The sequence below is a fragment of the Nocardia alni genome (assembly GCF_019038435.1).
Classification (GTDB): Bacteria; Actinomycetota; Actinomycetes; order Mycobacteriales; family Mycobacteriaceae; genus Nocardia; species Nocardia alni.
On record NZ_JAGPOX010000030.1, the window covers coordinates 1 to 56129 of the forward strand.

The 56129-nt window shown below is 67.3% G+C and carries 56 protein-coding genes and 1 pseudogene (1 of these 57 running past the window's edge); 25 read left to right on the plus strand and 32 right to left on the minus strand.

Annotated features, from left to right (window positions below; translation table 11 throughout):
- The 8 genes from JZ791_RS14010 to JZ791_RS14045 all read right to left on the minus strand — a co-directional run.
- Positions 1-1203 (minus strand): MlaD family protein (locus tag JZ791_RS14010; protein ID WP_254205695.1); only part of this gene is annotated, 1203 nt, incomplete at its 3' end.
- 664 nt (positions 1204-1867) lie between these two features.
- The gene (locus JZ791_RS14015; RefSeq protein WP_216894878.1) at positions 1868-2974 is read right to left on the minus strand and encodes an MCE family protein; all 1107 of its coding nucleotides are present in this window, start codon (positions 2972-2974) and stop codon (positions 1868-1870) included.
- Positions 2971-4101, minus strand: coding sequence for an MCE family protein (locus tag JZ791_RS14020; RefSeq protein WP_254205696.1), 1131 nt, complete (start codon positions 4099-4101; stop codon positions 2971-2973). Before JZ791_RS14020 ends, JZ791_RS14015 begins: the two co-directional genes overlap by 4 nt.
- A complete protein-coding gene (locus JZ791_RS14025) occupies positions 4098-5147 on the minus strand; it encodes an MCE family protein (RefSeq protein WP_216894879.1) in 1050 nt (349 codons plus the stop codon). The genes JZ791_RS14020 and JZ791_RS14025 overlap by 4 nt, the downstream gene beginning before the upstream one ends.
- A gap of 5 nt (positions 5148-5152) precedes the next feature.
- A complete protein-coding gene (locus JZ791_RS14030) occupies positions 5153-6193 on the minus strand; it encodes an MCE family protein (RefSeq protein ID WP_216894880.1) in 1041 nt (346 codons plus the stop codon).
- Positions 6190-7605: an MlaD family protein gene (locus JZ791_RS14035; RefSeq protein ID WP_254205699.1), complete on the minus strand. Its 1416-nt coding sequence runs from the start codon at positions 7603-7605 to the stop codon at positions 6190-6192. Before JZ791_RS14035 ends, JZ791_RS14030 begins: the two co-directional genes overlap by 4 nt.
- 43 nt (positions 7606-7648) lie before the next feature.
- Positions 7649-8926, minus strand: coding sequence for a cytochrome P450 (locus tag JZ791_RS14040; protein WP_216894882.1), 1278 nt, complete (start codon positions 8924-8926; stop codon positions 7649-7651).
- 394 nt (positions 8927-9320) lie between these two features.
- Positions 9321-10022: a TetR/AcrR family transcriptional regulator gene (locus tag JZ791_RS14045; protein ID WP_216894883.1), complete on the minus strand. Its 702-nt coding sequence runs from the start codon at positions 10020-10022 to the stop codon at positions 9321-9323.
- Positions 10023-10197: 175 nt separating this feature from the next.
- On the opposite strand from JZ791_RS14045, the gene JZ791_RS14050 reads away from it, so the two are divergent.
- Genes JZ791_RS14050 through JZ791_RS14065 form a run of 4 tightly spaced genes read left to right on the plus strand, consistent with a single transcriptional unit; the run spans position 10198 to position 13326 of the window.
- The gene (locus JZ791_RS14050; RefSeq protein ID WP_216894884.1) at positions 10198-10917 is read left to right on the plus strand and encodes an alpha/beta hydrolase; all 720 of its coding nucleotides are present in this window, start codon (positions 10198-10200) and stop codon (positions 10915-10917) included.
- A gap of 53 nt (positions 10918-10970) precedes the next feature.
- A complete protein-coding gene (locus JZ791_RS14055) occupies positions 10971-11966 on the plus strand; it encodes an LLM class F420-dependent oxidoreductase (protein WP_216894885.1) in 996 nt (331 codons plus the stop codon).
- Between the two features lie 11 nt (positions 11967-11977).
- Positions 11978-12907 (plus strand): SDR family NAD(P)-dependent oxidoreductase, encoded by a 930-nt coding sequence (locus JZ791_RS14060; protein ID WP_216894887.1) that lies wholly within the window; start codon positions 11978-11980, stop codon positions 12905-12907.
- Positions 12904-13326, plus strand: coding sequence for a hypothetical protein (locus JZ791_RS14065; protein WP_216894889.1), 423 nt, complete (start codon positions 12904-12906; stop codon positions 13324-13326). The genes JZ791_RS14060 and JZ791_RS14065 overlap by 4 nt, the downstream gene beginning before the upstream one ends.
- A 26-nt stretch (positions 13327-13352) precedes the next feature.
- Here the strand turns inward: JZ791_RS14065 and JZ791_RS14070 are convergent, their stop codons facing one another.
- A complete protein-coding gene (locus tag JZ791_RS14070; RefSeq protein WP_216894891.1) occupies positions 13353-13955 on the minus strand; it encodes a TetR/AcrR family transcriptional regulator in 603 nt (200 codons plus the stop codon).
- Between the two features lie 102 nt (positions 13956-14057).
- On the opposite strand from JZ791_RS14070, the gene JZ791_RS14075 reads away from it, so the two are divergent.
- Genes JZ791_RS14075 through JZ791_RS14090 form a run of 4 tightly spaced genes read left to right on the plus strand, consistent with a single transcriptional unit; the run spans position 14058 to position 16509 of the window.
- Complete coding sequence (locus JZ791_RS14075) at positions 14058-14849, plus strand: hypothetical protein (RefSeq protein WP_438804519.1); 792 nt, start codon at positions 14058-14060, stop codon at positions 14847-14849.
- Entirely contained in the window at positions 14846-15646 is an 801-nt protein-coding gene (locus JZ791_RS14080) for a hypothetical protein (protein WP_216894893.1), read from the plus strand. The genes JZ791_RS14075 and JZ791_RS14080 overlap by 4 nt, the downstream gene beginning before the upstream one ends.
- A complete protein-coding gene (locus JZ791_RS14085; RefSeq protein ID WP_216894895.1) occupies positions 15643-16224 on the plus strand; it encodes a cytochrome c oxidase subunit 3 in 582 nt (193 codons plus the stop codon). Before JZ791_RS14080 ends, JZ791_RS14085 begins: the two co-directional genes overlap by 4 nt.
- Before the next feature lie 6 nt (positions 16225-16230).
- Positions 16231-16509, plus strand: coding sequence for a cytochrome C oxidase subunit IV family protein (locus JZ791_RS14090; RefSeq protein ID WP_216894897.1), 279 nt, complete (start codon positions 16231-16233; stop codon positions 16507-16509).
- 371 nt (positions 16510-16880) lie between these two features.
- Here the strand turns inward: JZ791_RS14090 and JZ791_RS14095 are convergent, their stop codons facing one another.
- Positions 16881-17276 carry a DUF427 domain-containing protein gene (locus tag JZ791_RS14095; protein ID WP_216894899.1) on the minus strand — a complete coding sequence of 132 codons (396 nt, stop codon included), beginning with the start codon at positions 17274-17276 and terminating at the stop codon, positions 16881-16883.
- Positions 17277-17534: 258 nt separating this feature from the next.
- Positions 17535-18263, minus strand: a complete 729-nt coding sequence (locus JZ791_RS14100; RefSeq protein WP_308162918.1) for a TetR/AcrR family transcriptional regulator — start codon at positions 18261-18263, stop codon at positions 17535-17537.
- A gap of 61 nt (positions 18264-18324) precedes the next feature.
- On the opposite strand from JZ791_RS14100, the gene JZ791_RS14105 reads away from it, so the two are divergent.
- The 3 genes from JZ791_RS14105 (at position 18325) to JZ791_RS14115 (ending at position 20268) form a co-directional block, all read left to right on the plus strand.
- Positions 18325-19134: a tyrosine-protein phosphatase gene (locus tag JZ791_RS14105; RefSeq protein WP_216894901.1), complete on the plus strand. Its 810-nt coding sequence runs from the start codon at positions 18325-18327 to the stop codon at positions 19132-19134.
- Positions 19135-19290: 156 nt separating this feature from the next.
- On the plus strand, positions 19291-19665 hold the full coding sequence (locus JZ791_RS14110; RefSeq protein WP_216894903.1) for a RidA family protein: 375 nt from the start codon (positions 19291-19293) through the stop codon (positions 19663-19665).
- Between the two features lie 21 nt (positions 19666-19686).
- Positions 19687-20268 (plus strand): MarR family winged helix-turn-helix transcriptional regulator, encoded by a 582-nt coding sequence (locus JZ791_RS14115; protein ID WP_216894905.1) that lies wholly within the window; start codon positions 19687-19689, stop codon positions 20266-20268.
- A gap of 123 nt (positions 20269-20391) precedes the next feature.
- On the opposite strand, the gene JZ791_RS14120 is transcribed toward JZ791_RS14115, so the two are convergent.
- Positions 20392-21213: an SDR family oxidoreductase gene (locus JZ791_RS14120; protein WP_216894907.1), complete on the minus strand. Its 822-nt coding sequence runs from the start codon at positions 21211-21213 to the stop codon at positions 20392-20394.
- Between the two features lie 79 nt (positions 21214-21292).
- On the opposite strand from JZ791_RS14120, the gene JZ791_RS14125 reads away from it, so the two are divergent.
- Positions 21293-21874, plus strand: coding sequence for a TetR/AcrR family transcriptional regulator (locus JZ791_RS14125; protein ID WP_216894909.1), 582 nt, complete (start codon positions 21293-21295; stop codon positions 21872-21874).
- Here the strand turns inward: JZ791_RS14125 and JZ791_RS14130 are convergent.
- Positions 21849-22685 (minus strand): serine hydrolase, encoded by an 837-nt coding sequence (locus tag JZ791_RS14130; RefSeq protein ID WP_216894911.1) that lies wholly within the window; start codon positions 22683-22685, stop codon positions 21849-21851. The two genes, JZ791_RS14125 and JZ791_RS14130, sit on opposite strands and share 26 nt — an antisense overlap.
- A 150-nt stretch (positions 22686-22835) precedes the next feature.
- On the opposite strand from JZ791_RS14130, the gene JZ791_RS14135 reads away from it, so the two are divergent.
- Positions 22836-23756 (plus strand): alpha/beta fold hydrolase, encoded by a 921-nt coding sequence (locus JZ791_RS14135; protein ID WP_308162919.1) that lies wholly within the window; start codon positions 22836-22838, stop codon positions 23754-23756.
- A gap of 132 nt (positions 23757-23888) precedes the next feature.
- On the opposite strand, the gene JZ791_RS14140 is transcribed toward JZ791_RS14135, so the two are convergent.
- The 4 genes from JZ791_RS14140 to JZ791_RS14155 form a co-directional block, all read right to left on the minus strand.
- Complete coding sequence (locus JZ791_RS14140) at positions 23889-24323, minus strand: hypothetical protein (RefSeq protein ID WP_216894914.1); 435 nt, start codon at positions 24321-24323, stop codon at positions 23889-23891.
- A gap of 207 nt (positions 24324-24530) precedes the next feature.
- Positions 24531-25628: an FAD-dependent oxidoreductase gene (locus tag JZ791_RS14145; RefSeq protein WP_216894916.1), complete on the minus strand. Its 1098-nt coding sequence runs from the start codon at positions 25626-25628 to the stop codon at positions 24531-24533.
- A 9-nt stretch (positions 25629-25637) separates the two neighbouring features.
- A complete protein-coding gene (locus JZ791_RS14150) occupies positions 25638-26243 on the minus strand; it encodes a nitroreductase family protein (protein ID WP_216894918.1) in 606 nt (201 codons plus the stop codon).
- Positions 26244-26299: 56 nt separating this feature from the next.
- The gene (locus JZ791_RS14155) at positions 26300-27133 is read right to left on the minus strand and encodes an LLM class F420-dependent oxidoreductase (RefSeq protein ID WP_216894920.1); all 834 of its coding nucleotides are present in this window, start codon (positions 27131-27133) and stop codon (positions 26300-26302) included.
- Positions 27134-27510: 377 nt separating this feature from the next.
- Between JZ791_RS14155 and JZ791_RS14160 the strand changes: the two genes are divergently transcribed.
- The 4 genes from JZ791_RS14160 (at position 27511) to JZ791_RS14175 (ending at position 30685) form a co-directional block, all read left to right on the plus strand.
- Positions 27511-28482 (plus strand): AsnC family transcriptional regulator, encoded by a 972-nt coding sequence (locus JZ791_RS14160; protein WP_216894922.1) that lies wholly within the window; start codon positions 27511-27513, stop codon positions 28480-28482.
- Between the two features lie 128 nt (positions 28483-28610).
- Positions 28611-28925: a hypothetical protein gene (locus JZ791_RS14165; protein WP_216894924.1), complete on the plus strand. Its 315-nt coding sequence runs from the start codon at positions 28611-28613 to the stop codon at positions 28923-28925.
- Positions 28926-28995: 70 nt separating this feature from the next.
- Positions 28996-29616 carry a sigma-70 family RNA polymerase sigma factor gene (locus JZ791_RS14170; protein ID WP_216894926.1) on the plus strand — a complete coding sequence of 207 codons (621 nt, stop codon included), beginning with the start codon at positions 28996-28998 and terminating at the stop codon, positions 29614-29616.
- 187 nt (positions 29617-29803) lie between these two features.
- Complete coding sequence (locus JZ791_RS14175; protein ID WP_216894928.1) at positions 29804-30685, plus strand: SGNH/GDSL hydrolase family protein; 882 nt, start codon at positions 29804-29806, stop codon at positions 30683-30685.
- Here the strand turns inward: JZ791_RS14175 and JZ791_RS14180 are convergent.
- The 10 genes from JZ791_RS14180 to JZ791_RS14225 form a co-directional block, all read right to left on the minus strand.
- Positions 30663-31721: a Rieske 2Fe-2S domain-containing protein gene (locus JZ791_RS14180; protein WP_216894930.1), complete on the minus strand. Its 1059-nt coding sequence runs from the start codon at positions 31719-31721 to the stop codon at positions 30663-30665. The genes JZ791_RS14175 and JZ791_RS14180 overlap by 23 nt on opposite strands.
- A 2-nt stretch (positions 31722-31723) precedes the next feature.
- Positions 31724-31936 carry a recombinase-like helix-turn-helix domain-containing protein gene (locus JZ791_RS14185; protein ID WP_216894932.1) on the minus strand — a complete coding sequence of 71 codons (213 nt, stop codon included), beginning with the start codon at positions 31934-31936 and terminating at the stop codon, positions 31724-31726.
- 9 nt (positions 31937-31945) lie between these two features.
- Positions 31946-32896, minus strand: a complete 951-nt coding sequence (locus tag JZ791_RS14190; protein ID WP_308162920.1) for a PDR/VanB family oxidoreductase — start codon at positions 32894-32896, stop codon at positions 31946-31948.
- A 67-nt stretch (positions 32897-32963) separates the two neighbouring features.
- Positions 32964-34604, minus strand: coding sequence for a thiamine pyrophosphate-binding protein (locus JZ791_RS14195; protein WP_216894934.1), 1641 nt, complete (start codon positions 34602-34604; stop codon positions 32964-32966).
- Between the two features lie 12 nt (positions 34605-34616).
- Positions 34617-35399 (minus strand): SDR family oxidoreductase, encoded by a 783-nt coding sequence (locus tag JZ791_RS14200; protein WP_216894936.1) that lies wholly within the window; start codon positions 35397-35399, stop codon positions 34617-34619.
- A gap of 29 nt (positions 35400-35428) precedes the next feature.
- A complete protein-coding gene (locus JZ791_RS14205; RefSeq protein WP_438804517.1) occupies positions 35429-36178 on the minus strand; it encodes a 3-oxoacyl-ACP reductase family protein in 750 nt (249 codons plus the stop codon).
- Positions 36178-36678, minus strand: coding sequence for a cupin domain-containing protein (locus JZ791_RS14210; RefSeq protein ID WP_216894938.1), 501 nt, complete (start codon positions 36676-36678; stop codon positions 36178-36180). The genes JZ791_RS14205 and JZ791_RS14210 overlap by 1 nt, the downstream gene beginning before the upstream one ends.
- A gap of 43 nt (positions 36679-36721) precedes the next feature.
- Complete coding sequence (locus JZ791_RS14215) at positions 36722-37534, minus strand: alpha/beta fold hydrolase (RefSeq protein ID WP_216894939.1); 813 nt, start codon at positions 37532-37534, stop codon at positions 36722-36724.
- On the minus strand, positions 37531-38499 hold the full coding sequence (locus JZ791_RS14220) for a VOC family protein (RefSeq protein ID WP_216894941.1): 969 nt from the start codon (positions 38497-38499) through the stop codon (positions 37531-37533). Before JZ791_RS14220 ends, JZ791_RS14215 begins: the two co-directional genes overlap by 4 nt.
- 73 nt (positions 38500-38572) lie before the next feature.
- Entirely contained in the window at positions 38573-40072 is a 1500-nt protein-coding gene (locus tag JZ791_RS14225) for an aldehyde dehydrogenase (protein WP_216894943.1), read from the minus strand.
- A gap of 654 nt (positions 40073-40726) precedes the next feature.
- On the opposite strand from JZ791_RS14225, the gene JZ791_RS14230 reads away from it, so the two are divergent.
- Positions 40727-41953 carry an MFS transporter gene (locus JZ791_RS14230; protein WP_216894945.1) on the plus strand — a complete coding sequence of 409 codons (1227 nt, stop codon included), beginning with the start codon at positions 40727-40729 and terminating at the stop codon, positions 41951-41953.
- 154 nt (positions 41954-42107) lie between these two features.
- Positions 42108-43619, plus strand: a complete 1512-nt coding sequence (locus JZ791_RS14235) for an ATP-binding protein (RefSeq protein WP_216894947.1) — start codon at positions 42108-42110, stop codon at positions 43617-43619.
- A gap of 212 nt (positions 43620-43831) precedes the next feature.
- Here the strand turns inward: JZ791_RS14235 and JZ791_RS14240 are convergent.
- From JZ791_RS14240 to JZ791_RS14255, 4 genes and pseudogenes are all read right to left on the minus strand, one after another.
- A pseudogene (locus JZ791_RS14240) lies at positions 43832-44874 on the minus strand (isopenicillin N synthase family dioxygenase).
- A gap of 72 nt (positions 44875-44946) precedes the next feature.
- Positions 44947-45747, minus strand: coding sequence for a class I SAM-dependent methyltransferase (locus tag JZ791_RS14245; protein ID WP_438804518.1), 801 nt, complete (start codon positions 45745-45747; stop codon positions 44947-44949).
- A gap of 311 nt (positions 45748-46058) precedes the next feature.
- Entirely contained in the window at positions 46059-46889 is an 831-nt protein-coding gene (locus JZ791_RS14250; protein ID WP_216894950.1) for an SDR family oxidoreductase, read from the minus strand.
- Between the two features lie 30 nt (positions 46890-46919).
- Entirely contained in the window at positions 46920-47393 is a 474-nt protein-coding gene (locus JZ791_RS14255; protein ID WP_308162921.1) for a VOC family protein, read from the minus strand.
- Positions 47394-47428: 35 nt separating this feature from the next.
- Between JZ791_RS14255 and JZ791_RS14260 the strand changes: the two genes are divergently transcribed.
- The 6 genes from JZ791_RS14260 to JZ791_RS14285 all read left to right on the plus strand — a co-directional run bounded on the left by JZ791_RS14260 (position 47429) and on the right by JZ791_RS14285 (position 54792).
- Entirely contained in the window at positions 47429-48730 is a 1302-nt protein-coding gene (locus JZ791_RS14260) for an acyl-CoA dehydrogenase family protein (protein ID WP_216894953.1), read from the plus strand.
- Positions 48731-48777: 47 nt separating this feature from the next.
- Positions 48778-49779: a phosphotransferase family protein gene (locus JZ791_RS14265; RefSeq protein WP_216894996.1), complete on the plus strand. Its 1002-nt coding sequence runs from the start codon at positions 48778-48780 to the stop codon at positions 49777-49779.
- A complete protein-coding gene (locus JZ791_RS14270) occupies positions 49769-50539 on the plus strand; it encodes an enoyl-CoA hydratase-related protein (RefSeq protein WP_216894955.1) in 771 nt (256 codons plus the stop codon). Before JZ791_RS14265 ends, JZ791_RS14270 begins: the two co-directional genes overlap by 11 nt.
- Positions 50540-51529, plus strand: coding sequence for an NADPH:quinone oxidoreductase family protein (locus JZ791_RS14275; protein WP_216894957.1), 990 nt, complete (start codon positions 50540-50542; stop codon positions 51527-51529). It abuts the gene before it with no gap.
- A 180-nt stretch (positions 51530-51709) separates the two neighbouring features.
- On the plus strand, positions 51710-54232 hold the full coding sequence (locus JZ791_RS14280; RefSeq protein WP_216894958.1) for an arylsulfatase: 2523 nt from the start codon (positions 51710-51712) through the stop codon (positions 54230-54232).
- 218 nt (positions 54233-54450) lie between these two features.
- Entirely contained in the window at positions 54451-54792 is a 342-nt protein-coding gene (locus JZ791_RS14285) for a DUF5713 family protein (protein ID WP_216894960.1), read from the plus strand.
- Between the two features lie 43 nt (positions 54793-54835).
- On the opposite strand, the gene JZ791_RS14290 is transcribed toward JZ791_RS14285, so the two are convergent.
- A protein-coding gene (locus JZ791_RS14290) for an amidohydrolase family protein (RefSeq protein ID WP_308162922.1) crosses the window boundary here: on the minus strand, positions 54836-56129 show its 3' portion. It continues 77 nt past the right edge of the window; the window shows 1294 of its 1371 coding nt (coding positions 78-1371); the start codon falls outside the window, past its right edge — the gene reads right to left on this strand; its stop codon occupies positions 54836-54838.

Genomic DNA, 56129 nt, shown 5'->3' on the forward strand with positions numbered 1-56129 from the left:
GTCGCCGACGGGGCGGGGCGCGTTGCGGGCGCCGCGCGGGAGGAGCGTGGGGTCCGGGTCGGTGCAGTCGACGTACAGGTAGGGCTCGGGGTAGTTGGGGATGCCGACCGGCAGGCGCGGCGTGTTGTAGTCGCACTGTTTGCGTGGGTAGATGCTGGCCACGGCCCAGGCGTAGCCGTCATGGAAGCCCGAGGCGACCGCGTCGGCGGACGATCCGGCCCGCTGCTGCGGGAAGAACAGCTCGTGCATCGCCGGCGCGTGCAGATAGGCCATCTGTGCCACGGTGGTGAGATTGCCCAGCAACTGCACCATGGTCGGCGAGTTGTCGGCGATGAGCGCGTCCATCGTTTTCAGCGTCTGCGGGGTCATCGTGACCAGGGTGCGGTAACCGCCGGTCATCCGCTCCACTCCGGCCAGGGTGTGATCGAGGTCGGCGGCGGTCGCACCCAGCCCCGGGGCCAGATCGCGCACGGTGCCGAGCACCACCTGGCTGTCGTTCAGCAACGAGACCGTCTGCGGCACAACATTGTCGAGCGTCGTGATGAGGAAGGCGCCCCCATCGATGATCGCGGCGAGCTTGTCCGGCGCGGCGGAACTGCCGCCCAGTTCGGTCACGATCGCATGGAGTTTCGCCGGATCCAGTTGGGCGAGAGTGCCATCCAGGTCACCGAGCACCTGTGCCAGGGTGACCGGGGTCGAGGTGCGGTTCGTGCCGACGACCGAGCCGTCGGCCAGATACGGACCATCCGAGGTGGCCGGGGCGAAGTCCAGGTACTGCTCCCCGGCCGCCGACAGCCCGGCGACCCGGACGGTGCCGGTGTTCGGGATCCGCACCCGCGAATCGATGGAGGCGACGGCCTCGACGCCGGTCCCGGCGATCTCGACCGAATCCACTCGCCCCACCCGCACGCCCCGGACCGTCACGTCCCGATCGGGCAGCAGCCCACCGGAATCCTGCAGTTCGACCCGGATCCGGTAGGTCGAGGCGAACGGATCGATCTGCAACGACCCCATCACCAGGTAGGCCGCCCCCACGACAAGCACGATCAGCAGTGCCACCCAGGACACCGTGAGCCGATGCCGGGACAGCCGCATGACCGCCGCGACCAGCACCCCACCCGCGACCCCGACCAGGCGCCCGCCGGATTCCAGCGATCGCGATGCGAGTGTGGCGGTTCCCGCCCCTGTCGTTCGTACGTTCATTGCCCGGACCTGCGCATTCGACCGTCGTGATACCCCTCGTGCCGCCAGCCGCCGTCCTGGGCTCTCGCCCCCCGGCCAGGCGGGTCCGGTTCGTGTGCCCGGCCGATGGGGCCGCTGACGAGTCCCATCCCCGGCGCTCGCCCCCGTGCTTCGGGACTGCGCGACGGCAACGGGACCAAGCCCGGCCTATCACTGCATTTTCCCGCCCCGAGACTCTGGTTTCCGAGGATTCCGCCCGAAGAATGCAGCCGGAGGCCGGTTCTCCGAGCCGCTCCCCGCGATGGCGACCCGGCACTACGCCCATGACCCGGTCTCAGGGCACGGCCGCCACACTGCACTCTGCGAGCAGACCGCAACCCGCAACCCGGCCTATCGCTGCATTTTTCCGCCTCGAAACTCTGATTCCCGACAATTCCACCCGAAGAATGCAGCCGGAGGCCGGTTCTCCCACACCCCGCGACCCGCCAGGCATCAGCGCACGGCCACCACACCGAACCGCACTCCGCGAGCCGACCCCACGCCACCACGCGACGACCCGGCCTATCGCTACATTTTCCCGCCTCGAAACTCCGGTTTCCGACAATTCGACCCGGAGAATGTAGCTGGAGGCCGGTTCTCGATTGCGGAATGCGCATATCGCGGGCACTGCCCGCAGTTCGCTCGCTCATCGTCCCGGTCCCACTACTCGGTCGTGCAGCCGCTGCAACGTATATGCCAGCGAGCCGACGAAATTGGTCCAGTCGGTCGCGTCCGGCCAGCGCGCCGCGGGGTCGCCGGGGAAGTTCGGGTCCGGGGCCGCGCCGACGGCGAACTGGGTGATATCGGCGTCGGCCGCCGCGCCGGTCGAGTTCAGGTCCTTACCGCCGACGATGGACATCGTCCGCAGGGTCGTGTCGAGGTTGGCGCGGGGATCTTCGGCGGCGGTGTTCAGGCCCGCGGCCAGATTGTTCATATCGGCGACCAGGCTGCGTTTTCCGGTACCGTTGACCGACGGGAAGCGGTCGAGCTGTGTGGCGATACTGCTCAGCTGGGAGGCCAGCGCGACGATGGATTGGGTGTTGTCGCCCACGACCTGCAAGGCCGGGCTCGCGGCCGCGATGGCGTCGTTCATCGTGGACTGCTGCGCGGCCACCGTCGCGGTCAGCGTGTCCGCGTCGTGTACCGCGTCCCGGATCTGGTTCGAGCGGTCGGCCAGCGTGCGCACGAGCGCGGTGGTCCGGTTGATCAGGTCCGAGAGCCGCTCGCCGCGGCCGTCCAATTCCGTTCCCGCGCCGTTGATCACCTTCGTCAGGTCCCGAATCACGCCACCGTTGACCAGAAGTGCGGCCCGGGTGAGGACCTCCTCGATGGTCGCGGCGGCCGAGGTGGCCGACTCGGGGATGGCGTCCTCGTCGTGCAGAAGCTTGTCGCCGGGATGCTGGGGCGGGGTCATCGCGATGAAGACATCGCCCATCGGTGTGGCCGAACGCAATTCGGCGCCGGTGCCGGCCGGGAGCGAGACGCCCGCGCGGATGCGCATGGTGACCACGGCGGCATAGTCGTGCGCGGCCATGGATTCGACCTGCCCGATGTCCGCACCGTTGAGCCGGACCGTCGCCTTGGTCGGCAGGTTCAGGGCGTTGGCGAAGGTCGCGGTCAGGGTGTAGGCGTGCGGGCCGACCGACGGCGCGGGCAGCGGGACGCTGTCCAGCCCCACACCGCAACCGGTCAGCGGCGCGACGAGCAGCACGGTGGCGGACAGTGCGATGGAAACCCTTTTCGGCGTGATCATTTCGGCAACCCCGCGATCCCGGCCAGCATGGCGACCACCCCGAAGTCCGGCCCCATATCGGACATCTTTCCGGTGTTGCAGCCCAGCTGTTTCATGTTCAGCAGGTTGCACACCTCCTTGACCATCTGCCCGTCCAGCAGCACCTTGTCCACATTGATGTGCACCCGCCCGAAGCCCTGCTTCGTATCCATCACCTGGTACGCGTTGTCGGTGACCAGCGGGAACAGATCCATGTATTCGGCGATATTGCGCTGGTAGTCCGACAGGCTGCGGGTGACCACCTCACCGTTGCCGACGGTCGAGGCCAGCGAGGCCCGGTTGTGTTGCAGCAGATCCGATGTCGTGGACAGGATCTGGTTCAGCTGCGCCCCTGTGTCGCCCGAGCCCAGGTTCTGCTGGGCCAGAAAGTCACTGGTCTGGTGAATGGCCGAGCCGAACTGACGGATCTGCTGATCGTTGCGGGCGGCGGTGGCCGCGAGCGAATCCAGGTCGTTCACGATCCTGGTGATCGCGTCGCGGGTGGCGGCGCCGTGATCGCCGCCCATCCGCAGCGCGGCGGACAGCTGATCCAGCGCGCTACTGATATCGGTGCCGTCCTGTCCGGCGATATCGGACCCGAGGCCCACCAGACCGGCGATCGGCCCGTGACCCGCACCGTCCCCGGCCAGCGATTTGGACAGCTTGTCGGCCATGGCCAAAACGTTGTCGAAGGCGATCGGTGTGCGGGTGCGGTCCAGACCCAGGACCGCGCCGTCGCTCAGCACCGGTCCGGAGTGGTAGGCGGGGGTGAACTCGACGTGCCGGTCGGTCAGCACAGAGTCCGAGACCGTGACCGCGGTCGCGCCGGCCGGGATCGGCACCGAGCGTGTCACGTTCATCCGCACCTCGACGTAAGAGCCGCGCTGCGTGATGGCGGTGACCGTGCCGACCCGCATCCCGAGCACATCCACAGCATTACCGGTGTACAGCCCGGCCGCGCTGTCGAATCGTGCTGTGACGGACATGTTTTGGCTGCCACCGGTCAGCGATCGGACCGTGAAGAAGGCGGCCACGATGACGACGAGCGCCACCAGCAGCGCCAGGCGCGTGCGGCGAGTCGGGCGGGGCAGCCGAGACGAGAGGCTCATCGGCAGTCCTTCGAGTACGGGGGCAGATTCACCTGCGGCGCCCGCCCGACCAGCGCGCACATGAACGAGTCGATGAATGCGCCGTCGGGTGCGTTGGCGTCGAGTTCGGTTCCGGCGCCGGTGAAGTTCGCCCAGGTGCGCCACGGCACGGGCAGGATCTGCAGGATGTTGCGCAGCAGGTCGTCATGGCGGCTCAGCATGCCGGTCATGGCGTTCAGATTGCCCAGCAGCTGTTGCAATTCGGGCTGATCGTTCACCACGATCGGGGTGAGGGTGTGCACCAGCGTGGTGGTGGCCGTGAGCATGGATTCGATGGCACGCTGCCGAGTGACTATCTCCTGCAACAGATTCGACCCCTGAGTGAACAGTGCCCCGAGGTTCGCGCGCTGGCCCTGGATCAGGTCGGTCAACTGACTCGTGCTGTTCAGCAACGCGCCGAGCTGATCGCGGCGTTCGGCGATCACCGCCGACAGGGTCTTGATGTTCTGCATCGCCGCCGGCAGCAGCCCCGGCAGTCCGGACAGCTGGCTCGACAGATCGGTGAGAGCGTGCCCGACCTGGTCGGCGTCGACCTGATCGAAGGTGGTCGTCACGTCCTGTAGCGCGGATTCGAGATCGTAGGGAACCTGCGTGTGCGCCAAGCCGATTCGTCCGCCGGGCAGCTCCCCCGCGCCCGCCGGGGTCAGCTCGACGTACCGATTGCCCAGCATCGTGGTCAATTTGATGGCCGCGCCGGTGCCGGATCCCAGCCGCACGGAGTGATCGATGCTCAGGGTGACCGCGATATGGTCACCGGCCAGCCGCAGGCCCGCCACATGTCCGACCGGTACCCCCGCCACGGTCACCTGATCACCGTTGCCCAGCTGGGCGGCCTGCGCGAAATCCGCCTCCACCCGCCGCTGGCCGAAGTTCAGCGAATGCACCGCCAGCGCAACGACTATCGCCAGCACGAGCAGGCCGAGCGCGCCGAACCCGAGCCACGCCTTCGAATAGTCCTCGAGTGTCTTGCGCCGCGGGACGACGCGGCGAAGTTCGCTGAGATCCATGGCGCTCACCGACACTTCGCGGTGTGTTTCGCGACGCCACCGGGAGTCGCGGCGTCGACGATCTGCGGTATCAGGGGCGCCAGGCCGGGAGCCAGTGACACGCTCACATCACAGGCATAGGCATCGACATAGGCTCCGCTCTGCCCCACTCGCGACATCCCCTTCAGCAGCATCGGCAGGTTGTCGCCGAAGTATTCGAACTTGTAGCGGTTGTCGAGGAAGTGCTGTGTGAAACCCGGTTCGCGGCTGACGAATTGACTCAGCGCGGGCTGGTCCGCGGCGACGATATCCGACACGCGTCCGACCACCCGGGAGATCTGGTCCACCGAGCCGAACAGCGTCTGCCGGTTCGACTCGAGGCCATCGAACACCGCCTTGGTCTGCCCGATGACGGTGGTCAGATTGCCGCTCTGGCGCGCGAGATCCCCGACGATGGTGGTGAGGTTGGTGATGACCCGGCCCAGCACCTCGTCCGGTCCGGCGAACGACTCCGCCAGCCGCGTGGTTTCGGCGATCAGGGTGGCGACCGCGCCGTTGTCCCCCTGGAGCGCGTTGATCAGCGCCGAGGTGATGTTGTCCACCGCGTGACGATCCAGGGTGCCGAACAGCGGCTCGAAACCGTTGAGCAGCTTGGAGATATCGAACGACGGCTCGGTGCGCGCGACGGGGATCTCCGCGCCGGCGCGCAGCTTTACCGGATCGCCGCCGTGACCGCCCCGGGCCAGCTCCAGATAGCGCTGCCCGATCAGGTTCTGGTAGGTGACCGCGGCCGTGGTGTCGCCGTAGATGGTCTGGTCGTTCTGAATCTCGAACCCGACCCGCGCCAGGGTCCCGGTCAGCGCGATCGAGTCGACCCGGCCGACCCGTACGCCCGCCATCCGCACGTCGTCGCCGGCCTTCATCCCGGACACGTCGGTGAACAACGCGGAATACCGCGCGGTGGAGCCGCCGACCCCGCGTTCTAGGGTCACCACGACCGTCCACGTCAGCAGGGTCGAGACGACGAGGAACACGATCAGCACCCCGAGTGATCCGCGGTAACTCATGACGCTCCTCGATCGACGGTCGAACTGTTCGCGGGCGTATCCGGCACAACCGAGACGGTCGTGCCGCGCGCCAGCGGGCCGAACAGGATGTCCGAGGCGGAATTCGGTGGCCCACCGAGTATTCCGGCGATCTGCCGCTGTTCGTTCACGCTGCCGACCGGTCCGATATCGGGTTCGGTGGGCGCTCCCGGTGACGCCGTGCCGAGCGATGCCGGAGCGGCGAACAACTGGCCCAGCCCCGGGGGCATTCCCGGCACCGGTGGCGGGGGTGCGAGCGATGCCGGCGGGCTGAAGTTCTTCGGATTCATCCCCGAGGGCAGTCCCGCACCGGCCGGCGACGCGACGGGCCCGGTCGTGCAGCTCGGCCCGGCCAGATTGCCGAAGCGCGGGCAGTCCGCGCGGGTGTACTGCCGGTTCGGGGTCAGCTGCACGATGACCTTCGCGGTGATCCGCTGTGTGCTCGGATTCCACACTTTGTCGAACTCGGTGGTGAGATGCGTGACCGATTCACTGATCTGGGGGAAATGCGCCGCGCCGTCGCCGAGGGTGTCCAGCGCCGGGGACAGGTGCGTGGTGATGCCGATGATCTGGTCCTCCCGGTGCGCAAGCGCGGATTCGACCGTCCCCGAGGTGTACAGCCCGCCGCTGAGCAACGCGGCGAGCTGTACACGCTGCTGCGCGATGGTCAGCATCGGCACGATCGAGTGGTGCAGCGCGTCGAGCAATTCCGGTGCGCTGCTCTGCACTTCGGACAGCGCCGCCGCCAGCGAGTCGAGTGTCGAGGGCGCCGGACGCGCGGACACCACCGGCGTGAGCCGGGTGACGATGTCGCGCAACCGAACTCCGGCGTCCTCGATCGCCGCGCCCCGGCCGTCGGTGGCCGCCGCCAGCGTCGCCAGCACGCCGACGGCGTTGTCGGTCCTGTCCCGGCCGACCGAGGCGATGATCTGCCGCAGCCGGTCGAGCGAGGATTGCAGCCGCACCGTGGCGAGGCTGCGATCCTGGACGATGTGCGCGCCGCTGCGCAGGGGCGGCGCATCGCCGTTGTCCAGCAGTTGCACCGACGGCACGGCGAACACGTTGCTGGGCACCACGCGCGCTGTGACGGTGTTCGGGATCCGGACGGCGTCGTGCGGGTCGAGACTGATTCGCACCTGGTTCATCCCGGCCTCGGTGGCCGCGCTCACCCCGGTCACGAGTCCGACCAGGACGCCGCGGTACTTCACGTCGGACTTCGGCGGCAACCCGTCGCCCACGTCCGCCAGCACCGCGGTGACGGTCACCGAACCACGGAATACCCCTTGCGAATTCGCGATCATCAGCCCGGCCGCCACGACGACCGCGATGATGACGCACATCCCGGTCACCAGCAGCCGCACGGCGGACGGCCCACGGCCGTCCGGTTCGAACATCGTCGCCACGAATTACCCGCTCACACTCGATGATTCCGCGCGTTTACGGGTTCGGGGTGAACCGGACGTGCAGATCGCTGAGACCACGCAGGATGAACGTCGGCTCGAAGTTGTACTGGCGCTCGTCGGCGGGACCGTGCTTGTCCACGTCGATCTCGATGTCGAGCATGCGATCGAGGATGCGATCCAACGACACCCGGCCCTCCACCCGCGCCAGCGGCCCACCCGGACATGTGTGCGCGCCACGACCGAAGGCGATGTGCTCGCGGTAATTCGCACGGTCCAAACGGAATTCGTACGGATTCTCGAACCGCTCCGGAGCCCGATTGGCCGCGCCTGGGCACAGCATCACGATGGAGCCCGCCGGTACCGGAACATCGCCGACCACGGTGGACTTGCGCGCCAGCCGGAACATGCTCTTGACCGGCGCGTGCAGCCGCAGCGCCTCCTCGACGAACACCGGCAGCAGGCTGCGGTCCTCGCGCAGGGTCCGCTGCAGTTCCGGATTCTCGCCGAGCACCCGGATGGACGCGGCGAGCAGTTTCGCGGTGGTCTCCTGGCCGGCGCCGAAAACGAAGGTGGCCGAACGCACCACGTCGATGACCTCCGGCGTGGAGCCGTCGGGATACTTCGCCTGCGCCAGCTGGGTCAGCACGTCGTCGCGAGGGTTGGCCCGCCGGTCGGTGATGTACGAGCTGAACTTTTCGTCCAGCCATTCCAGCGGGTTGGTGCCGACGCTCTCGTGGTCGAGCGCGCCGACCTGGCTGCCGGGCCGGTCCCCGGCGAGCACCGCGCGGCACTCGTCGTGGTCCTCCTCCGGCACCCCGAGCAGATCGGCGATGACCAAGAGCGAGAACGGTTTCGCGTACGCCTCGACGAATTCGCACGTGCCGTCGGCGAGGAACTCGTCGAGCTGGCGGTCGGCGAGGCGCCACATGAACTCCTCGTTCTCCTTCAGCCGTATCGGGGTCAGCAGCTTGCTGAGCACCGAGCGCGCCGCGGTGTGCTGCGGCGGATCCATGGTCACCATGTGCTCGTACATGGGCAGCTCGGTCCGGTGCCGCTCGATCTGCTCACTGATGTCGTCGCCCTCGGGCGTGAACGGCAGCGGCGGGAACGGGCCGCCGACCGCGATGCAGGAGGAGAACGATTCGCCGTCCCGCAGCACCTGGCCGGTCTCCTCGTATCCGGTGACCGCGAGTACGCCGTAATTCGGTTCGCGCACGACCGGGCATTGGGCCCGCAAATGTTCGTAGTATGGATACGGATCCGGAACCAGGGCGGGGTCGGTGAAATAGTCGACGGTATCGAAATCGACCATGGTTGAGAGCTCCTGACATATGCGGAGGTATAGGAATTCGGAGGTGGGTACGTCGGACGGCGGCAGCAGCCTCATCACCGCTGTACGCAGCACTTAGGGGGCGAGTCGTCCGGGCCGAAGCCCCTCGAATCCACTCTCGATGATTGTGCGTAGCGCCACACGGCGAGTCAATAGGTTCAGCGAATTTTTAGAATAATTCCCAAAAGCAATTGCAGACGCGCGAAAACACATCTATTGCCACCTCCAGCAATAGAAATTAAAAATGTCCGGGCAATCGAATCACCGCCGATCACCTGAAATTATGAAATGCTCAAATTATCTCATTCGATCGGACGGCCCCGATCAGAAGCACCACCCCCCGACGGAGGGCCGACGACGCGGCGCGGTTGCCGTATCAGATTGCGGCGGAGTGCGATCCAGGCTCCGAACGCTGCGAGCGCCGGGTCGTGTCGACCACCGCCTCGACCGCAGAGGCCACGCCGGACAGCAGTGTCGCATCCGGTTCGTCGCGCCCCTCGACCGCGGCCCGGGCGGCCGGCACGTTGTTTCCGGTCAGGCGGCGCAGGACACGATCCAGGATCGGCAGCATCTCGGTGATCTCGAGTGTTCCGTCGGCGACCTGCCCGATCAGCGCGAAGGACATATTGACCAGCACCAGCCCGACATCCTCGACATACTCCGGGTCCGCACCACCGAAGATCCGGGCGGCCACCGGCAGCACGGCCTCGAAACCCTGCGCGTCCAGTCGCGGGCCGCCGGGCTCCGTGCGGGCGCGATGGAAGGCCTCCAGCATGCGCGGGTTGCGCTCCCAGGGTTCGAAGACGTGTCGCAGGATCCTCATGAGACCGTCGTGCAGTGTCTCGCCCGGCATCGGGGGCGAGAGATCGGGGTAGGCGTTGGACGCCATCCAATGTTCGAGCGCCGCGACGATCAACGCGTCGCGGGTGGGGAACAGTTTGTAGACCGTGGCCAGGGACACATGGGCGCGCCGGGCCACCTCCCGCAGCTGCACTGCGTCGTAACCGTCGCCCAGTAGTAGTTCCAGCACGGCATCGACGATCCGTTTCGGCGCGTCGCGCCCGACCGCCCTGCTCATCCTTGAACCGTAACACGGTTACTACTGTAACCGAGTTACTACCGAGACACACCCGATTGAGAACATCATTCTCAAACCCGACAATTGCCCTTCGCCTCGGAGTAGCCTGCCTCACCGGGTAATCGAGTTACCCGTCACGACTCCCGCTGTCGAGAGTCCAGATCTCAGGAGTGACATGGCTACATACGTACTGGTGCACGGCGGCGGACACGGCGGCTGGTGCTACCGGAAGGTGACGCGCCTGCTGCGCGAGGCCGGGCACGAGGTGTACGCGCCGACCCTGTCGGGCCTGGCCGAACGCGCCCATCTGCGGCTGGCCGGCATCGGCCTGGACACGCACATCCAGGATGTCGCGGCGCTGCTGCACTACGAGGATCTGCGGGAGGTGATCCTGGTCGGGCACAGCTACGGCGGCATGGTCATCACCGGGGCCGCCGATCGGGCGCGCGAACGCGTCGGACGGCTGGTCTACCTGGACGCGGCCAATCCGGTCGACGGCCAGTCGCTGGTGGATGTCGCCGGACCGTACATCGAGGCGACCAGGCCTTTCGGCGAGACCGTCGAGGGTGTCGAGTTGGTGCTGCTGCCGATGGAGAACGCCGCGGCCTTCTACGGCGTCACCGATCCCGCCGACGCGCGGTGGATGGACGCCAGGCTCACCGCGCATCCGTGGCGCTGTTTCGAGGACAAACTGCGGCTGAACGACCCCGCGGCGCTCGACACGCTGCCCCAATACCACATCGTGTGCACCTCCACCCTCGCCACGCGCGAGCCGGACCTGGTCGAGCGGGCGCGCGCGGCCGGGCGGCTCTGGGATATCGACACCGGGCACGACCTGATGGTCACCGAGCCGGAGGCGGTGACCCGGGCGCTGCTGGAGATCGCCGCGGCGTAACTTTCCACCCGCGCCCGAACGGAAACCGGGTTCTCTTTTCTAGAGAACCCGGTATGATCGAGCGATCGGGCGTGCGCCGGCAGCAGCGGCGCACCCTCGAACAGAAAGGCAGCGTAGTGCGGTTCATCTTCCACTACCCGGAGGTCTCCGGGTACGACGGCGACCTGCTGGACACCGGCCCCCTCGGTGAGGTCGCGGTCGCCGCCGAACGGGCCGGATTCGACGCGCTGTCGGTGAGCGAGCACCCCGTTCCGGGGGCACGCTGGCTGGGTGCGGGCGGGCATCAGACGCTGGATCCCTTCGTGGCGCTGGGCTACGCGGCCGGGGCCACCCAGCGGATCCGGCTGCTCACCAACCTGGCGGTCGTGCCGTACCGCAATCCGTTCCTGCTCGCCAAGTCGGCCGCGACGCTGGATAAACTCTCCGGCGGGCGCGTGATCCTGGGGCTGGGCGCCGGCTATCAGAAGAGCGAATTCCACTCCCTGGGAGTCGATTTCGACGAGCGCAACGCACTGTTCGACGAGGCCCTGGACGTACTGCCGCAGCATTGGAGCGGCGAGCCGTTCAGCTACGAGGGACGACATTTCAGCGCTCGCGACGCGATCGCCCGGCCGCGACCCGTGCAGGATCCGATACCCATCTGGATCGGCGGAAATTCGGCGCTGAGCCGTCGCCGGGTCGCCGCACGGGCCCAGGGCTGGATGCCGATGACCGGCGGCGGCGAACTGAACGCCACCGCTCGCACTCCCGAACTCGGCACCGTGCCCCAGCTCGCCGCGAAGATCGCCGAAATCCGCTCGGCCGCGGTGCAAGCCGGGCGCGCCGACCATATCGACCTCACGTACTCCTACTCCGATCCCGCGCTCGCGGATCCCGCGGCGGAGGCCGACCGGCACCGCGAGGCATTCGCCGAATTGAACAAGGCCGGGGTCGACTGGATCCTGGTGTCCTGCCGCAGCGGGGACGCCGCCGCCACATTCGAGTTCCTCGCCGCATTCGGTGCGACCTATCTGAACTCGAACACTCCGGCATCGACCGCCGCACACTGAAAGGGATCGCCATGGGATGGTTCGAACAACGCAGCGGGCTGGACGGCACGGTCGCGGTGATCACCGGCGGCGCCGGCGGTCTCGGACGCCAGATCGTGATCGACCTGGTCGCCAACGGGGTTCGCCCGGCCGTGCTCGACACCGACGCCGAGGCGCTGGCGGCGCTGGAGGCCACGCTGGCCGAGACCGCCAGGGAGAACGGACAGGCCGGGTCCGATGTCCTCCTGCGGGTCGGCGACGCCCGCGACGCCGACACCATGACGAGCCTGTTCACCGCCGTCGACGAGCGCTGGGGACGACTGGACACGCTGGTCAACATCGTCGGCGGCACGTTCCGCGCCCCGTTCACCGACACCAGCCCGAACGCCTGGAATGCCTTGCTGCGCATGAACTTGACGCACGTGTTCCAGGCATGCTCGCTGGCGATCCCCCGCATGCGCGCGGGCGGGCGCGGCGGCAGCATCGTCAACATCACCACGATCGAGGCGCATCGCGCCGCACCCGGCTACGCGGTGTACTCGGCGGCGAAGGCGGCCGTGACACAGTTCGCCCGCACACTCGCGGTGGAACTGGCGCCCGACGGCATCCGGATCAACAACGTGGCACCGGATTTCGTCCCCACGCCGGGCCTGCAGCGCATGGCCGTCGAGCTGAACTCCGATCAGGCGTTGCTCGACCCGGTAGGCGTGCGTGTGGCCATCCCGATGGGCCGGCCCGGAACGCCCGCCGACATCGCGGGCGGTGTGGTGTTCCTGGCTTCGAACCTGTCGAGCTACCTCACCGGCACCACCCTGCACCCCGACGGCGGCACCTCGGCCTCGGCCGGCTGGTTCAACTGGCCGGAGGAAGGCTGGGCCAACCACGCGCCGCTACACCTGCTTCGCGACGGCGACCGCCCGGCGGCGGCCTCCACCGAAAGGCTTGTGGAAGAGTCGATATGAACGCGACGACCACCGAAACCCGACCGCTGCTGCCGGATTGGCACGCGCTCTACGCAGCGATCACCTCCGGCGCCGAGCACGCCGCGGGAGAACACCCGGTGATCCACCTCGCGCACGCCCTGGCCATGTCCTATCGCGCACCGTTACTGGACGATCCGCAGCTGGTGGCCCGGCAGCGCGCCGAATACTCACTGATGATCGACGCCTGGATCACGCGGGGCGCGCACCACTCGCCCGCCGGCCCCTCGATCGGTTCCTACGTCGACCAGATGGCCTGCCTGGCCATCGAGGCCGAACGCCTGCTCATCACCGACGGGCCGGTCGGGGAGCCGCTGTTGCGCGCCTGGTGGAACCTCGCCGCCCTCGCGGCGGGCTGGGCCGAGCTGACCGCCGACCTGGTCGCCCCGTACCACGTATGACACTCGAATCTCGCTGACACGAAAGATCATTCGTCCAGCCGGAACAACCGCCGCGTCAGGCTCAGCAGATGGCCGCGCAGGGTGTCGTCGTCCAGCTCCGCGACTACCGGGTGTATGGCCGCACCGCCGATCGCCGCCGCCATCATCGCGGCCTGCACGCGCATATCGGTATCGGGCTCGGCGCCCGCGAGCACGGCGAACAGCCGCTCCATCAGCCACGCGAACGGCTCGTACTCGGCCAGGAACCGGATCATCACCGGATCGCCCTGCAGCACACCGACCAGATTCCGGCGGCGGACCGCCAGATCGACCACATCGGTGAGCAGAACCTCCCGCGCCCGCACATCGCTGTCCTGCGCCTCGGCGGCGGCGACCGCGGCCTCCAGCCACGACAGTTCGATCTCCGCGACCGCCAGGACGATCTCGTCCTTGGTCCGGAACTGGTGATAGACAGCGGCTTTCGTGACGCCGAGGGCGTCGGCGATCATTTGCAGCGACGTACCGCTCACTCCGCGTTCGGAGAACAGGGTGAGGGCGGTATCCGCGGTGCGGCGCTGCGCGGCGGTGTATCGGCGCGAGGTCAGCGGCTCGCCGGTCGCCTCGCCCACACTGTCGTCCGCCGAGCTCATGTGAGCGAGGATAGCCGACCGTGGGTAGCCCCTTCCATTTCCGGAGAATGTCGTTACCATTCGAGGGACCACACTAGCCGATCGGCTAGCCTCAGCATCATGGTGAGCGATCACCAAGGCCGCCACGCGGCCCCGGAGGTGTCCATGACCGCCAATTCCCCCGCCCCATCACCGGAAACCGGTGAGCTGATCCTGCTGTGGACGCTACCCGTCCTGGCCGTGCTGTGGATCTCCGCGTTCTTCCTGTTCCCGGGGTTCACGCATCCGATGTCTCCGGCGCTGTCGGCGGATCAGGTCGCCGAGTTCTATCGAAATCCGGCCAATCTCACCAGGATTCGGTACAGCATGGTCGTATTCAACTGGTTCGGCGTTGGTTTGATCCCGCTGCTGACGCTGCTGGTCATGCAGATCCGCCGGATGGCGCACCGCACACCCATCTTCTCCTACGCCCTGCTGTGCTGCACCGCGGGCGGGCCGACGATGTTCCTGGTCGCGAACCTCTTCTGGTTGGTCGCGGCGTTCCGTCCGGAGCGGGATCCGGCACTCACGCAGTTGCTCAACGATCTGGCGTGGGTCACCTTCAGCGGCGGGGTGCCGTTCCTGGTCGCGCAGAGCGTCGTGCTGGCGCTGGCGATCTACCTCGACAGGCAGGCTCAGCCCGTATTCCGGCCCTGGGTGGCGCATTTCAACGTGCTCGTCGCCGTTGCCCTCACGCCGGCGGCCTTCGTGGGGCTCGCGCTGAGCGGGCCCATGGCCTGGAACGGGCTGTTTCCGTTCTGGGTCAAGAACATCGCGATCGGCGTGTGGATCGTCGTCATGGGAGTCGTTCTGGCGCGGGTGATCTATCGGCGGCGAGCCGGGGAACCGGCCCCGCATATGGCGGTAATCGCATGAGTACTGTTGCGGCAGAGCCGGTTACCATCCCTACCGGCCTGCGCGGGTTCGCCTGGCAGTGCCGGAACAATCCGAAGCGGGAACTGTGGTTCGCGTGGTGGTCGCAGATCGCCTTCTACAGCGTGTTCACCCTGTCGTTCTTCGTGCTCACCCGTACCCAGCCGCCGGAGAGCCCGGACTGGTCGGCCCAGCGGGTGGCGCAGTGGACCGCCGGCCACCACGACGGGCTGATCGTCGGGTTCGCGCTGATCTTCCTGGTCGGCGGGTTCACCTCGCTGAACAACGCGCTGATCGCCTATTCGATGCGGCGCATGTCGGTCAGCCGCGCGTTCGCCTACTCCTATCTGCTGATGTACGCCCTGGCCGCGGTGCCCGGCATGCTGCTGATGTGCCTCGCGTTCACCGTCGCGGCGATGCGGCCCGGCCGCGAACCGCGCCTGCAGCTCTGGCTCTACGATTTCGGGTTTCTGTCCTTCGTCGGCACGATGGGCGTATTCCTGCTCGGGTCGCTGATCTGGATGCTCGCGATCCTGCTGGACCGAAACGGCGTGTTTCCCAAGTGGTTCGGCTACCTGAACCTGTGCAACGCGCTGACCGAGATCGTGGTCTCCCCCGCGTGGGTGTTCAGGCACGGCCCGCTGGCATGGAACGGGTTGATCGCCTGGTGGATCGATATGGTCGTCTTCGCCATCTACACCGGCGCGTTCATCATGCTGTTGCGCGCCATGATCGGGCGCGAGGACTTCGGTGACGGACCGCTGCCGCCGCACGCCGAACCCGCCGAGGTGACGCGATGAGCACGACCACCGAAAAGCGTAGTGAACCAGCACGATCCGTGCCGGGCCAGCCGGACATGTGGTTCTTCGTCCTGTTCGAGACGCTGGTCTTCACCAGCTATCTGGCGGTGTACCTGTTCAATCGCACCCAGCATCCCGAACAGTTCCTGCGCGCGCAGTCCCATCTGAGCCTGTCGGCAGGAGTGTTCAACACCATTGTGCTGCTGACCAGTTCGTGGGCAGTGGCCCGCTGCGTGCAATCCGCCCGTGCGGGAGCCTGGGCGGCGGCGATGCGTCACGCGACGCTCACCGGGCTGCTCGGCGTGGTGTTCCTCGTGTCCAAGATCCTCGAATGGGTGCGTGCTGCCCGGCAGGGATACGGGTTCACCAACGACGAATTCTTCTCGTACTACTACTTTCTCACCGCGATCCACGCCCTGCACCTGCTGATCGGCTTCGTCGCCGTCGGCGTCATCGTCTATCAGCTCCGCAGCCCGGCCCGGCGCTCCCTGCGGCTGATCGAGACGGCCGCCACCTACTGGCACACGGTCGACTACCTGTGGATCGTCATCTTCGCCCTGCTCTACATCGTAAGGTGAAATCCTTTGCGCACCAGACTCTTCACCGCGTGGGTCGTACTGACCACCATCACACTCGTCTACCTGTGGGTGGATGCGGGTGACAGCGGCGGCGCCCGGGTGCCGAACACCGTGATCACCACGGTCGTCATCCTGATGGCAACCATCAAGGTGCGCATCGTCTTTCGCGAGTTCATGACGGTCCGGGCCGCACCCACCCTGCTGCGCCGCCTGACCGACCTGTGGGTGCTGTTAATTGCCGCGGCGCTGCTGGGCAGCTATTACGCCGGGTTGGCTATGCGGTAGAGGAGATTCGAATCCACGCGCCGGGCTCCGCGTCATACCCGCAACCGCAGCCGACCCAGCATCGGAACTCCGCCCAGCACATATAACCTCGGCACAGCGAGTATCCCTTCACCGCACTCGACCGGGCCGTCGAAGCCGGTGATCACGAGGCCTTCTGGGTGGCGGGCCTGACACGACGTCGTGCTGCGCGGCTCCGGCAACGGCAGAGCCGCCGACACCGTCGCCTCGCTGCGAGCGACGACGGCGCTACTCGGCCCTCCGACCAGGCGCTCACTCACCGACTCGGAATATACGTATCGCCCGGCGCGCCGAAGTATCGACGAGTCGTGCCGGGATGCGAGCCGACCGTGGACGTCACGGACCGGCACAGCTCAGTGTGCCTGGAACCCGCTCACCGCCGGATGCGCCTCACCGATCTCCACGGCAGCCCGGTCCTGGAAGAAACCGAGGTGATCACGCAGGATCTCGACCTCCGGGTACGGCTCGCGGTATTCCCACGCCACGGGTTCGGTCGCGTCGGCGAGCCGCCAGTAGCTCGCCTGCCCCTTGAACGGGCACCGGGACGTGTCGTCGGCGGTGACCAGGTCCTCGGAGCGCACGTCGGCGCGGGGCAGGTACAGCACGATGCCGTGGTTCTGCTCGGCGACCAGCAGGGCGCTGGTCGAGTCGGCCAGCAGCCGATCGCCGACGCTCACCCGCACCCGATTGCGGATGCGATGCACATCGATGCGGTAGTCGGGCCACTCGACCCAGCCAGAGGTTTCCATGTTCTCTCCTCGATAGTCGTCGGCGCGATCGCCGGTTGCCACCAGTACCGATCGACACGGGAAGCGGCCGAGATATTCCCGTCGCACCCGCCGGGCCACGCCGGTCGCGTGTACCCGCACCATCGCGTGCTGGTTGTGCGGGCACATCGCGGCCACCGATCGGGGGTGTGCCCCTGCAGGTCGTCCGACCGTACCGGCACGATCTCCCCGACGGCTCGGGTCGAATGCGGCGTCCATTCGCTTACAGGGCCGCCGAATTCATGAGCCGAGGCTCGAGCCGCCGTGCTCGCCGGAACGATCCGGGTCGTGGGGCTCGCCCCGAGTCCGATCGGCGGGCCCGTCCTGCCCATCCTGCCCGAGTACACGCAGGCAGAAGACTGTGACCCGGTCGATGTCCGCCACGGTCGGCGTGGTGTGGCGCCACAGGTGATCGCCGAGCGTGCCGACCACCGCGTGAGCGAGCAGCATCGCGTCGGACTCCGGCGTCGCGCAGTGCAATTCGGCCAGCGTCGGAGCCAGCAACTCGGCCAGGCGCGCGCTGGCTGAGGAGGCGCTCGGGTCCATCCCGGCGCCCGGGCCCGCGGCGTTCCACAGGACGGCCAGTGTCGCGGCGGCGATGTCGTCGTTCGCCTGGGACAGCACCGCCGCCACCCAGCGGCGCACCCGGGTGCGCGGGTCCGGTTCGCCCTGCATCCGGTGCGCCACGTAGCCGCTGAGCCGGACCGTTCCATCCTCGAGCACGGCGGCGACCAACGCGTCCTTGGACGGGAAGTGCCGATAGAAGGCATCATTGGACAATCCGGCCGCGGTCACGATGTCGGAGACCCGCGGGCGTGAGCCGGTACCGCGTTCGCGCATCACCGTCAGCGCGGCATCGAGCAGTCGGCGCACCTCACCGGCGTATTCCGCGCCGCGCTTGGTCAGCGCGCGCTGGGCGATCCGGGCGGCGAGGCTGTCGTCCGGTTCGGTAATACTGTTCTCGCCCACGAGAACAGTATTCTTGGATTGCGGCCTGTGCGCAATTGCCAGGTCATAGAAAGGGAATCCGGTGCCCGAAACCGACACAGCCGACACCGCAGGTCCGGTGAACGCCCCGATCCGCGTGCTGAACCTGGACGGCCCCACCAACTTTCGCGACCTCGGCGGTTACCCCACCGCCGACGGTGGTCAGACGCGCTGGGGCATGGTATTCCGTGCCGATGCCCCCGCCCGGCTGACGCCCGCCGATCATACCGCGATCGAGCGCCTGGGTCTGCGCGTCGCCTACGATCTGCGCACCGACTACGAGCGCGACCGATCCCCCTCGGCACTGCCCGATTCGGTGCGCCGCGAGATCCTGGCGATCGGCGGCGACGCGACCTACACCGCCATCCGCGGCGCCGGCCAGGACGTCCCCGAGGACTTCCTGCACCGCATGTACCTGGCCATGGCCGACGCCGACGCACCGATATTCGGCCGCCTGCTCACCGCCCTGTCCGCGGGCGAACTGCCCGCCCTGATCCACTGCACGGCGGGCAAGGACCGCACGGGCGTCGCCGCGGCCCTGCTCCTGGCCACCCTGGGCGTGGACGACGCCACCATCCTGGACGACTACGAACTCAGCGCCATCCATTTCACCGACCGCCAGATCAGCCGTGTACTGGCCAAGCACGGTGAGATCGACGCGGCGCGGTACCGCACCTTCTTCGGCGCGCCGCGCTCGGCGATGGAAGGTCTGCTGACGGCGTTGCGAGAGGGGCACGGCAGCGTCGAGCAGTACCTTCTGGACGCTGCGAACGTCGCGCCCGAGGCGCTGGACCGCCTTCGGTCGACCCTGGTCACCCCGCTCATCGAGCCGGATATCGGGCAACCCGGCTGACAGACCGGCTTCGAGCGATTTCCCATAGCAGCCGAGCGCGGCCCGTGGGATCGGCTCGAACACCTTCCCCGACGAGTCGGCGATCTCCTGAGCGATAAATCTCTTACCGCTAAGATATAGTAGTGGACCGTACCCACGTCGTCCCGAGGAGATCCCGTGTCCGCTGCCGTGACCGACCAGCATCCGTACAGCCCCGCCGTCGTGGCAGGCGGATTCGCCTTCGTCTCCGGCGCACTGTCGGTCGATGAGAACTATGTGCCGGTCCCCGGCCGGGAGGCGGCCCTCGGCGCCGCGGTGGAACGCACCCGCGACCGGCTGGCCACCGTCGGCGGCGTCCTCGCCGACATCGTCAAGCTCACCTACTACGTCACCGATCTGTCGCTGCGCGAGGAGGCCAACCGGCAATTCCTCGAGCTGTTCGCCGCGCCGCGCCCGGCCCGCACCTTCGTCGAGGTCAGTGCGCTGCCCTACGGCGCCACCGTGGAGATCGACGCAATCGCGCAGGTGCGCAACGGATCCGCGGCCGAGTAGCCTACCGGTACCGTCATGTCGATGTCCGAGACTTCGTCCGGCACAGTGGGAGGAACCGTGGCTCGCCAGTCGAAACCAGACCGGGACGCGGTCGATCACATTGTCGCGCAGTGGAACGAGCAGTGGCCTGCCCTGGACGTCTCGGCGCTCGAGGTGTTCGGCCGGATGCACCGCAGTTATCTGCGCTATCAGTCCGCGCTGGCGGCGCTGTTCGAGCAGCACGGCATCAACATGGCCGCCTTCGATGTCCTTGCCGCACTGCGTCGCTCCGGACCGCCGTATCGGATGACCGCCGGGCAGCTCGCCGATACAGCGCTGGTCACCACCGGCGGGATCACGTTGCGGGTGGATCGGCTGGAGAAGGCCGGACTGGTGGAGCGCGAGCGGGATCCCGACGATCGGCGCGTGGTCTACACCTGTCTCACCCCGGCCGGGCTGCGGGTCGTGGAGGAGACCGCGGCCGACCATTTCGCCAATGAGGCGCGCATGCTGACCGGGCTCACCCCCGACGAGCAGCGCCGCCTGGCGGGGTTGCTGCGCAAACTCGAGCAGTCGATCATCACCGCCGAAGCGGGCGACCCCGCCGCCGTGGGCACGGCATAGCGGAACTCTCGGCGGCGAGGTGAGTACCGAAGCATTGCAACCCGAACGTCGTCACCCGGGGCACGTCCCAGGGGCTCAGCCGCCCGAACCTGCCTGAGCGAGATCGAGCGCTGCGCGTCCGGGTCACAGACCCCCGCGCCGCGCGGCGGCTACCGCGCCGCCGTCTACGAGCAGATCTGTTCCAGTGACGAACGTGGCGTCCGGGCCGAGCAGGAACGCGGCCGCCGCGGCGATGTCGGCGGCGGTGCCCAGCCGCTTGGTTCCGGATGCCGCGACCATCGCACGCATCCCGGCGCCGGACTCGTTCGCGAGTTCCTGACGACCCATCGCGGTGCTGATGACTCCCGGACTGATGCTGTTCACCCGCGCGCCGCGCGCACCCCACGCCATGCTGGCCACCTGCACCCGTATCTGATTGGCCCGTTTGGCCACCGCGTAGGCCGCGCCGGGCTGGGCCAGGTCCGAGGCGGTCAGCAGCGGTAGCTCGAGCAGGTCGTCGGAGGGGGTGGACGCCAGCGCTGCCTCCGCTTCGTCGGGCAGGTACCCGGCGGTCAGGCTGCCCGCCATACTGGCGATCACCACACCGGCCCCACCGGGCGCGATGACCTTCTCGAACTCGTCCAGGAAGAACGCGACCCCGGCCAGATCCACCGCCAGGATCGCCGCGGTCGATGCCTGTGCGGGAGACAGACCGGCGGTGTGCGCCACCGCGGTCACCGGTCCCAGCGCCGCCGCCTGCTCGGCCAGCGCGGCCACCGAATCGCGACGGGACACGTCCACCGACTGCGACCGGACCTGATACCCCTCCTCGGTCAACATCTCCGCGACGCGCCGGAGGGCCTTCTCGTCGAAGTCGGCCAGCACCACCTGCCGCCCGGTCCCGAGGCGGCGGGCGATCGCTTCACCCATACCGCCGACGCCGATTACCACGAGTACCTCGGTCATCGTGCTCCTTCGCACCAAATGCAATACGAATCGTCTCGCTTTTGGATGGAGAGTACACCGCTCGTAGGCTGAGCACGTCATGACTCAGTCCCGTCGCGGCCCCAAACGCAGCGAAACCTCGCGGCGAGCCATCCTCGAGGCCACCCGCGACATCGTGCAGGCCGACGGCTACGACCGGCTGTCGCTGGACGGCATCGCCCGCCGCGCCGGCGTCGGCAAACAAACGATCTACCGGTGGTGGTCGTCCAAGGCCGCCGTCGTCGTCGACGCGGTCCTGGACGGATTCATTCAACTGCCGACGCTCGCCGAACCCACCGGAACCGACACCGTCGAGGCATTGCGCGAATGGCTGCTCGCCTTCCACGAGCAGATCGGCTCCCCGATGGGCGCGGCCCTGGCTCAGGGCCTCACCGCCGCGGCGGCCTCCGACGCCGACGCCGCGGCACGCCTCTACAGCCGCTTCACCGGCCCCCTGCGCGAGCACCTGCGTCAGCAACTGGCCACCGCGGCCGGCCTGCGCCCCACCGCCGATCACCTCGCCGCCGCCGACGCCCTGATCGGGGCGCTGATCTTCCTGACGCTTTCCCGGCAACCGATCGAACCCGGCTATCTCGACGGGCTCCTCGACGTCACCCTCAACGGCCTGCGCACACACCCCTGAGCACCTGCGTGCCGATGTCGCGCATCACCGACAACACCTCGTCGCGCACGGACACTTCACCTTCGGCCCAGTTGGCGATGACCGCATACGCCACCGTTCCCGCACTGCCGGTGACGACGCCGACGTCGGCTCGCACACCGATATCGGTGCCGGTCTTGTTGCGTAGCAACACCCCACGGTCGGACACCGTATGCGCCAGCGGATCGAGTCCGAACGCGGACGCGACCATCGACATATCCACGCCGAGCGACATCCAGTCCGCCAGACGCCGAGACACGGCCGGTGACACCACTTTGTCCTCGACGACGTCCATCATCAACCGAGACAGTTCCCCCGCCGTGCCGACAGACAGCATCGGAGGGTCATCGGGTGACCTGTCATCGCGAACCCGGTCGAGCAAAGCCGTTGCGCACAGGCCCATCTCGTCGGCGAGAGCCTGAACGCGCCCGAGCCCGACATGGTCCAGCAGAACGTTCGTAGCCAGGTTGTCGCTCACAGACGCGATCAACACGGCCAGATCGGCAACACTCAGCGCGTCGGCACGCAGATGCTGCCAAAGCCCAGAATCACCGACCATCAACGAGGGCTGCCGCGACAACAGCAGATCCCCCTCCAACTCGCCGGCCTCCACCTGTCGCGCAACCTCCGCCAGCAACAGCAACTTGCCCACACTCGCCGTCGACAACCGCCGATCCGCCCCCAATTCCGCAAGCACACCACCCGAGCGCGCCCGCAAGCAGACCGACCACGTCACGAAAGGCAGCCGCCGCCCCGCATCGGACACCACTGCTTGAATCGGCGAGATCGTCATCGCCAGATGCTAAGCGCCGCCGCAACGCCGCTGCTCCTATGCGTCATCAGGGAGTTGATTATTCGCCGACGGGAAATACCTTACTTGCAATTCTCAAGTATGAGTGACAAACTCAAGTCCTCTGTGAGACCGAGCCAAGAGGGGGCGCCCGTGTCCAATGCCATCGAAGGTGTGCGGCCTGCCTGGGTCGATGACCGCCTGTTCCCGTTCGAGAGTCACTTCGTCGAAATCGACGGGCACACCGTGCATTACGTCGACGAGGGGTCGGGCCCCACACTGCTACTCCTGCATGGCAATCCGACCTGGTCGTTCCTGTGGCGCGATGTGATCCGAGCTCTGCGCGACGACTTCCGGTGCATCGCCCTGGACTACCCGGGCTTCGGTCTGTCGACGCCGAAGCCCGGCTACCGCTACCTGCCCGAGGAGCACGCGGACGTGGTCACCGGGTTCGTCGACGCGCTCGGCCTCGAGGGGGTCACTCTGGCCGGGCAGGACTGGGGCGGCCCCATCGGGCTTGCCACCGCGCAACGGCGGCCGGGTGTCTTCGACCGGTTGGTGCTCGTCAATACCTGGGCCTGGCCGGTCAACGGCGTTCTGCACTTCGAGGCATTCTCTCGCATCATGGGCGGATTCCCGATCCGCTTCCTGGTCCGGCGATTCAACCTGCTCGTCAACGCGTTCATCCCCACGGGCCACCGAAGGCGGAAGCCGACCGCAGCCGAGGTGACCCACTACCGTCGGGCCCTGGACACCCCCGAGCGGCGCCAGGCCTCCGCGGTGCTCCCCGGCCGGATTCTCACCAGCCGGGCCTTCTTCGCGGAGGTCGAAGCTGGTCTTGCCGACCTCGCCCACCTGCCGACACTGATCGTATGGGGTGACGCCGACATCGCCTTCCGTACCCAGGAGCGCGAGCGTCTGGAAGCGACCTTCCCCGAGCACAAGACCGTGATCGTCGAGGGTGCCGGCACCTACGTGGAGTCCGACGCGCCGGAGGAGTTCGTCGCCGCGATCCGCGACTGGGCAGCGACGCAGCGCGGAGAGGTAAATCGTGTGGATGAGACAAACCGGTAGACCGCCAAGTCGAGGTCTTCCGATCCGGTGAACTCGGTTGCCGCCGATCCCGGATGAGTCACGCGGAGGCGGGCAACGAGAACGGGACGGTAGGCATCCATCGCTGACCGCCCGAGACACTCCACGGCCAGCCTAAATGTGCCCGCGGAACGCGCCGTTCCGAACACCGACATCCGATCGGCTCCGCCACAGCGGCAACGTCGTCCCCACTGCCTGCCCGCCGATCCGGGCGCCGCGCAGACGCCACCGCTCGGCAATGGTGAGGATGCCCCCGGCGATCAGGAAGATTGCCGCCAAGAGCGCCCCGGCGATCGCCAAGCCGCGGATGTCCGCGATCGAGGCGATAATCGAGATTGCGGTCGCTGCGAGCCCGATCAGCAACAAGACGAACCCTGGCCAATATCTGGCATTCGCCACATCTTCCATGGGCTGCGCCTCGTCGGGACGGGCGATATCGACGGCATTATCGAGCGGGGGGATCTCCTCGCCACCGTTCATCATCATCGTGTCAACACCTCTAATTCGATTGCCGGGAACTGCTTGTGCAATACCCGGCAATTCCGGCACGAACCACCACGTTCGTCCACGCGACACCTATCGGAGCCTGCCCGATGATCCACGGCGTGATGATCTGCCGGACGCCGATGAGATCAGCACCCGGGCGTGGCGTATTACGAAATCACCCGGCTTCACGACCGGACGGGCCCCGGTTACCCGAGCGACCGCGAACTAACCGACCGGGCAAGGTTTCGGGCCGCCGGCGATCATCGCGGTTTATCGGGTTCGGCTGTTGTGGAGCCAGTTCAGGTATTCGGAGAATCGTTCCACATAGGACAATGGTGTCGGCGCCGCGGCCATGGTGTCCGCGTGCCGTCGCACGTGCCGGTACCGGTCGATCCTGTCGTCCTGGTACGCGGCCAATGCCGGTGCGATATCGGCGCGACGCAGGCAATCACCGAGCACGCGGGCGTCCTCGATACCCAGCGAGGCCCCGGACCCGATGTGCGGGGACATCGCGTGTGCCGCGTCTCCGGCGAGTACGACCCGGTCGCTGGCCCAGCGAGAAATGGCGGGTACCACGGCGACTCGGCTGTGCAGGACCGATTCTTCGGGGGTGGCCAGGACGGCCTCGCGTAGCGCGAACGGCCATGTCCCGTCGTGCAGGTTCGATACCCTGGCGAGGGCTTCTTGCTTGCCGTTCCTGGCGGCACTGGTGGTGGCGCCGAATTGGGCGATCACCCAGCAGCAAGAACCGTCGGCGAGGCGCATGAGCGCCCCTCGGGTGCGATCGCGCCCGAGCACGGGGCAGCCATCGCCGATCTCGCCGTCGAAGGGCAGCACCGCCCGCCACACGTGGTGCCCTCCCTGGTGACGGCTCTCGGTGCCCGGGGCGAGAATCGCGCGCACCCGCGAATTCAGGCCGTCGGCGCCGACGAGCAGGTCCGCGCGTTCGTGATCGCCGTCGGCGTAGTGAACGGTGACGCCATCACGGTCTTCGACGTAATCGACGAGTTCCTTGCCGGTGCGCAGGTCGTCCTCGCCGACGGCGGAGGCGAGTAACGCGCTGAGTCTCGGGCGATAAACGGTCCGGGCCGGTGGCATTTCGGTCGTGTCGAACTCGGCGCCGGAGAAATCGCGATAGCGCACGACACTCCGTTCCGATTTGATCTCGGCCAGCCGCACGCCGAGCCCGAGCCGTTCGAGTTCCCGGATCGTGTGCGGCCACACCCCGAGAACCGCGCCGGTCTCCCTGATCCGCGGCGCCCGCTCCCGGACCGCGACCTCGAAACCCGCCCGGCGCAGGGAAAGTGCGGTGCTCAACCCGACGATTCCCGCACCGGCGATGATCACCCGGCCCACCGCAGTCCTCATACAGGTCCTTCACCAAGTCTCGAAATGCATGACATCCGCGATCGGCTTCCGCTTGACCGGACGGAACGATCGGGCCGGCCACCCCACCGCCATGGTCACGCCGATAATTTTGTGATCCGGCACGCCGAGCAGTGCTCGGACACCCCTGGTGTTGAGATGATGAATGCCGGTCGGCGCGATCCCCAAGCCCAGCGCCCTTCCGGCTACGAGCATGTTCTGCGTTGCCCCGTACATAGCCGAGAACTGGTAGCGGTCTTCTCTCGGGTCGCCGGGAACCCACGACGATCCGCAGACGAAGATGAGAACCGGCGCCTCCCGCAGGGTGGTCAACAGGTGATGCGCACCCTCTCCCATACGACGCTTCACCGGGTCGGTAGCACCCGCGAGCCGCGCGCGGACGGCGTCGAGTGACGAGATGTCGGGAACCATGGTCTCGTGCAGACGCGCACGCTGTTCCGGTGACTTGACCACGACGAAGTCCCAGAGTTGAGAGTTCTCGGGACTCGGCGCCCTGGTGCCGGCCCAGATCAGTTTCTCGATCAGCTCGTCCGGCACCGGCTCGTCGGACAACCACCGCATGGTCATGGCCGACTCCATCGCCTCAAACACGTCCATGCTGTACCTCCACGGTTTCGCCTTTCGAAAACAGTCGTCTCCCATGGGAGCCGGGCCTAGCCGAGCTGGGAGAGGGCGCAGGCGAGAGGCTCGAGCACCGCCGGGTCGAGCGGCGGCCGCAGGGGGATGATGGCGAGCCCCAGCCCCTCCTCCCCCAGCGCCGCTGCCGACGCGACGGTGGCTCCTATGTCGCCGTCGTACATCACGGGGCTCGACAGGAGAATCTCGCTGGGATCTCTGCCCAGGTCGTCGCAGTGGGCATGCAGGACGTCCCTCTTGCGGGCGAATTCCTGTGGGGTCCCGCCGAGAAAGCTCCAATGCTGCGCGAAGCGGGCCGCCGTGCGCAGGGTGCGCTTCTCACCGTTACCCCCGATGCAGAGGGGCGGGTGGGGGCGCTGGATGCCTTTGGGTTCGTTGCGGGCGTCGGTCAGTTGGTAGTACCTGCCCGAGAAGGTGGTCGTCTCCTGGCTCATCAGGCTGGTGAGCACCTCGCAGGCCTCCTCGAACCGGTCGCTGCGCTCGGCGGGCGTACCGAGCGGAATGCCGTAGGCGGCCGATTCCTCCTCGTTCCAACCTGCTCCTATCCCCAGCTCCAGCCGGCCTCCGGAAATGATGTCGAGGGCCGTCGCCATGTTGGCGAGGACGGCGGGATGTCTGTAGGGGATCCCTGTCACCAGGGTTCCGAATCGGAGCCGCTTGGTCGCCTGGGCCAGGGCGGTCGTGACCGTCCATCCTTCCAGGCACGGCCCTCGGCTGTCGGAGAAGATGGGATAGAAGTGGTCGAAGGTCCATCCTGATTCGAAGACTTCGATGTCGTCGGCCACCTGCCAGACGGTCAGTATCTCGGCCCAGGTGGTGTTCTGAGGGGCAGTCCTGAAAGCGAATCGCATGCCGTGCTGCGTCCTGTCTCGTGGTTCCTTCGTTGCTCAGCGCGGATCGGCTGCGTCGTCCGGCGTCGGGTGATGCGTCGAAGTCCGGCAAGCCTATGCCCAGACTCGGACATCACAACCGTTGTTAGTCCGAATCTAGACCCAATTAGGACGATATTCGGACTCACACAACGTACGTTCCGCAAGAGAGAGAAGTCAATGACAGAAGTCCCGCGCAGGCCGGATATGACCCCCGATGACGCATTCGGGCACACGCCCGAGGGATGTTCGGGTCGCGGAAGGCGTAGGTTTCACCGAAGCGGAGACTCCGAATATCGGCTGTTAGGGTCGATATCCGGATTTGATGTCGCTACGATGTCCGAGTCAAGGAGGTTCACGTGCGCGAGCTCGACCCGCTGGACAGAAAGATCTTCGGCCTGCTGGCCGAGAACGGGCGCATGTCCAACCTCGAGGTCGCCGCACATGTCGGCGTGTCGGAAAAGACTGTGCGCCAGCGGATCCGCCGATTGATCGAGCGCGACGGTATGCGGGTCGTAGCCACCATGGACCTCGCGGCGCCCCCGTCGCGGCTCATCGTCCTGGTGCGGGTCGAGTCGGGCCGGCGATTCGTCGTCGCCGACCGCTTGGCGGCGATGCCCCAGGTGGATGAGGTCCACCTGACCACGGGGGCTTACGAACTGATCGTCCTGGCATCGTTCGAATCCGACAGCGACGCTCTCGAGTTCTACGTCCGCCACATCGAGCAGGGACCTGGAATCGCGGAGTCACTCTCGACGCACGTCGTCGAGACGATCACCCGCAGCACCGCTACCCGCCCGGACCACTTCGCGCAGTTCGACGAGCAGGCGTCGACGGTCGGCAGCATGTCCGAACTCCTCGACCTCGCCTGCGACGTGGCCACCGCGTCGCTTGGCGCCGACCGAGTCCACGTGGCCACCGGGAACATCCGGCCCGCCGACTCGGCGCTGTCCCCGTCGCCGTCCGCGATGCGCTGGCGGGGCCTGTCATCTCGCTACGTCGAAGAAATCCGCATCAAAGGTCAGGCCGAGGGAGTCATCCTTCCCAACATCGTCAAACACAACCAACACGTCTTCGTAGCCGACGCCCAGACCGACCCGCTCTTCCAATCCGTGACCGACCTCGTGCTCTCCGAAGGTTTCCACAGCTGGATGGGCATGCCGGTCTGCAGCGACGACACCCGGCGCGGCACCCTCTGCCTGTACTGGAACAACATCATCACCTACCGGGAAGACCTGGTCCTGCAAGCCCAGGAACTGGCCGACACCCTCGGCAAGCACCTGACGCGTTACTCGCCCGAATCACCGGACGCCTCGCCGGCGCCGGCCTGATCGGCCAAACCCGCTGCCGTCGAGACGAATTCCATCGGTCCATGCCTCGGGAAGAATGCTGTCGCGCACGCCGACGCCACCCCGGCCACTGAAATCGCCGTGGAGACAGCGGGTTCCAGATCGTCGGGATGTGCGACAGCCGGATCCCGTTCGCGATCATCGACATCCGCATCGCGCTCGGCATGCTCTTCAACGTCGTGGACGACGAGTCGCTCACCCATCGCGACTATGACGACGCGCCGGGCCGACGGCGATATCTGCGTCTCCCGGGCCGATCCGCACTGCTGTCCGGGGACCAGCTCACCTCCCTCACCCGTTCGCTGCGTGTATCCAATGCTGTACTGCGACAAGTCGGCTGGACACCCCGCTACCCTTCCGCTCACGAGGGACCGGCCGCTACCGCCCGCGCTCTCCAGAGGACCGGTCCCGGCAGCAACCTCTGATAGCTCCAGCAGCATGGAAAGCGTTGCGCTCGCATCGGTTCGACAGCGCCGGGCCGGGTAAGTCGCGACCATGACGGTGATCGACCAGAGATACGAGAGCCACTCGGTACAGGGCGGCGAGGTGCGGACGGACGGCCCCCAACAGGGACTGGCCGATTTATTGCTACGAGTGGCGGCCCGCGATGACGACGCGTTCGCCGAGTTCTACCAGCGGACCCACCGTCGGGTGCTCACCTCGGCCCAGCAGGCCCTCGGCGGCGGGCTCATGCTCGCCGAGGAGGTCTCCCAGGAGGTGTACCTACAGGTTTGGACGCGTGCCCACACGTACCGGCCGGACAGGTCCACACCAGTCGGTTGGCTGATGATGCTGACGCGCCGGCGTTCGGTCGACCGGTTCCGTTCCGAGCGCAACGCCGCCGACCGGGACACGGCCTACGTGCGCCGGGAAATACCGATGCCGGACGATCTGGTCGCCGAGACGGTGAGCCGGCGCCTGGATGCCGAGCAGGTGCGGCGCGCGATGTACGCCCTCTCGCACGACCAGCGAACCCTGATCACGATGGTGTACTACCGCGAGTGGACCCACCGCCAAGCCGCGGACTACCTGAACATCCCCCTCGGGACGGCCAAGAGCCGCATCCGCACCGGCATTCTGCGCCTGGCCTCGTGCGTGGGTGAGCGACTGCCGTAAGCCGTTCTCGAGCCCCGACCGGATCCTGGATGCCCGTGGTAGGGGGATGTCCAGGATCACACGACACCCCGAGGATCATCTCGCGACACAAGCCATACAATCGGCGAAAGTATTATTCCTTGGCGACCGTACCGGCACGCCACCACCCGGCTCCCGGAACTCCGATGTCGCCCGAGAAGGAATCGCGATGATTCGACACTCACTGCTGGCGCTGGGCTGCGCACTCGCCGCCGCGTCCGCCGCCACCCTGGCGGGATCGGCCTGGGCCGAGGCGACTCCGGCCGGGACGCAGTACGTCGCAATGGGCAGTTCCTACGCGTCGGGGCCGGGGCTGCCCGACATCATCAACCAGGCGTGCATGCGATCGGCGCAGAACTACCCGCACCAGGTCGCCGCCGCCACCGGACTCCGTGTGGTGGACGTGAGCTGCAGCGGCGCGATCACGGCCAATATCCTCAACCGGCCGCAGCACACCAGGCGCGGCGCGGTGATGCCGCCGCAGATCGCCGCCGTCACCACCGATACCCGGCTGGTCACCGTCAGCATCGGTGGCAACGATCTGAACCTCGTCGGCTCGATGCTGACCGACAGCTCCTGCGCCAAGATCACCGGGTCCATGCCCCGGCTCTGCGAACATCTCACCGGGCACCGGCCTCCGACCGCTGCCGCCATCGCCACCGTCGAGCGGTCGATCACCACCGTGATCTCGATGGTGCGTGCGCGCGCCCCGCACGCCACCGTGATGCTGATCCAATATCTGCCCGCGTTCGACAAGTCCGCTACCACCTGCGCGGCGGCTCCGATGCCCGCCTCGGAAGCGGCCACCGTCCGGCAGACCTACGACGACCTGTTCCATGCCACCGGCCGCGTGGCCGCGCAGACCGGCGCCACGGTGATCTCCGTCCCGGACGCCGAGGCACATACCGCCTGCAGCGCCGACCCCTGGGTCGCCGGCTACGTCGGCCCGCCCACCGCCGGACACGCGGCCATCCGCGCCGGGGCCTTCCACCCGAACCTCGAAGGCACGACCCGGATCGCGCAGCAGATCATCGCCCGGCTCCGGCACTGAGCGGCTGGACAGCCGCCAGTCTGCTCGCCTGCTCGTCGGCCTGCGCCCGGTAGAGCCGGCGCAGTCGTAGCACGCCGAGGTCGTGCTGGTAGAGGTTCTCGGCCCGGTCGGCGTCGACGGCCATGCCCTCCAGCATCTCCCGGTCCTGTTCCAGCACCTGCCAGTGCCGCTGTTCGAGTTTGGTCCGGTACAGGAACCTCCACACGTCGCGTTCCCAGCCGGTGACGCGGCGGTAGCGCCAGAAGAAGACCGCGGTGCGGCGCTGATCGATCGGGGTGCCCATGCCGACGATGCCGAACGGACCGCCGGGTCCTGCGGTCGCCGGGTAGGGAATTTCCAGGTCCAGCCAGTCGACTCCGGTGCGGCAGAACTCGACCCAGTCGAAGTTCACACCGCGCTGATCGGTCTTCTCGAAGAAGAAGCCGCGATCGGTCTCCCGCACACGGAAGCGCGCGGTGGTCTGGCCGCCGAACATCGTGTGCGACTCCCGGTGCAGGAAGGCGCCGTGCATCGGGTCGAGCACATTCTCCAGTGCGAAACGCCACGGAGCGTCCCATTCGACGTAGCACAGGAAGTTCGAAATGCCGTCGGCGACCAGGGGATCCGGCAATTGGAGCGGGCCGGGTTCGGCGGCCGGGTCCAGGCCGAACCAGGCCAGCACCGCGCCCGCCACCTCGCGCACCGGCAGGCTGCGCACCAGCTGCTTACCCTCCAGACTGCAGCCGGGCATAGCGGGCACAGACAACACCGTGCCCTCGCCGTCGATCTGCACGCCGTGGTAGCGGCAGGCGATACGGTCGCCCAAGTGCTGGCCCTGAGACAGCGGCGCCCCGCGGTGCGGGCAGCGGTCGGCGAGCATCCGCAACGTGCCGTCGGTCCGACGGAACAGCAGCCAGTCCTCCCCGAGCCGGGTGACGCGCAGCAGGCCGCCGGGTGCGATGTGATCCGAGGGACAGATCGCATGCCACTGGTCGCGCATGCCGGTGGTGAAGATGCGATCGGCGCTCAGCGCGTCGCCGGTGTGGATATCGCTCATGCTCATGCTCCCAGCCGTGCCATCTCGGTGGTGAAAGTCTCCGCGGTCCAGGCCTTTCCGTCGGGACCGTGGATGCCGACGCCGTTGAGCCCGGCGACCAGGGCTTCGAGGGTATGCTCGCCACGGCCGAAGATCTCTTCGATCGCCCCGGCGAGTTTCATTTCGTACGGCGTGGGGTCTGCCGAACGAGATTGATGGACAACGAGATAACTCATCGTGTTCTCCTACAGATCGAGTACGAGCTCATCGGACAGCGCCCGGGAGACGCAGATCATCATGGTTTTCCCGGATTCCCGCTCGGTGCCGGACAGCACGTCGTCGCGGTGGTCCGCAACGCCCTGCAGCACAACCGATTCACAGCTGCCGCAGATGCCTTCACGGCACGAATACGGTGGATCGAGCCCGGCCCGCTCGAGGGCGTCCAGGATGCTGACGCCCGGGGCGGCCACGGTTTCGATACCGGATCGGTGGCACAGCACCCGGACCGCACGCTCATCCGAGACATCCTGTGCGGTGGTGCTTTTCGGGGTGAACCGCTCCAGCCGGACGCTCTCGGCGGGCCACGCGCGGCCGTGCTGTTCGACGGCGGCGAGCATGCCTTCCGGGCCGCAGCTGTAGACGAGGGTGTCCGGATGCACGGCGCCGAGCAGGCCCGGCAGATCCAGCCTGCCCTCCCGGTCCTCGCTGACCAGATGCACCCGATCGCCGAAGGCCCCCAGTTCATCGAGGAAGGCCAGGCCCGCGCGGGTGCGGCCGCCGTAGTGCAGCTCCCACTCAGCGCCGCGCCGCTGCGCCTCCCCTATCATGGCCAGGATCGGAGTGATCCCGATGCCGCCGGCCAGGAACAGGTAATTCGGCGCGTCCAGCAGATCGAAGTTGTTGCGGGGACGGCTGATCGAGATATTCTGGCCGGGTCGCAGCGATTCGTGCACGTACCGCGAACCGCCGCGGGTGCCGGGGTCGCGCAGCACGGCGATGCGATAGGCGGTCTTGTCGGCGGGATCACCGCACAGCGAGTACTGCCGGATCAGGCCGCCGCCGAGATGCAGGTCGATATGTGAACCGGGGGTCCAGTCCGGCAGCGCGGCGCCCTCGGCGTCCTCCAGCCGCACCGAGACGATATCTTGTGCCTCCCAGCGTAACTGGCGGACGATCAGGTCGAGAGTGTCGTTCACGACCGCGCCTCCCCGGCACTCGGCTCCGTCGTGCGCCGTGTCGATGATTCGCTCCGCCGCATTCCGCTCATCGCGGGTCACCACCTGTCGTGGACACCGAGACCGGCGGGGTGAAAACGGCGGGCATCGGGCCGTACGCCTCCAGGTCGACCTCCACGATCACCGGCGCCCGCAGGGCGGCGGCGCGGGCCAGCACCTCGTGCGCCTCGCCGGCGCAGCGGATCACGGCGTAGGACACACCGATCGACTGCGCGAGCAGAGCGAAGTCGGGAGTCGTCAGATCCACGGCGTAGGTGTGGGTTCCGTTGGCGTGCTGCATGTTCCGCAGCACGCCGTAACCGCCGTCGTTGCAAACCAGCAGTACCAGCCACGGCCTCTCCTGAGCCATGGTGAGTACTTCACCGAAGTGCACGGCCAGGCCGCCGTCGCCGCACAAAGCGAGGGTGGGCCGGGTCTCGTCGGCCAGCGCCGCGCCGATCGCCATGCCGAGACCCTGGCCGATACCACCGCCGCGCGGGAAGACGTTGGCGCGCGGGTCGTAGATGGGTAGCAGCCGGTTGCCCCAGGAGCTGGAGGCGATGGTGACGTCGCGGGCGATCACCGCATCCCTCGGCAGGGCCGCCCGCACCGCGTCGCTGAGTACGGCGTGGTCGCCGAGCCCCTCGCGCTGCGCGGATCGCACCTGCGCCCTGGTCCCGCGGCAACGCTGGGTCCACGCGTTGCCGACCGCGGCGAGCCTGCCGGAATCCAGGACGGCCCGCAGGAATTCGCCGATCTCCCCCACCACCGGGACGGTGACCGGGAATACCCGGCCGGGTGCGGCCGGATCGAGGTCGACCTGCACGTGCGCGGCCGGGACCGGGATGGTGTAGTCGGCGGTCTCGTTGGAACGGAAGTGCGTGCCCAGCGAGAGCACCAGATCCGCGTCGGCGAGCAGCGCCCGGCCCGCCGGGGCGGTGGCGTAGTTGCCGATGCACAGCGGATGATCCTCGGGCACCGCACCGCGACCGGAGTTGCTCGTGAAAAGCGGTGCACCCCAACACTCGAGCAGTTCGATGAGTTCGACGCCCGCGCGCGTGACGCCACCGCCGGCCCAGATCACCGGGCGCTCGGCGGCGGCCAGTGCCTCCAGCGCCACGGCGACCTGCGCCGAATCCGCCTGCGGCGGAGTGGGAATCACCAGCTGCTCACCGGTGACGGTCTGCCCGGCGTATTGCAGGTCGATCGGCCATTCGACACTCACCGGACCGCCCGGCCGCGACAGGGCCCTCATCACCCCGTCGCGCAGCACCTTGCCCGCGGCGTTCGCGTCGAGAATCGTTGCGGCATGCGCGGATACGGCCAGCAGCATGCCGAGCTGATCCTTGGTCTCGTGGATGAACCCACGGCCGGAGCCGAGGTAACGGGACTCGACCTGACCGGTCACGTGCAGCACCGGCGTCGCGGCCGACAGGGATTCGACCAGCGCACCGGCGGCATTACCCGCGCCGGTGCCGGTGCTGGTCAGGGCACAGCCCAAACCTCCTGTGGCGCGGGCATATCCGTCGGCCGCATTGACCGCGGTGGCCTCGTGCCGGACCGGCACGAACCGCAGTTCGCGGGCCACCGCCTCCACCAGCGGCTGGTTGTGCACGCTGACGATGCCGAACACCGTGTCGACACCGGCCTCGCGCAGCACCTGTACCAGCAGATCTCCACCGTTGGGCATAGGTTGTTCCTCTCAGACGTAGCGGGCGACGCCACCGCAGACGTCGAGATCGGCGCCGGTCACATAGGACGAGCGCGGGGACAGCAGGGTCACGACCATCGCGGCCACTTCGTCGGCACGACCGAAGCGGCCGAGCCCGACACCGCGGTCGGCGGCGATCTGTGCCTCCCATTCGGCGAAAGACTGTGCGGTGCCGGACTCTTCGTAACGACGACGCCACTGCCCGGTGTCGACCAAGCCCAGCGATACCGTATTCACCCGGATGTTCTCCGGCGCGAGTTCCAGCGACAGCGACTTGGTCAGGTTCAGCAGTCCGGCACGAGCGGCGCTGGTGGTGACCAGACGGATCTCCGGCTGGCGGGCCAGTACCGCATTGATGTTGACGATCGCGGCGGTATCGGAGCGACGCAGCCACGGTAATGCGGCGTCGACGGTATTGAGCACACTGGCGAACTTCAGATCCAGCTCGTCATGCCAGTCGTCCAGGGTCGCCTCGGCACGCGTCGCCATACGCGAGCGGCCCGCGTTGTTCACCAGACCGTCGATGCCGCCGAAACGCTCTGTGCCGGAGGCTATCAGAGATGCGACCGCCGCCGGATCGCGCACGTCGCAGGACTGCGCGTGCACCCGTTCGGCGCCGGGGAGGGCCTCGACCGCAGACCGCAGACGCGACAGGTCGCGGGCACAGGTGATCACCCGCGCGCCCTCGGAGAGCAACAGCCCCACGGTGGCCAGGCCGACGCCCGAGCTGCCGCCGGTCACCACGTACGTGCGGCCGTTCAGATGTAGGTCCATTGTCGAGTCCTCCTCGGGGACAGTCGAAATCAGTGCAGGACGAAGCCGCCGTCGACGACCAGCTGCTGCCCGGTGATGTATCCGGCCTCCGGGCCGAGCAGGAACGCCACCGCGCCGACCAGATCCGACGGCTGTTGCGGCCGGGTCAGCGCACGGTTCAACCGGTAGAGCTCGTGCCGATGCGCCGGAACGAATTCCGCGGATTCACTCTCGGTCAGGCCCGGCGACACCGTGTTCACGGTGATTCCGAACTCACCCAGATCCCGTGCCACGGTCCGGCTCAGCGCCGCCACCCCGCCTTTCGAGGCGATGTAATGCGACAGTCGCGGTGAACCGTAGAGCGCCGCGTCCGAACCGATGGTGACGATCCGGCCACCGTCACCGGCGGCGATCAGGGCCCGTGCCGCACCCCGGGTCACCAGGAAGGTGCCGCGCAGGTTCACGGCCAGCACCCGATCCCAGTCGGCGACCTCGAGCTCGTGAATCGCCTTGCCGCCCACACCATCCGCCAGCGCCGCGTTGTTCACCACCCCGTACAGCGGACCCGCGGCGGCGATGGTGGCGAACATGGCGTCCACCGACCGCTCGTCGCGCAGATCGACCGGTACGAACCGGGCGTCGACACCGTCGGCGCGCAACTCGGCGGCGGCCGCCGCACCCCAGTCGGTGCGCAGATCGGCCAGCCACAGCGTGGCCTCCTGCGCACCCACCCGGGCGGCGATCGCCTTGCCCAGCCCACGCCCGGCGCCGGTGATCAGGATCGTCTTGCCTCGCAACATCAGTCGCGGCTGATCCCGTGCATGGCCGAGGTCTCCGGGTAGGTCGGGACCTGCGGCTTCCGCGCGCCGATGACGACGCAGAACAGTGCGGTGGTGTCGCCGTTGTTCTTCAGGCTGCGCGGCACCCCGGCCGGTACGACGATCATGTCGCGGTAACCGAGCGTGCGCTTCTCCACCTGCCCGTCCCGGTGGACACCGACCTCGATCTCACCCTCCAGCACGAAGAACGCCTCCTCTGCGTCGTGGTGGGTGTGCTCCGGCCCCTCGGCCCCCGGCGGCAGCATCATGTTGGAGAAGGTGAATCCCTGCGATGGGATGGTCCGCCGATCGCCCTCGTGATTGCCGGTCGCACCGGAGCCGACGTAGCGAATCTGGGCCCGCCGGAACTGATCTCCGGCCTTGGCCTGGAAACCCAGGGCGTCCCAGTCCTCGTGACGGCTGGCCTTGGTGAGGATCAGCGAATCGGTGAATTCCTTCAGATCGGAGTTCTCGTAGTCCATGGTGGTGTCTCCTTCTCTCTCGAAATCATTGGCAGGCAAGGCTTCAGGACGCCCGCAGACGTTCTGTGATCTGGACGAACGACTCGGCCCAGGCGTCGAACGCCTCGGGTCGCTCCTGGTTGGCCAGATGCCCGGCCCCACGCAGGGTCACGAACACCGCGCCCGGAATGCCGCCCGCGAGAACCTGGCTGGCGGCCTCACCGGTGACGGTGTCCAGATCACCGCACAGGACCAGGGTCGGGACGTCGATGCGGGGCAGGTCGGCGGTGTGGTCGGTGTCGGCCATGGCCATTGCGGCGCTGCGATATCCGGCCGGGCGAATCGATGCCGCCATCGCCGCGGCCACTGCCTGAGTCTTCTCCGGATCTGCCTGTGGAGAAAGCACTTTCGGTGCCCTCTTGGCCGCGAATGCCGTAGCACCGTCGGCATCGAGTTCGTCCGCGCGCGCCAGCATGGCGGCCGCGCCCTCCTCGGTGGCGCCGGAGCCGACGGTCGAGCTGCCCAGGATCAGGCTGCGCAGCAGCTCGGGATGCCGCAACGCCACCCGGGTGGCGATCACGCCGCCCCAGGACATGCCGAGCAGGTGGGCCCCGCGCCGACAGCGGTCACCGATCAGCTCGGCGACCAGGTCGGCGTATTCGTCGAGGGTCAGCGGCGCGGCCGGGTCGGCGCTGCGCGCATAACCCGGCGCGTCCCAGGCCAGCAGCCGCAGCCGGTCCGGCCAATCGGCGAACTGAGGCGCGAAAGTATCTGCGCTGCCGCCTATTCCGTGCAGCAGCACGATATCGGGACCGGATCCGAGATCGGTGACGTGGAGGTCGCTCAGTGTCGATGATTCGCACGCAAGCCCGCTCATACCGCGGCGCCGATCTCGGAAACCGGTACGGCGCCGGGGATCTGCGCGCGCAGTTCCGGAAACTGCTCGAACGCACCGAGATCGGGAACGCCGGCCATATGGGTGCGCACATCCTTGGACGGCGGGCCCGCGGTGCCCCAGGTGTCCGACAGCTCCGGCACCCGTCGCCACACCCGGCACAGCCAGCTGTCCTCGTCGACCTGCGCGATGCCGTTGGTGTATTCGCAGACCAGCCCGCCCGGATCGGCGAAATAGGAGAAGGTGTTGTCGCCGGGACCGTGCTTGCCCGGACCCCACATCGGGACCACGCCGTGGTGCCGTAGTCGCCCGATGCCGCGCATGAAGTCGTCGACGGTCGGCATCTGATAGGCGACATGATTCACCGAGGTCCAGCTCGCCTTGTTGAACGCGATGCTGTGGTGATCGGTGGTGCAGCGCAGGAATGCCATCTGATGTTCGGACCAGTCGGAGACCCGCATGCCGAGCACGTCGGTGTAGAACGCGACCGCGGCGTCGATGTCGACGGTGTTCAGCACCACGTGGGTGACACCGACCGGCACCGCGTCGCCGCCGAGCCGGGGCACGGCGAAGGTGTCCGCGAGCAGTTCGATCACCCGGCCCTCCAGGTCGGCGAACCGTAGGCCGTAGCCTCCGCCGACCGTGTCGGTGGGACCGGGTCCGGCCAACAGCGGGATGCCCCTGGCCTCCAGCCGGCGAGCCGCGGCATCCACCTCGGCCGGAGTAGCGACGGCGAAGGTGATGCGGCCCAGTCCGTTTCGTTCGGCCTCGGTCAGTTGCAGGATGTGGTGCTGAGTTCCGGTGCCGCGCAACCACGCCACGTCGGTGTCGCGTTCCACGGTCCGCAGACCCCAGATTCCGCTGTAGAAGTCGGCGGAATCGGCGAAGGCGACGGTGCGAAGTTCGACGGATCGTAGGGCGCGTAGACGCGCGATCGGTTCGTTCATCGGCTATTGCCTCCAGTCAGCTCGGATAGTTCAGCGGTAGATATATGGATGCGCGAGGTCCGCTCCGGAAACCTCAGTCCGCCCACGAGTTCGGTTCGGACTCCAAGCCCAGGTAGAGGCTCTTCTGCCGGGAGTAGCCCGCCAGCGCGGCCCGCCCCTTCTCCACTCCCAGCCCGCTCTCCTTCACCCCGCCGAAGGGGGTCGAGATGCTGAACTGCTTGTAGGTGTTGATCCACACCGTGCCGGCCTGCAAGCGGCGCGACAGCCACAGCGCCCGTCGGTAATCCCGGGTCCAGATGCCCGCGGCCAGCCCGTAGACGGAGTCGTTGGCCTGGGCGATCAGATCGTCGAGGCCACGGAACGGCAGGGCCACCAGTACCGGCCCGAAGATCTCCTCCTGGCATACCCGCGCCGAGTTGGGCAGGCCGTCGACGATCGTCGGCAGGTACCACGCTCCTGCGGGATCAAGTGTTGGATCTTCGGGAACCGCTCCACCACAACGGATCCGGCCTCCCTCCTCACGGGCGAGATCGACGTAGCGGCCCACCGCGTCACGATGGCTGGGATGCACGAGCGGCCCCACCTGCACATCCGGTCGCTGCCCCGGGCCCACTCTCAGCTCGCGGGTCTTGGCGACCAGTCGGTCGAGGAATTCGTCGTAGATGCTCGCGTCCACGAACAGCCGCGATCCGGCGACACAGCTCTGTCCCGACGAGGAGAAGATGCCGTACACGACTCCATTCACGGCCTGGTCCAGATCGGCGTCGTCGAGGACGATCGTCGGCGACTTGCCACCGAGTTCCAGGGAGATCGGCATCAGCTTCTCGGCGGCGACGTGCGCCAACGTCCGGCCGGTCCGGGTGCCGCCGGTGAAGGTCACCTTCCCGACCCAGGGGTGCCTGACCAGCGCGTCGCCGACCACCGACCCCTTGCCGGGCAATACCGACAGCAGCCCCTGCGGCAGTCCGGTTTCATCGATCAGCCGTGCCAGCGCCAGCGACACCAGCGGCGTCCACTCGGCGGGCTTGAGCACCACGGCATTTCCGGCCGCCAGTGCGGGCGCGATCTTCTGCGCGTCGCTGGCGATCGGTGAATTCCACGGCGTGATCGCGCCGATCACGCCGATCGGCTCGTAGGTGCTCATGGTGAGGTAGTCACCGCGCGGCGTGGTCAGATCCTGGTCGAAGGTTTCCAGTGCCGCGCCGAAATAGCGGAAGGTGCCGGCGGCGCTGGCCACCAGCGCACTCGTCTCGGCGAGCGTCTTACCGGTGTTGAAACTCTGTAGCAGCGCAAGGGATTTCGTGGCGCCCTCGATGGCGTCGGCGATCCGGTACAGGTAGTGCGCGCGCCGGTGCGGCAGCAGATCCCGCCATGCCGGGTCGGCGACCGCCGCGACCGCGGCCCGCACCGCCGTATCCGCGTCCGCATCGGTGGTCTGGGTGATCGTCTGCAGGACCGCACCGGTGGCCGGGTTCAGCACCTGCCCGCACGGACCCGACGCCTGCTTCCAGTGCCCACCGATCAGCGCCTCGTCCGGAATCGGCTCGAACACAAGCGTTTCGCCGACTGCCATACCGACGCCTCCTCACTATCTAAGCCTTAAATATCTTAGTGCTTAAATATATAACCAAGGATTGCCCGCTCGTCAACCGCTGCGGCCGTGACGCGCCCCGACACTCGGCGTACAAGATGGATGAACCCGGCCGCATCGCGATCGGACAGCTCCAAGGCCACCATCTGCGTCAGCCTTGAAAGCGCATCCGCACCGAGCCGGCGACCGTTCAGTGAGGCAATACAGACAGTGCTGCCCCGGCGGCAACATGACGACGACTCCGTGTCGCCCCGGCCTCGCCTAACTCCACCACCCCAGAGGCCGACGGGTAGCACCCCTCACCACCGAGCGAACCACCGCCGGGCACGCCCTCGCCGACGTCGAAGACACGGGGAACGCCTATTAAGCCTTCGTTTCGACCGCCGGGCCGAGTTACCTTTGGCCTTGACTTCTTTGCGCTAAGACTTTAGAACTGCTTAGCACATGGTTTTTCTGTGGCCTGACGCACAGTCGCATGCCACTCTCGCGGGCGCATCCCGGTCTTCGAACGACCCGGACGGGCCTCGAAAGGAGTCCCCCGACGTGAGCGAGCTTGCGAGCGAACCATCGACACGACGCGCATCGCGCAGGACGGAGCCAAGTGTCAGCGGGGCGGAGTCGGGCGATTCGACCGCTATGTCCGTCGTGCCGGGCCCGGCCCGCGGTACCGACATCCGCTGGCCGGTTCTCATCCTCGGTTTCCTCGCGGTGCTGCTCGACGGCTACGACTCCACCGCACTCGGCCTGGCGGTGCCGACGCTCTCGCATACCTGGCACGTGCCGGCCTCGCATTTCACCGCCGCCCTGTCGCTGACCAGCCTGGGCGTCGCCATCGGCTATCTGACCTGCGGCCGGCTGTCGGCGCGCTATGGGCGGCGCGGGGTCGTGACGGTGGCGGTGGCCGCGTTCACCGTCGGCTCGCTACTCAACGCGGTGGTGCAGACGACCACCGAACTGTCGCTGGTGCGGCTGTTCACCGGACTGGGCCTCGGCGCGGTACTGCCGGCGGCGGTCTCGCTGGCCACCGCGGTGAACCCGGCCCGATACCGCCAGATGATCGCCATCTTCGTCGCCATGGCCATCGCGGTCGGCGCCCTGATCGCCGGCCTGCTGGGCGCCCGGCTGATCGGCCTGTATGGATGGAGGTCGGTGTTCATCGCCGGCGGCATCGGATCGGCACTGCTGATACCGGCCCTCTGGTTCGGCCTGCCCAGCGAGACGCCGGACAGCGCCTCCGCGCCGCCGACCCCCGAATCCTCCTCGGTGACCCGCCTGTTCGACGAGGGCTACCGACTCCGCACCACGCTGCTGTGGGCATTCGGCCTGCTCATGTTCGGCGTGTACTTCATCTTCTCGTCGTGGTTACCGACCCTGCTGACCAGCTACGGATTCTCCGCCTCACTGGCGCCGCTCGGCTCGGCCGCCCTGGGCGGCGGCAGCATCCTGAGCGGACTCGTGCTCATGGCCGCCGGCGTGCGATACCGAATCGCCTCGATTCTCGTGGTGACCACGGTAATAGCGATCGCCTTCCTGGCCCTGTCCTCCCGCCTCGGCCCGGACAAAGCCCTCCTCCTGACCGTCTTCGCCGGCGTCGGCTTCGGCCTCCAAGCCGCAATGATCGGCCAAACCGGCCTGGCCGCCACCATGTACCCACCCCGAACCGCCACCACCGGCGTCGGCTGGTCCGCCTCCCTCGGCCGGATCGGCTCCGTCCTCGGCCCAATCGTCGGCGGCGCGATGCTCGGCCTAGGCATGCCGACCCGGACAATCGTGCTGGCGGCATGCGCTCCAGTGCTGGTCGCCCTGGTCCTGATCACCGCCCTGCGTCGACGAACATCCGTGGCTGGCGAGGCATTTGAGTAGCATTTAGTCATGCCAATCGACCCCGCCCACCAGACCTCCCACCCGTCGCGGAACACTGAAAAGCACACCGGCCTGAGTCAACCTTAAACGCAACTCAAATGCCACCAAATGGTCCCTAGTAGCATTTGAGTTGCGTTCCAGGTAGCATTTGAGCATGCCCGTCGATCTCTCCCGCCTCATCGCCAAGCTGCGGTCCGCAGGCGGAGACTGCACCAACGTCGAGGTCAAATCAGCTGCTGGCGGACTCCCGGAGTCGCTGACCAGCACGCTATCTGCTCTCGCAAATCATCCGGGCGGTGGCGTAATCATTCTGGGCCTGGACGAGCGCAACAACTTCAATCCCGTGCCGTTGTCCGATCCGCAAATTCTGAAACAAGGACTGGCCAAGAAAGCCCGCGCATTCACACCACCTATTCAGTTGACGATCGAAGACGCATCAACCGACGGTATGCATGTGATCGTTGCCATCGTGCACGAATGTGCTACCTCGGCCAAGCCTTGCAGGGCAAGCTCAACAGGCGCCGCCTACATGCGGGGATACGATGGCGATTTCCGGATGTCACCGCTCGAGGAACAGGCATTCCTGGCCGCTCGCGAACATCCCACATTCGATCGCCTGCCGGTGACCGACGCGACCCTGAACGATCTCGACCCGGATCTGATCAACGAATTCACTCGCACCGTCCGGCAACAGGATCGGCTCGGACTGGGCCGGTTCGAAGGTGAAGAGCTACTCCGCCATGCGGGCGTGCTCACCGCCGACGATATCCCGACTCGCGCCGGGCTTCTAGCACTCGGCATCTACCCACAGCAGTGGTTTCCGAATTTCGTGATCCAAGCTGCTGCAGAGCGGTTACCGACCGACCCGTTGAGTGTCCGAGCGCGCAACCATGTGATTGTCTCCGGGCCGATTCCACGCATGCTGGACGGGATCTTGGACTGGGCCGGAAGAACTTTCGACAGCAGAATCTCGAATCGGTCAGACGGCCATGTGGTCAATGTGCCCGCCTATCCACTAGTGGCGTTTCGCGAGCTTATTGTCAACGCGATTCTCCATCGCGATCTCGATGAGTGGTCGATGGGTATGGCGGTCCAAGTCAGACTTCGTTCCGACCGACTGGTCATCGGCAACCCCGGTGGTCTATACGGCATTACCGTCGACCGCCTCGGCCAGGAAGCAGTAACCTCGGCACGGAACCAGTGGCTGGTCAGGATCTGCCAATACCTGCAATCGCCAGGCTACGGCGGTCGCGTCGTCGAAGGTCTCGCCACTGGAATGCCGATGATCACGCAGTCGCTGATCGAGGCCGACCTACCGCCAGTCCGTTTCGACGATGCAGGCATCCGGTTCACCGCGATCCTGCGACAGCCAACCCGTAACCGTAAGGTTGAACACGCCGACTTCAGCCGGTCAGCCACAGATACCAGCTCAAAAGCGCCGGTCGTACGAAAATCACTTGCGGGTGACAATCAACGGCCAACAACGACTCGCGAGAAGATTGTCGAGTTCCTGAAAGACGGGCCAGCCAGCGTCGCCGACTTGCAGAAATGGCTCGGGCTGTCGGCACAGGGTACTCGCAAAGCACTCAAAAATTTGCGTGACGAGGGAATCGTCCAACAGGTGGGCGGTCCTGGCAAGGCAACCGTCTACCGGCTGATTCCCTAGATCATCCGGCCGGAGCCTGCGCGGCGGAAACGAGGTGACCTGGTTCGACGGGTCGGCCGAGGAATTCGTCTACAGGAACACCCTTACACCGGTAATCCCCGGCACCGCACCGAAATTGAACACAGAACGCCTATCCACCTACCGCCCCAGCTCCGGCCAAAACCCACCCCTCGGGATCGCATAGGCGCGCGACCGGGCGCGATTCACTGCACTCACGGTTGCTTCTCGACCGCGGCCAGCACTCGCGCCGCCTCCCGGGTGGCGTCGTTATTCGGTTGTAGCCCAAGGGATCCGGCGAGTTTGGCGCGGATGTGGTCGGCGATCGTGGTTGGCGGGTATTTGCTGGCTGAGCCTACACACGAGGGCAGGGTTTCGATTACTGCGTCGATATTGCCGTCGTGGAAATAGGCTGCGCTGCGGCGTCTTTCGACTTTGCCGTTGACGACGGGTGGGTGTACTCGGTGGAGGGTTGAGAGCCAGCGTTCGTTTGTCCAGCGGGACATCAGGTCGCCGAGGTTTATCAGGAGGGCGTTGTCGGCGGGCTGGACGTCGTGCCAGTGGTCCTCGGCGCCGAGGACCTAGGCCGGGGACTCGATCGGCCCACAGTACGGTCACGATGCCGTAGTCGGTGTGCTCCCCCATTCCCACCAAGTCGCCGTCCGGGTCGACGGTTCCCGGCGGGAGCGCATAGTTGTTCATGCGCAATACGTCGAGCGAGTGGTTGGCGAAGTCGTCGAAATAGCCGGGCGGTAGGTCCAGGGCGTCGGCGAAGACGGTGGTGAGGGTGCGGGACACTCGTGTCGCCTCGGCGAAATACGCTTGTACGGGTGCGCGGAAGTCCGGGAGTTTGTTGCGGCCACAGGTTTTCCGCGTAGTCGGTTGCCGGGAGGTCCACTCCTGGGTAGTCGGATGCGGCGGCGCCGATGTTGAACGCCTCGAAGAAGTCGTTCATCCGGTTGGCCGACGTCACTCCCAGGCTCAGGCTGAGGCTTTCGCTCTTGGGTGGCGAATATCCTCGGTTGATCTCCGGTGGTGTGCGGTATGCCTTCTTGGCCTCCAGGTTCAGCGCGAAGAACGAATCCATCGCCGCGGCGAACTTTTCCAGCACCGGATCGGATACCCCATGCCCGGTGATCTGCATGAATCCGACGGTGCACGCCGCCTCGTCGACCGCGCGGGCGACGGCGGCCCGCTCGTCCGCCGAACCTGCACCGACATAGGGCGAGATATCGATGACCGGGATATGGAATGTCATGGCGGCCCTCTTTCGTGGACAACCATCCGCCCTGGTGATCATCGCGCTCGGCGGGTGCCCCTCAGGGTAGCGTCAGACGGCCGGAATCCGCGCGATGATCTCGCCGTGCACCAGCGAGATCCAGCCGTCCTCGGCGTCGGCCCACGCTCGCCACGCGGCGCTGATGCGCTGGAGGTCGGCCGTTGTCGCGAGGCCGCTGTCGACCAGCTGGCGGGCCAGGGCCGAATCGGTGACGCGCTCGGCCCACATGCCGCCCCACCAGTCCCGCGATTCGGGAGTGGAGTAGCACCAGGTGGACGAGGTCGCCGTGACGTCGGTGAGGCCCGCGGACCGGGCCCAGGTCAGCAGGCGGCGGCCGGCGTCGGGCTCGCCGCCGTTGGCGCGAGCCGCCGTGCGGTACAACCGAAGCCATTCGTCCAGCTCGGGAAGCAGTGGCCACCAGATGAATCCGGCGTAGTCGCCGTCCCGGGCGGCGACCAGGCCCTCCGGGCGGGTCACCCGCCCCATCTCCCGCAGGGCCGCAACCGGATCGGCCACGTGCTGGAGCACCTGATGAGCGTGCACGACGTCGAACGCGCCGTCCGGGAAGGTCAGCGCATGAACGTCCTGGACGCTGAATTCGATGTTGGACGCCCCGCGTTCGGCGGCCAGGTCCCGCGACAGGGCCAGCTCGGCGTCGCCGATCTCGGTCGCCGTCACCCTCCCCACCCGGGTGGCGAGATCGACCGTGATCGTTCCGGGTCCGGCGCCGATGTCCAGCAGCGAGGCGCCCGAGTCGAGATGGGGCAGCAGGTACGCGGCCGAGTCGGCGGCGGTGCGCCGACGATGCGAACGCAGTACCGATTCGTGATGGCCGTGCGTGTATTTGGTCACGAGATCTCCCTTCGTCAGGGGCATCTTGCGCGGCCCCACACCGGAAAGTCCATATACAAGGATATGCCTCCCATACTCTGAGATACACCCGGGTAACGCCCGACCTGTCGCCGCCGATTTGCTCGGTCTCTCGCACCGGACGACCGGCGGTGACTCCTCGGCCCAAGCCAGGCTGCCGGTCCAGCCTTCAACCGCACCGCGCCGGTCACCAGGAAGAATCACCAGGCCACGATCGAACCCCTGGCCATCGACATCACCGACGCCGAGGCGCTGGACCGGCTGGCGCCGCATGCGCAACCGACTTGTCGGGCTTACTCGGCCCTACTGCGCAGGGCGGCGTACACCCCGCCGTCGACCAGCAGATCGATACCGTTGAGGAAGCTGGCCTCCGAGGACAGGGCGAATGCGACGACCGCCGCGACCTCGTCCGCCCTGCCCGTGCGGCTCAGCGGCGTGGCCTCGACCAGACGGGCCATGCCGGCATGCTCAGCGGCCTCTTGACGCCCCTGCGGGGTGTCGATGATGCCGGGCGAGACCGAGCAGATGCGGGCGCCGGCGGGGCCCAGCCGAACCGCCTCGCGCTGGACGAACCGGTGGACGCCGCGCTTGGCCCAGCCGTAGGCCATGCCCGTGTCCTCCAGGGCCACGCCGAGCACATCGTGCAGCCGGTCGAGGAACTTCTCGTCCAGCGGATCGTCCAGCACCGCCAGCGCGGCCGGGTCCGGGGTGGCGGGATCCAGGAGTGGGGCCATCGAGGCGAAACACACTGTGGCCGTGGTCGGTCCGGCCAGCGGGCGCAGGGCCTGCGCCAGGAGCGCGGTACCCACCAGGTCCACGGTGAAGATGCGCCGCCAGTCCGCCATGCTCGGCGAGATTCCGGCGGCATGTGCGACCGCTCGGAGCGTGCCGAGTTCCCTCGCACGCGCCGCCAGCCGGTCCAGCGCCTCGGCATCGGTGATGTCGATGGCCACGGGTTCGATCGTTGCCCGATGATCCTCACCGGCGAGCCGCTCGGCGGCAGCCGCGGCGCCCGACGCGTCGAGATCGACCAGTAGCAACACGTCGACCATCGCCGCGACCCTCTGCGCACAGGCGAAGCCCATACCGCGACCACCGCCGGTCACGATGCCCACTTCGGTCATTTCCACTCCTCGATCCGTAGGGGTTCGTCGCTATCGACCGGCCACCGGGGCCCAGCACTGGCTCATCCCGGCCTGCGCCCGCCGATCCACCAGTTCCACCCGGAAGCCCTGGGCGCCGGACAGGAAGGCGAAGAAAAGCTTCCCGTCGGGCATGACCCGGCCGGCCTCGAGGTCCCAGCCGTGTTCGCGCAGCGCGGCGGTGTCGGCCGTGACATCGTCCGACCAGTATCCGAGGTGGTGAATCCCGCTGCCGGGCACCGGCTCCCACAGCGTGCCCGCGACCGCGCGCACGACCTCGAGCCGAGGTTCGGTCACCGAGAACGCGCACGACAACTCGACCGTGTGCACCCCGTCCGGACCGGTGACCTCCACCGCGTTGCCCACGGTGATCCCCCACTCGTAGCCGAGCACGCTCGTCAGCATCGCGGCCGTCGCGTCCGGGTCGGTCGTGACGATCCCCAGGTGGAAGCGGTCCTTCGGATCAAGAATTGCGTTCTGATTCACGAGAAGAATATTCTCATTGTCAAAGAGGAGGCGCAATGGCTTGGGATTTCGAGACCGATCCGGCATATCAGGCAAAGCTGGACTGGGCGGATGAGTTCGTGCGACAAGAGGTGGAGCCGCTGGATCTGGCGTTTCCACATCTGCAGTTCGTGCCACTGGACGGCGGACGGCGCAAGGCCATCGATCCGCTGAAGGAGCGCGTGCGGGAACAAGGGCTGTGGGCGACACATCTGGGCCCGGATCTCGGCGGACAAGGATATGGGCAGCTGAGGCTCGCGCTGCTCAACGAGATCCTGGGGCGCTCGTCCTGGGCGCCGATCGTCTTCGGCTGTCAGGCCCCCGACACCGGCAACGCCGAGATCATCGCCCACTACGGCACGCCCGAGCAGAAGGAGCGCTACCTGCGCCCCCTGCTGGACGGGGAGCTGTTCTCCTGCTATTCGATGACCGAGCCGCAGGCCGGCGCGGACCCGACCCAGTTCACCACGCGCGCCCGGCGAGACGGCGACGACTGGATCATCGACGGCTGGAAGTTCTTCTCCTCCAACGCCTCGACCGCCGCGTTCCTGATCGTCATGGCGGTCACGAACCCGGATGTCAGCGCGTACCAGGGCATGTCGATGTTCCTGGTGCCCGCGGACACCCCCGGTATCAAGATTGTGCGTAACGTCGGCCTCTACGGCGAGCCCGACAACGAGGGCCAGCACGCGCTGATCCACTACGACGGCGTGCGGGTGCCCGCAGGGGCGCTGCTGGGCGGCGAGGGGCAGGCGTTCGTGATCGCCCAGACCCGGTTGGGCGGCGGGCGAATTCACCATGCCATGCGCACCATCGGCCTGGCTCGCAAGGCGATCGACATGATGTGCGAGCGGGCGCTGAGCCGCGAGACGGCCGGAAGCCGTTTGGCGGACAAGCAATTCGTGCAGGGCTACATCGCCGACTCCTACGCTCAGCTCCAGCAGTTCCGGCTGTTCGTGCTGTACACCGCGTGGGAGATCGACAAGTACAACGATTACAAGAAGGTGCGCAAGGACATCGCCGCGGTGAAGGTCGTCATGCCGACCGTGCTGCACGACATCGCCTGGCGCGCAATGCAGGTGCACGGCGCGCTCGGTGTCACCAACGAGATGCCGTTCTTCGGGATGGTGCACGGCGCGGCCGTCATGGGCCTGGCCGACGGACCCACCGAGGTGCACAAGGGCACGGTCGCCAAGCAGGTACTGCGCGACTACCGGCCCACCGACGACATGTGGCCGACCGGCTGGATGCCCCGGCTGCGTGAGCAGGCCCAGGAGAAGTACGCCCAGTTCCTCGAGCACGAAGTAGGTAACCAGTGACCATCAGCACCACTCCGACACTCGACACCACCCGCCTCGGCGCGTGGATGGACGCCGCCGGCCTGCCCGGCGCGGGTGCGCCGATCGAGCAACGCTTCCTGTCCGGCGGCACCCAGAACGAGATCTACGTGATCACCCGCGGCGATCACACCAGCGTGCTGCGCATTCCGCCGGTATCCGCCCCGGCCGAGCGCGACGCCGGGATCCTGCGCGAATGGCGCATCATCGAGGCGCTGGACGGCACCGACGTGCCGCACACCGCGGCCATCGCCGCCTGCACCGACCTGTCCGTCCTGGGCCGCACCTTCTACCTGATGGGCTTCGTGGACGGCTGGTCGCCGATGGAGAATCACGGCGTCTGGCCCGAGCCGTTCGCCTCCGATCACGCCGCGCGCGCGGGACTGGGCTACCAACTCGCCGAGGGCATCGCGCTGCTGTCCCGGGTCGATTGGCGCGCGAAGGGTTTGCAGGATCTGGGCCGCCCCGATGGGTATCACGAGCGTCAGGTGGCCCGCTGGCTGGACTTCTACGCCAAGATCGACGGTTCCCGCACCCTCGACGGGATGGCCGAGGCCACCGAATGGCTGCGTACCAATCGGCCGCTGGACTACATTCCGGGAATCATGCACGGCGACTATCAGTTCGCCAATGTCATGTTCCGCCACGGCGGTCCGGCAAAGCTCGCGGCGCTGGTGGACTGGGAGATGGGCACCGTCGGCGACCCCAAACTGGATCTGGGCTGGATGCTGCAGGGCTGGCCGGAAGACACCAGCGACCCGGCGCTGGCGAACCGAGGGTATGCCAATATGCAGTACATGCCCTCGAGCTCGCAGATTCTCGCGCACTACGCCGAGGTGTCCGGGCGTCAGGTGGACGATATCGACTACTACCTGATCCTGGCCAAGTGGAAGCTGGCCATCGTGCTGGAACGCGGTTACCAGCGGGCGAAGGGTGATGTGAAACTGGAAGCGTTCGGTCCGGTCGTGGTCGACACCATGCGATCGGCGGCCGAACTCGCCGAGACAACGGAGTATCGCCATGTCGGATGAACTGATCGTCGAGCGCCACGGCGCGGTCCTCACCGCCCGCATCAACCGTCCCGAAGCACGCAATGCCCTGAACGGCCAGGTGATTCGCGGCATCGGCGGAGCGCTGCTGGAGGCCGAGCAGAATGTGGAGATCCGCGCGCTGCTGATCACCGGCACCGGCGACCGCGCCTTCTGCGCGGGCATGGACCTCAAGGCGTTCGCCGACGGTGGAGATCTTGGCGGCGACACCCCGGAGGCCGCCGCGTATCACCGTCTGGGCCAGGGCAAGACCGGGATTCCGGTGGTCGGCGCGGCGAATGCCACGGCGGTCGGCGGCGGTCTGGAACTGCTGATGAGCTGTGATGTCATCGTCGCCTCCAGCGCCGCGAAATTCGGCCTGCCCGAGGTGAAGCGCGGACTGTACCCGGGCGGCGGCGGCACGTTCCTGGGCACCCGGATCCCGATGCACGTCGCCCTCGAGATCGCCATGACCGGTGACCCGATCACCGCCGAGCGGGCTTATCAGCTCGGCCTGGTCAACGTCGTCGCCGAGCCGGATGAGGTTGCGTCCGCGGCGTTGTCGATGGCCGAGCGGATCGCCGCGAACGCCCCGCTGAGCCTGGCCGCGATCAAGGAACTCGTGCGCGTCGGGGTGACCGACGCCGCGGCCGCCACCGAGCGCACGCCGCACTGGCATCAGACGGTGTTCGGCAGCCAGGACGCCAAGGAGGGCGCCCGCGCATTCGTCGAGAAGCGCACACCGGTCTGGCAGGGACGCTGAATGCGCGCGGCGGTCTGCCCCGGCTACGGCGACCCGGAAGTCGTTGCCGTACAAGATCTCCCCGCACCCGTCCCCGAACCAGGGCAGGTGCGGGTGCGGGTGACCGCCGCGGCGGTGAACTTTCCCGACGTGCTCGTTCTGGCGAACAAGTACCAGATCAGCGTGCCGCCACCGTTCGTACCAGGCAGTGAATTCGCCGGCGTCGTAGATGAACTCGGAGACGGGGTCGACGAATTCGCCCCCGGCGACCGAGTCACCGGCACCGGCCTGTACGGCGCCTTCGCCGAACAGGTGGTGACGAAATCCGCATCCCTGTCCCGCATCCCGGACGGGATAGACGACCGCGACGCCGTCGCGTTCGGAGTGGCCTACCGCACCGCGTATCACGCGCTGCGGTCGGTCGCCCGGGTCCGTGAGGGCGATCGGGTGATCGTGCTCGGCGCCGGCAGCGGCGTGGGCCTGGCGGCAGTCCAGTTGGCCCGCTGCCTGGGCGCGACGGTCACCGCGGTGGCCTCGTCCCAGGAAAAGCTCGACGCCGCAAAGTCCTGCGGCGCAGACCAACTCATCAACTACCGCCCCGCGACCCCCGACACGACTCCAGCGCAAACCCTGCGCTCGGCGCTACGCACCGCCCTACCCGACGGCGCCGCCGCCGTCCTGGACCCGGTAGGCGGCGACCTGTCCGAACCCGCCCTCCGCGCCCTCCGCCGAGGCGGCCGCTTCGTCACCATCGGCTACGCCTCCGGGACGATCCCCCGCATCCCCCTGAACCTGGTCCTGGTCAAGAGCATCCAAATCCTGGGCTTCCAGTTCCAAGACCTGGACCCCACCGAATTCCACCGCAACGAGGACGAACTCCGCGCCCTGCTGACCACCGGGCAGGCCCGGCCGCACATCGGCGCGGTGTTCCCGCTCGACCAGGCCGCGCAGGCTCTGCGTCTGGTCGCGGACGGGCGGGCGGTGGGGAAGGTCCTGCTGGATCTGAGCTGAACCCGTCATCGCACGTGGCGATCATTCCGCCGTTCCCCTGCCCCGACACAGCACGGGATCGGCGTTCGCATCGCCAGAAAAGCGTTGAGTCTGCCGGTTCCCTGCCCGATCGCTGACTTGCAGCGTGGTCCGCCGGTGTGGCTCGGCCGAATTGCGTTAGCTGCCCGTTAGCCTGCGGTTATGAAGCCGAGCGGCAGTGATCAGAACCCAGAGGTCGGGTCCGGCGCGGAGCAGCGGACATCGGGCGACAAGGTGTCCAGGCGCGGGATGCTGCGCGGAATCGCGGCGGCTGGCGCGGGCGCCGCGGTCGCGGGCCCGCTGCTGGCCGCCTGTGGTAGCTCGGACAGCGACGGCCCGCCGGGCTACGGCACCGGGATCAACGACGGTTTCGACGGCAAGATCGAACTCGACGTCCGCGACTCCACGCAGGACTGGAAGCCGTTCGAGCTGAAGAAGGCCCCCGACGGGGCACCGAACGTGCTGGTGATCCTGTACGACGACACCGGAATGGCGTCATGGTCGCCCTACGGGGGCCGGATCAACATGCCGAACGCGCAGAAGCTGGCCGACAACGGCCTGACCTACAGCCAATGGCACACCGCCGCGCTGTGCTCGCCCACCCGGTCCTGTGTGCTGACCGGCCGCAATCACCACGTGAACCGGTTCGCGTCGATCACCGAGGGCGCGACCGGATTCCCCGGTTCGGCCTCGCGCCTGCCCGCGCAGTGCGCGACGATCGGGCAGGTTCTGCAGGCCAACGGGTTCAGCACGTTCTGGGTCGGCAAGGACCACAACGTGCCCGAGGAAGACGTCTCGAGCGGTGGCAGCAAATCGGAATGGCCGGTGCAGAAGGGGTTCGACCGCTTCTACGGCTTCCTCGGCGGCGAGACCAACCAGTACTACCCGGACCTGGTCGAGGACAACCGGTTCATCGACCAGCCCTACAGCCCCGAACAGGGATACCACCTGTCGAAGGACCTGGCCGACAACGCCATCAAAATGCTGGCGGATCAGAACTCGACCAATCCCTCCAAGCCCTGGTACATGTGGTTCTGCCCGGGTGCGAACCACGCACCGCATCAGGTCCCCACCGAATGGGCCGACAAATACAAAGGCCAGTTCGACGACGGCTACGAGGCATACCGTGACTGGGTGCTGAACCGCATGATCGACAAGGGCATCATGCCCAAGGGCACCGCCCTCACCGAACTCAACCCATTGCCCAAGGACGTCGCGGTGCCCACCGACGCGGTGCGGCCGTGGAACACCCTGAACGACGACGAGAAGCGGCTGTTCTCCCGGATGGCCGAGGTCTTCGCCGGCTTCTCCGAATACACCGACGCGCAGGTCGGCCGACTACTCGACCACCTGGACAAGACCGGCCAAATGGACAACACCCTCATCTTCTACTGCGCCGACAACGGCGCGTCCGGTGAAGGATCACCCGACGGATCGGTCAACGAGAACAAGTTCTTCAACGGCTACCCCGACGATCTCGCCGAGAACATGAAACTGCTCGACCAACTCGGCACACCGGCCACCTACAACCACTACCCGACCGGCTGGGCCGCGGCCTTCTCCACCCCGTTCAAAATGTTCAAACGTTACTCCGAATACTCCGGCGGCACGTGTGACCCGATGATCGTCCACTGGCCCAAAGGAATCAAAGCCAAAGGCCAGATCCGCCACCAATACCATCACGCGATCGACATCGTGCCCACCATCCTCGACGCTGTCGGTGTCAAGATGCCGGAGGAGTTCAACGGCGTCAAGCAATACCCGCTCAACGGCGTCTCGATGCGCTACAGCTTCGATGACGCCGACGCACCGACCACCCGAAAACGCCAGTACTACGCGATGCTGGGCACCCGCGGCATCTGGGACAGCGGCTGGAAAGCCTCGGCGGTACACGCGGCCATCAGCGACAAGGGACACTTCGACCAGGACAAGTGGGAGCTCTACCACGTCGACGAGGACCGCTCCGAGTCCAAGAACCTCGCCGACCAGAACCCGGACAAGCTCAAGGAGCTGATCAACGCCTGGAACGAAGAGGCCAAGGACAACTTCGTCCTGCCCCTCGACGACCGCACCGCGGCCGAACTCCTGTCCGTCGAGCGGCCGCAAAGTGAGCCGCCACGAGACACATACGTCTACTATCCGGGGACCTCACCGGTTCCCGAGGGCGTGGCGGTCAATATCCGCGGCAAGTCCTACAAAATCGTCGCCGACGTCGAGACCACCCCGCAGTCGCAAGGGGTGATCTTCGCGCACGGCTCCCGGTTCGGCGGGCATGTGCTGTTCATCAAGGACGGCACGCTGCACTACGTCTACAACTTCCTCGGAATCCCGCCCGAGCAGGACTTCGCGTCCTCGACACCCGTGCCGGCCGGCAAGCACACCCTCGGGATGGAATTCGTCAAGGGCGACAAGCCCGGCCCGAACGGCGAATCCCTCGGCACCACAACGCTCTACATCGACGACAAGGCCGTCGCCACCGGTCCGATGCGCGCCCAGACCGGCAAGTTCACCCTGGCCGGTGACGGTCTGTCCGTCGGTTACGACAGCGGCGACAACGTGTCCCAGCAGTACACGAGCCCGGGAACCTTCACCGGCGGCACCATCGACAGCGTGACCATCAGCGTCGGCAAGGAAACCTACAGCGACCTGCAACGAGAAGCAGCCCGCGCATTCGAGACAGACTGAGCGACAACCAGATCCGAATACCGAGCACAGGTCCGCGGCCGCCACTGAGCTGGGCGGTCGCGGACCGGGCCCGGCCGCTGGTCGCAGACTGCCGGCGGGCAAGGTCCTGCCGGGTCCGAGCTGACGGCGGGGTCCCACACGTGGCGATAATCCGTGGTCCCTGTGTGCAGGAGGTGGAATGATCCGGTGGTCGAATCGAAGTCCTGGGACAGGGTGTCATGCCGATCAGTAATCAGCAGGTGACTGCGCATCGTTTTCTCCGAATTCTCTACGAGGACAGCTACTATCCCGATCATCTGGTGGATCGGGGTAGGGCGATTCTGCTGGAGTTGTGCGAGCGGATCGAGGACGAGCGGCCGGCTGATCTGGCCGGGTTGTATGTGCTCACCCAGGCCGCTACCGAGGAGTTCAACGCGCTCGAGGGCGAGTTCGATTCGGCGGGTAGTGAATTCGATACTGTGGCTCGTGAGGATATAGGTGAGGATTTCTGGTTCGTGGCCCGTGCCTATGGTTTTCAGGATGCGGATTCGGAGGAGTTGATCTCTGGCCGCGAGTGGTGAACGCGGTAGGAGCGGACAGCCGAACGGGGTCACAGTTCCGTGCTCATCCTCCAGGGTGCGCGGCGACAGGGTCGAGTGCGAGCAGGGCTGCGGTCAGTGCGTCGACGTCGATCCGGGTGCTGTGGCCGTTGGTGATCACGATATCGCCACCCACCAGTACGGTGTCCACGATTCGTGGTGTGCCGCAGGTCAGTAGCGTCGCTCCGGGGTCGGTCATCGGGAGGCAGGCGAAGTCGCGGTCGAAGCGGAGCAGGGTCAGGTCGGCCAGGCGGCCGGCGGTGACACCGCCTGGTGTGGGTGCGATGGGCAGGCCCAGTGCCCGGGACGCACCGTCGCAGGCGATCGCGAGCATCGACGCTGTGTCGAACAGGTCGGCTCGGCGGGCGTGGGCGCGTTGGACGTAGGCCCCCGCGCGCAGCGTCTCCAGCATGTCCTGGCGGTCGTTGGATCCGGCGCCGTCGACGCCCAATCCGACCTGGACGCCATCGGCGAGCAGCTCACGCACGGGGGCGACTCCGGATCCGAGTCGCATGTTGGACACCGGATTCCACGCGACGGCGGCGCCCCCGGCGGACAGGGCACGGCGTGCGTGCGCGTCTAGTTCGACGCCGTGCACGGCGAGCAGGCGCTCGTCGATCAGACCGCCCTCGGCCAGGTAGTCGATCGCGGACATGCCGGCGTGCTCGCGGCACATCGCGTCGTCGGTGCCGGTCTCCGACAGGTGGATCATCACCGTGAGGCCGCGGTCCCGGGCGAATGCGGCCGCGGTGCGCATGCCCTCGACCGTCAGCGAGCGGGGGTTCGGGACGGCCAGGCCCAGCGTGACGCGATCGCCGGCAGTCGCGGCGAGCCGGTCGACGTCGGCTAGTGCGGTATCCAGCGGCTGCATCAGGCGTGGGTCGAAACCCCAACGGCGAGTGGGATCCTCGCGGTCGGCGATGCCCCTTCCGAGGACGGCGCGCACACCGACGTCCGACAGCGCGGCGAGGACGGCGTCGTGCACATCGGGCGAGGGGTGCGGCCACATGTGTTCCACGAGGGTCGTCGTACCGGACAGCAGGCCCTCGAGCGCGGCGGCCACGGTGGCGATGTAGGCACGCTCGGGGGTCACCGCGTTCATGGCCTCGCCCACCGCGAGCAGCCACTCCAGCAGCGGTCGGCCCTCGCCGACACCGCGGCACAGTGACTGCTGGAGGTGGGTGTGGGTGTTGACGAAGCCGGGGACGAGGTGACCACCGGCCCCGTCGAGCACACCCGGTCCGGCGAGGTCGGGAACGTGGTCGCGAACGTCGGTGACGAGCCCGCCCGCGATCAGTACGTCGACGTGCGGGCGCCAA

What these genes read in the sequence shown, in the direction of transcription:
- JZ791_RS14015 (WP_216894878.1), bottom strand. Translation starts at nt 2,974, where the DNA reads ATGATCACGCCGAAAAGGGTTTCCATCGCACTGTCCGCCACCGTGCTG.
- JZ791_RS14020 (WP_254205696.1), bottom strand. Translation starts at nt 4,101, where the DNA reads ATGAGCCTCTCGTCTCGGCTGCCCCGCCCGACTCGCCGCACGCGCCTG.
- JZ791_RS14025 (WP_216894879.1), bottom strand. Translation starts at nt 5,147, where the DNA reads ATGGATCTCAGCGAACTTCGCCGCGTCGTCCCGCGGCGCAAGACACTC.
- JZ791_RS14030 (WP_216894880.1), bottom strand. Translation starts at nt 6,193, where the DNA reads ATGAGTTACCGCGGATCACTCGGGGTGCTGATCGTGTTCCTCGTCGTC.
- JZ791_RS14035 (WP_254205699.1), bottom strand. Translation starts at nt 7,605, where the DNA reads ATGTTCGAACCGGACGGCCGTGGGCCGTCCGCCGTGCGGCTGCTGGTG.
- JZ791_RS14040 (WP_216894882.1), bottom strand. Translation starts at nt 8,926, where the DNA reads ATGGTCGATTTCGATACCGTCGACTATTTCACCGACCCCGCCCTGGTT.
- JZ791_RS14045 (WP_216894883.1), bottom strand. Translation starts at nt 10,022, where the DNA reads ATGAGCAGGGCGGTCGGGCGCGACGCGCCGAAACGGATCGTCGATGCC.
- JZ791_RS14050 (WP_216894884.1), top strand. Translation starts at nt 10,198, where the DNA reads ATGGCTACATACGTACTGGTGCACGGCGGCGGACACGGCGGCTGGTGC.
- JZ791_RS14055 (WP_216894885.1), top strand. Translation starts at nt 10,971, where the DNA reads ATGATCGAGCGATCGGGCGTGCGCCGGCAGCAGCGGCGCACCCTCGAA.
- JZ791_RS14060 (WP_216894887.1), top strand. Translation starts at nt 11,978, where the DNA reads ATGGGATGGTTCGAACAACGCAGCGGGCTGGACGGCACGGTCGCGGTG.
- JZ791_RS14065 (WP_216894889.1), top strand. Translation starts at nt 12,904, where the DNA reads ATGAACGCGACGACCACCGAAACCCGACCGCTGCTGCCGGATTGGCAC.
- JZ791_RS14070 (WP_216894891.1), bottom strand. Translation starts at nt 13,955, where the DNA reads ATGAGCTCGGCGGACGACAGTGTGGGCGAGGCGACCGGCGAGCCGCTG.
- JZ791_RS14080 (WP_216894893.1), top strand. Translation starts at nt 14,846, where the DNA reads ATGAGTACTGTTGCGGCAGAGCCGGTTACCATCCCTACCGGCCTGCGC.
- JZ791_RS14085 (WP_216894895.1), top strand. Translation starts at nt 15,643, where the DNA reads ATGAGCACGACCACCGAAAAGCGTAGTGAACCAGCACGATCCGTGCCG.
- JZ791_RS14095 (WP_216894899.1), bottom strand. Translation starts at nt 17,276, where the DNA reads ATGGAAACCTCTGGCTGGGTCGAGTGGCCCGACTACCGCATCGATGTG.
- JZ791_RS14115 (WP_216894905.1), top strand. Translation starts at nt 19,687, where the DNA reads ATGTCCGAGACTTCGTCCGGCACAGTGGGAGGAACCGTGGCTCGCCAG.
- JZ791_RS14120 (WP_216894907.1), bottom strand. Translation starts at nt 21,213, where the DNA reads ATGACCGAGGTACTCGTGGTAATCGGCGTCGGCGGTATGGGTGAAGCG.
- JZ791_RS14125 (WP_216894909.1), top strand. Translation starts at nt 21,293, where the DNA reads ATGACTCAGTCCCGTCGCGGCCCCAAACGCAGCGAAACCTCGCGGCGA.
- JZ791_RS14130 (WP_216894911.1), bottom strand. Translation starts at nt 22,685, where the DNA reads ATGACGATCTCGCCGATTCAAGCAGTGGTGTCCGATGCGGGGCGGCGG.
- JZ791_RS14145 (WP_216894916.1), bottom strand. Translation starts at nt 25,628, where the DNA reads ATGAGGACTGCGGTGGGCCGGGTGATCATCGCCGGTGCGGGAATCGTC.
- JZ791_RS14150 (WP_216894918.1), bottom strand. Translation starts at nt 26,243, where the DNA reads ATGGACGTGTTTGAGGCGATGGAGTCGGCCATGACCATGCGGTGGTTG.
- JZ791_RS14155 (WP_216894920.1), bottom strand. Translation starts at nt 27,133, where the DNA reads ATGCGATTCGCTTTCAGGACTGCCCCTCAGAACACCACCTGGGCCGAG.
- JZ791_RS14165 (WP_216894924.1), top strand. Translation starts at nt 28,611, where the DNA reads ATGTGCGACAGCCGGATCCCGTTCGCGATCATCGACATCCGCATCGCG.
- JZ791_RS14170 (WP_216894926.1), top strand. Translation starts at nt 28,996, where the DNA reads ATGACGGTGATCGACCAGAGATACGAGAGCCACTCGGTACAGGGCGGC.
- JZ791_RS14175 (WP_216894928.1), top strand. Translation starts at nt 29,804, where the DNA reads ATGATTCGACACTCACTGCTGGCGCTGGGCTGCGCACTCGCCGCCGCG.
- JZ791_RS14180 (WP_216894930.1), bottom strand. Translation starts at nt 31,721, where the DNA reads ATGAGCGATATCCACACCGGCGACGCGCTGAGCGCCGATCGCATCTTC.
- JZ791_RS14185 (WP_216894932.1), bottom strand. Translation starts at nt 31,936, where the DNA reads ATGAGTTATCTCGTTGTCCATCAATCTCGTTCGGCAGACCCCACGCCG.
- JZ791_RS14195 (WP_216894934.1), bottom strand. Translation starts at nt 34,604, where the DNA reads ATGCCCAACGGTGGAGATCTGCTGGTACAGGTGCTGCGCGAGGCCGGT.
- JZ791_RS14200 (WP_216894936.1), bottom strand. Translation starts at nt 35,399, where the DNA reads ATGGACCTACATCTGAACGGCCGCACGTACGTGGTGACCGGCGGCAGC.
- JZ791_RS14205 (WP_438804517.1), bottom strand. Translation starts at nt 36,178, where the DNA reads ATGTTGCGAGGCAAGACGATCCTGATCACCGGCGCCGGGCGTGGGCTG.
- JZ791_RS14210 (WP_216894938.1), bottom strand. Translation starts at nt 36,678, where the DNA reads ATGGACTACGAGAACTCCGATCTGAAGGAATTCACCGATTCGCTGATC.
- JZ791_RS14215 (WP_216894939.1), bottom strand. Translation starts at nt 37,534, where the DNA reads ATGAGCGGGCTTGCGTGCGAATCATCGACACTGAGCGACCTCCACGTC.
- JZ791_RS14220 (WP_216894941.1), bottom strand. Translation starts at nt 38,499, where the DNA reads ATGAACGAACCGATCGCGCGTCTACGCGCCCTACGATCCGTCGAACTT.
- JZ791_RS14225 (WP_216894943.1), bottom strand. Translation starts at nt 40,072, where the DNA reads ATGGCAGTCGGCGAAACGCTTGTGTTCGAGCCGATTCCGGACGAGGCG.
- JZ791_RS14230 (WP_216894945.1), top strand. Translation starts at nt 40,727, where the DNA reads ATGTCCGTCGTGCCGGGCCCGGCCCGCGGTACCGACATCCGCTGGCCG.
- JZ791_RS14235 (WP_216894947.1), top strand. Translation starts at nt 42,108, where the DNA reads ATGCCCGTCGATCTCTCCCGCCTCATCGCCAAGCTGCGGTCCGCAGGC.
- JZ791_RS14250 (WP_216894950.1), bottom strand. Translation starts at nt 46,889, where the DNA reads ATGACCGAAGTGGGCATCGTGACCGGCGGTGGTCGCGGTATGGGCTTC.
- JZ791_RS14260 (WP_216894953.1), top strand. Translation starts at nt 47,429, where the DNA reads ATGGCTTGGGATTTCGAGACCGATCCGGCATATCAGGCAAAGCTGGAC.
- JZ791_RS14265 (WP_216894996.1), top strand. Translation starts at nt 48,778, where the DNA reads ATGGACGCCGCCGGCCTGCCCGGCGCGGGTGCGCCGATCGAGCAACGC.
- JZ791_RS14270 (WP_216894955.1), top strand. Translation starts at nt 49,769, where the DNA reads ATGTCGGATGAACTGATCGTCGAGCGCCACGGCGCGGTCCTCACCGCC.
- JZ791_RS14275 (WP_216894957.1), top strand. Translation starts at nt 50,540, where the DNA reads ATGCGCGCGGCGGTCTGCCCCGGCTACGGCGACCCGGAAGTCGTTGCC.
- JZ791_RS14280 (WP_216894958.1), top strand. Translation starts at nt 51,710, where the DNA reads ATGAAGCCGAGCGGCAGTGATCAGAACCCAGAGGTCGGGTCCGGCGCG.
- JZ791_RS14285 (WP_216894960.1), top strand. Translation starts at nt 54,451, where the DNA reads ATGCCGATCAGTAATCAGCAGGTGACTGCGCATCGTTTTCTCCGAATT.